The organism is Alkalibacterium sp. m-11 (genome assembly GCF_054658155.1).
The window spans coordinates 1-41,882 of record NZ_BAAGIR010000009.1 but is presented as its reverse complement, the minus strand read 5'-3'; the positions used below and the strand labels follow the sequence as shown (position 1 = coordinate 41,882).

Below are 41,882 nucleotides of genomic sequence, written 5' to 3'. Positions count from 1 at the left end.
TCGGAGGTGAGTATATGTCTGACAAAGAACGCGTAGAAATACGTATGCCAAAAGTTATTCTAGAAAAAGTAGACGCATACCAAAAAGAAAATGGACTGCCTACAAGAACGGCAGCTATCCTTGAACTGATAAGAAAAGGTCTTGAGAAATAACTTCAAGCTATCGCTTGACCGAAATTCATCTCCCACTTTCACTGGTGCTTCGTACCCATACGTTTAGAAGTGGGAGACTTCTTTCGGAATTACGTTAAAATGGTCCGGAACAACTCATCCCTGATTTTTCGTCGTTCTCTCGTTCCGACGATGTACCTTAAGCTCACTTTTACCCAGTTGTCATCAAAAGAGACAAAGACCTGTGGCTTGAGTGACGCATTCTCAATTCTATACCGGCGTTTCATTTCTGTCCATTCGCGGTCGGACTGCTCATGATACGTACCGATCACACCCTCAGCTACTTCCAGAAGCATAGCACGGGCAAAATCGATGTCACTACTGAAACGCAAGGGGACATGTATTTCATCCCATAAAAACTGGAAATCAGGTGTATAGTTATAGACGGGGGCCGTAAAAATCGAACTGTTGGCTCCCCGGACGATCCGTCCTGTGTACTGGTCGCCGTCGACCCATTCTTCCATTTCCATAAGAGTGGTCCTGAGTACACCAATATCAATGACATCCCCTTTCGTACTCCCCATCAGCACCCGGTCACCTGTATTGAAAAAGTCTCCGAACAGGATCGCGAACCAACCGGCGAAGCTGACGATGACCTCTCTTAAGGCATATGTCACCCCGGCACCGGCCAGCCCGATAGCTGTGGTAAATCCAGTCAGGTTGCTTCCAAAGATTTAGAGGAACAGAATGGCCAGCATCAGATTGTTGATCCATTTCGCTACCTTTCGCGTGACATACCAGTTGCTAGTATTCTGCAGCCGATTATACATCCGTTTTAACAGCAGACGTCTGATGACGAGCAGGACTGACGCGACCAGTATGAAGATAATGGTGTTGGCTGCCAGCGGATAAGTATCAGCGGTTGTCGTGAGCCATTCTAGCATAAAATCCCTCCCTCAATCACCTAAGGGCTAAGCTCCCTAGATGCTCTTTATACCTATTTAGTTTACCAGTAATTCATTGAAAATTTGAAATGAATGCATTTAAGTCGCTTGGCAATCAACCAAAACGTCCTAACAGGATTTACGTAGATTTTTGAAAACGCTAATAAACAGTCTTGACATCTCAGTCTCGTATGTGGTTCAATAATAACGAACGCTCAGATTGTTACTGTTAAATCAGGCTATACTGCATGCATTCAACTATGTATTAGTCGACTGATTCGTCTCGAAGGAGAGGCGCCCATTATGAAGATAAAGAAAATTATTAACAACAACATTGTTCAGTCAATGGACGAAAACGCACATGAAGTACTGGTCATGGGTAAAGGCATCGGCTTCAAAAAGTCTCCCGGTGATCAGATCAATTCTGAAGCGGTCGAGAAAGTGTATACGATTACACCCGACCTGCCGACGAACAAACTGACTCAATTGCTTTCAAAAGTAAAACTGGAACATCTGCAGGTGGCTAACGAAATTATTAGTTACGCACGCGTGTCCCTGGGAAAGAAATTAAGTGAGAACATTTACCTTACACTGACTGATCACATCGATTATGCTATCGAACGGCATCAGTCGAATCTTCCAATCAAGAATGCCCTGCTCTGGGAAATCAAGCGTTTCTACAATCATGAATATCTGATTGGGAAAGAAGCCTTGGCCATTATTGAGAAAAAACTCGGTATCCGTCTACCGGAAGATGAAGCCGGCTTTATCGCGCTTCATCTTGTAAACGCTGAACTTGATATGTCCAAAGTCAGTCAGGTCACGGAAATGACGCATATCATCCAGCGGATCATCAACATCATCAAGTACCATTACAAAATGGATCTGGATGAGTATTCTCTGAATTACGAACGCTTCATCACTCATCTGAAGTTCTTCGTTCACCGCCTCTTCAGTGGGGTCGAACTTGAAGAAGACAAGGATGCTGGCTTTCTGTTCATGCTGAAAGACCGTTACAAGGAAGAATACGAATGTGCTCTGAAAGTCAGGGAGTATATCATCAAAGAGTTCGGACGCGATCTGAAAGAGGATGAGATGATTTATCTCACGATTCACATCAGACGCATCACCAATTAAATACAAGAGGATTGTCACTATTCAATTAGGCTATACCTGAATTTATTCTTTATCCACATTGTGGAGGAGGGTTTATTTAGGTATTTTTTATTGCTCAAATTATAATTTTGGAGGAAAGCTATTATGGATTACAAGAAATTAGCCAGCACCATTCTTGGTGAAGTCGGCGGAGAAAAGAATATCAATGCGCTCGGTCACTGTGCGACCCGTCTGCGTTTCAACTTGAAAGACGACAATAAACCGAATACCGATACGCTGAAAAATACACCCGGAATTATGGGTGTCGTGTCAAAAGGTGGACAGTATCAGGTCATCATTGGAAGTGATGTCGGCAGCGTCTACCGTGAAATCACACATCAGGCTCCAGGACTGGACGATGAAGGAGAAGAAACTGGAGAAGATGACCGCTCAGCAGTCGCAAAGGTCATCGATACGATCACAGGAATCTTCACTCCTATCCTGCCAGCCATTACTGCTGCCGGTATGCTTCAAGCCGTCTTATCAGTCCTTGTCGTATTCAATTTAGTCAGCAATGAAAGTCAGACGTATCAAGTGGTTCAATTCATGGCCGATTCAGCCTTTTATTTCTTACCTATTCTACTGGCCATGTCATCTGCTCAGAAATTCAAGACTAATGCCTATCTGGCAGCTATGATCGGTGGGATTCTACTCCATCCTAACTTTATTGCCATGGTTGAAAATGCGGAAGCAACTGGTGGGATCAGTCTGTTTGGACTGCCAGTATCACCGATCACTTATTCGTCATCCGTTATCCCGATCATCCTGTCAGTCTGGTTCATGTCCTACGTTGAACCGATTGCCGACCGGGTGTCACCAAAAGCAATCAAGTTCTTCAGTAAACCATTAATTACAATTGCCGTAGTCGGTACTGTAGCTATCGTAGCGATTGGTCCATTAGGCCACTTTGTCAGTGACATTATTTCATCCGGCATTCAAGGTCTGGAAAATATTGCGCCATGGCTCGTTCCAACTATTCTGGGTGCATTCACCCCTCTGATGGTTGCAACAGGAACACACTATGGAATCGTTCCGATCGGAATCAACAACCGTATGGTCAATGGATACGACACAGTCATTTACCCAGGAATGCTTGCATCCAACGTTGGACAAGGTGCAGCAGCCCTAGCTGTTGGTTTCAAATCTAAGGATTCAACGATCAAGCAATTAGCTTCCTCAGCCGGATTAACTGGCTTGTTCGGAATTACAGAACCCGCTCTTTACGGGGTCAACTTACGCTACAAGACGCCTCTGATTGGAGCTATGATAGGCGGAGGAGTCGGCGGACTCTATACAGGTATTACGCGTGTCCGTAACTTTGCGGGTGGATCTCCAGGCTTGCTGACATTACCAGGATACATTGGTGATGACACACTTGAATTTTTCATCAACGCATCAATCGGGGCAGCAATCTCTATCGCTATTGCTTTCACTGTCTCATATATTCTATTTAAAGACCCTCAGCCTTCTGAAGACGAACTGGCTAAAAACAGTGAGGCCGTTACTGATCCGAAAGCAAGCGAACTAGGATCGGCTTCTTCAGAAAAAATAACTGAAACAATCGTTTCTCCGATGAAAGGCGAAGCCGTTGACTTGGTCGAAGTTAATGACGGCATGTTCTCCGAAGAGATCCTTGGAAAGGGACTGGCTATACGACCCGATGAAGGACTCGTCAAGGCACCGGTTGAAGGAACAGTCACAGCCGTATTCGATTCAAAACACGCCATCGGCATTACAACAGACTCCGGTATGGAACTGCTGATTCACGTGGGTATAGATACTGTTCAGTTAAACGGTGAAGGCTACGATTATGTTGTCGAAAAAGATCAGCGCGTTGCTGCTGGCGATGATTTGATCACGTTCGACTTGAATTTCATTATTGACCAGGGATTCGACACGACCACACCGATTGTCATCACTAATTCGGTTGATTATCAGGATATTTTGAACCTCACAAATCTAGATGTCGACTTTGGTGACAAGATCATTCGTGCCATGCCTTAATCAGAAATAGACATACAAAAGCGGACCGCTTCCTTGATGGGAGACGCGGTCCGCTTTTTTTAGTTATCTAAATTTGGTTGCATCGATGAGTTTAAAGGCACGCCTGACTGCTCGTTCCAGTAGCTCAGGTCCTTTGTCCATCGCTTCTTTCAAAGTCATCGGTGCGTCCACGATCGGCAGGACAGCTTGGATATGTTCTTCCGGAACATCTGCTAGACCTTCTTCGATTTTTCCGGCAAACAGAATCACTGGGACATCAGTTTCCCTGCACATGCGGCTGATCCCTACAGGAACCTTACCTTGAAGAGACTGGGTATCGAATTTTCCTTCTCCAGTAATTACCAGGTCTGCATCATTTAAAAGAGCCTTGAAGTTGCCTCTATCAGCCAATAGAGTCAGGCCGCTCTGGAAGGTGCATCCAAAAAAGGATAATGCCGCAAACCCAATTCCCCCAGCAGCTCCCGCTCCTTCTATTTCAGTCATCTTACTCTGTGTGCACTCTTCAACTAGGCGGGCATATTCAGCCATTGCCTTGTCATAGTCTGGCAGCTCATCTTTGGATAGCCCCTTCTGTTCCCCGAATACATAGACGGCTCCGTTCTGTCCCAAAAGAGGGTTGGACACATCCGAAGCCAGCTCCCATTTCACAGAAGTCACCCGTTCATCCAGTTCAGAGGCATCTATGGCTTCGACTGCTTTTAAATTAACGGGCAATACTGGAAGTGACTTTCCTTCTACATCTTTAAATATTACCCCTAGCGCCTGAAGCATGCCTATTCCTCCATCGGTTGTCGCACTGCCGCCCAGACCAAGTATAATTGTTTCAGCCCCGTAATCAAGCGCCTGTCTGATCTGTTCCCCCACACCGTAACTGGTATGATTTTCAGGATGAAAAGTTTTAGGATCTGCCTGAATGATTCCGGCCCCTTCTGCGACTTCAATGACCGCTGTCTTATTTTCTTCAATCCATCCCCATCGGCCCTGATAAGGCTGACCGTTGACGCCAGTAATGGTCCGGGTGATCACTTCTCCTTTTTCTGCTCTGACGAATGCATCTACTGTGCCTTCTCCGCCGTCAGCGATAGGAAAGCTTACGACTTCATGATGTGGCAGTGCATCGATCACCGACTGATTTGCCTCTTCGCTAGTCATTGACCCCTTGAATGAATCGATTGCTGCAATAATTTTCATCTGACCGTGCTCCTTTTAATAATTAGTAAGATGTTGACTGATCATCACTTGATCAGTCTTCCCTATTTAAGGTTATTGGTTGGAAATCTGCTTTATTTTGATGGTGCATGAATGTAGCACTCGAACTCAGTTGGGTTTTCCGTTTGAGTTACGGTGCCTAACCTTCAAACACGTGCCTATCTCTACTTACTTATATTACCAAAAAAATAGCAAGCTTTTACTTTTTCATAGAATAATAACCTTAATCACTCTACTAAGATCGTCGTTATGTAAACTCGCTCAGGCGATTTTTTCATTCTTAATCTTTCAATACAATCTGTGACAGGATACACCCCGATCTGACAAGAACATTGTTAAAACAGGATTTAAATTTGTCTTTATTTTATGTATACTATATAGGGGTTTTTGTGCCCTTTTTCTATTTTTTACCAAATACGATTTACAGGAGAGATTATTTTGCAAAGAACAGTTGGGACAGTTGTCCGCGGGCTACGTAGTCCGATCATCAATGAAGGCGACAATATGGAATCGATTGTTGTAGATACGGTACTTGACTCTGCTAAGGCAGAAGGCTATGAGATTATGGATCAGGATATCGTAACGATTACTGAATCCATCGTAGCCCGTGCTCAAGGTAACTATGCTACTTTGGATCACATCGCAACAGACGTCGGAAGAAAATTTGATGGCGAACCGGTCGGAGTTGTTTTCCCGATCCTCAGTCGTAATCGTTTCTCAAACATTTTAAGAGGTATCGCCCGAGGAACTGGCAAAGTTGTTCTTCTGCTGAGTTATCCTTCTGATGAAGTGGGTAATCACCTGGTCTCGCTGGATGAATTAGACGACCACGGCATCAATCCATGGTCAGATGTCTTGAGTGAATCGGAATTCCGTAATTACTTTGGCTACAAGGCTCATCCATTTACTGGCGTCGACTATATCGATTACTATAAATCACTGGTAGAAAATGAAGGCGCAGAATGTGAAGTTATTTTTTCTAATGATGCGAAAACTATTGTTAACTATACTAAAAATGTATTGGCCTGCGATATTCACAGCCGTTTCCGCACGAAGCGTCTGGTCAAGGCTGAAGGTGCTGAAAAAGTGTTCGGTCTGGATGATATCCTGTCTGAATCATTGGACGGCAGCGGCTATAATTCTGAATACGGTCTATTAGGTTCTAATAAGGCAACTGAGGAAACCGTCAAACTTTTCCCTAATAATGGTCAGCCTCTAGTGGAAGCGATCCAGGCACGCCTGAAAGAAGAAACCGGGAAGACAGTTGAAGTCATGATTTATGGTGACGGCGCGTTTAAAGACCCAGTCGGGCAAATTTGGGAACTGGCGGATCCTGTGGTATCTCCTGCTTATACAAGCGGTCTGGACGGTACACCTAACGAAGTGAAACTGAAATACCTTGCCGACAACAACTTTGCTCATTTAAGAGGAAACGAACTGAAAGCAGCTATCTCAGAACACATCGTAAATAAAGGGGCGGATCTAGTTGGACAGATGGAAGCTCAGGGAACGACACCTCGTCGCTTAACTGACCTGATTGGCTCACTTTCTGACCTGACGTCAGGAAGCGGAGATAAAGGGACACCAATTATCTTCATCCAAGGATATTTCGATAACTACACGCATTAATAAAGCGCTCAGTTAATTAAAGCAGCAGAACTGGTCTGAATCTTACATCCGATCAGCTCTGCTGCTTTTTGTGATAACTGGCGTTTCTATTCTTTTACAGTTAGTCTGCCATCCGTGTTCAGCCATAGGATCAGGTCCGCATCTGAGAACTGGCTCAGTACACGTTCGGCATTTACCTTATCTGTTCGCTCATAGTGACGACGTGCTTCTTCATGAGTGGCTCCTCCCCGCTGCTTCCGGTTTACAAGCCGATCTGTCAGCGTATTGATATCTGACTCGATGAAAACAGAATAGTCGCACAACTGACGAAAGTCTGCCCACCCTGGCTGATCAAGAAGCAGATAATTACCTTCGACGAGAACAATATCTGCATCAACCTTCACTGTTTCATCTGATACATCATGAAGTAGACGATCGTAAGTCGGCCACAGGACCTCCTGCTTGTTTTTCAGCTCCTGAATCGTTACGTATAAGCGAAGTCTGTCAAATGTCTCAGGAATACCTTTAAAGGTCCTCAGAGGGAATACGGCACCTTCTCTTTCGATGTCATTTGAATCAAGATAAGTATTGTAATGATGAAACCCGTCCATTGCAGCAGCCTGAAATTTAAAAGGCGTATCTATTTCTTTATATAAGTCTTCCAAAAACAGCGATAAAGTCGTTTTTCCGGCTCCCGGTGGTGCTGCGAGGTAGACAATGACTCGGTTACCTTTTTCAGTACGCATGGTCACCAGTTTCTGAAGCAATGGTAGAAAAATCTCCGTTACTTCTTCACTCGTGTAGCTGGCTTCAACTGGGAGCCCTGTCACCGTATATGTCTTCTTATGCATCTGGACGGTCCTCTCCTTCATCTGTGAATCCAGGTATGTCCTTTTCATCATAATACACACGTTCCATGCATAAACCTTCCGGTGCTAACGTTTTTCCTGCTGCCTCACGGTCTCTGGCCTGAATGATCAGCGGAATATCTGAAGCCAGTCGCTTACCAGAAGCCACTTCCACCAGAATCCCCATCAGGATCCGAATCATATTATATAAAAATCCGTTGCCTACAAAGGTGAATACCCACGTATTCGAGCTGGTGTCCCATTCGACCGAGGCTTGATAGATCGTGCGGACTTTGTCTTCCACCTCCGACTTAGTCGACGCAAAGCTGGTAAAGTCATGGGTGCCTATGAGATAAGTCATTGCTTCTTCAACCGGCTCCAACGTCATCGGGTAACGATGGTGATAAGCATAATTCCTGATGAACGGATCCCTGAACTGATTATTGTCTATTGTATACTTGTACATCTTCCCTTTAGCCTGGAAGCGTGAATGAAAGTCTACATCGGTCAATTCTACATTAGTCACGGTTATGTCTTCCGGCGTCATGCTGTTCAGACCAATATGCATCCTCTTTGGCTCGATATAGAAGGGAAAGTCATAGTGAACAACCTGTCCTCTTGCATGGACTCCTGCATCAGTCCGTCCAGCTCCGTGGACTTTGACTGTGTGACCTTTGGACATCTTCTTCAGAGTATTTTCCAGCTCACCTTGAATCGTCCGTTTGTCCGGCTGCACCTGAAACCCAGAAAATTCGGTGCCGTCGTAACTTAGAACACATTTATACCTGTACGTTGTCATTTTACTTACTTCCTTTAACTTTTCATTTTGCTTGAGAAGTCTACATCTCTGTAAATACTAGTTTATTGAAAAAATATAGCGCGGATTAAACTTCACACCACTTTTACGGTGTACCACTTCTTAGTCAATTAACTACACAGCCAAACCCTATTAATAGTTGATCAGTCAGTCGTTTCTTCAAAAATGTCATCTTCAACCTCAAGCTGATCTATCTCATTAAAGTCAGCATATTGCGTATCTACTGTAAGTATCACTGAAGCTAATTCATTTTCTGCTTCTACTAAGAGGTCCAGCTGTTCTATCAACTGGGTTTCTGCATCAACGATGACCTCAAGAATCAATTCAATATCCTCTTCCTCGAATCCGTCAATTGTGAGACTGAATGGTACCTCAAAAGCATCCCACACGTCCTGATCATAGCCAGTGTAGCTTAGAATAAGATTGTCTTCTTCCACCTCAGCTGTAATGTATTCTTCGGAGTTTATTATTGCTTCAAGGACCGTTCTATAGCTAGTTTCTTCCGTGTCGCTGGCTTCCCCGGCTACTTCCTGCCAGCCACTTCCATCATGAATATAATACGTCGATCCATCAAAGTATATCTCGTTGGATACTTCAACACCATCCTGTTCATTGGTTATAATAACGTGACCCGAATCAAAGTCACCGATGATACGTGCATCAAGTCTGGCTCTGTTTACTGTCGATTGACCCATAGCATCGGTCTCAGCCGATAAATTGATATCTGTGCTGTAACTGTCAAGATTACTTTCAGCCTCCTGCATGTAAGATACCCAATTATCATCTAAATCGTTGGGGATTCCACCTCCCATCATGCCACATCCTGTGAGTAGAGTCCCACCTAAAACTGTCCAGACAATTTTTCTTTTAATCGTCATCTTTTTCACCTCGTCAGATTAATGTATGTAACAGATACTCCTTATCCTATCGCTATCTTAACACATATGGTTAGTCATTATATCAAAAAAACAGGGATAAAGATAAGCATCTTCATCCCTGTTGATTAAGTTCTCAGTACAAATAATGCGGCCGACAGAAGGCCAAATGCCACCATTGTCATGGTATCTCTGTTGACCCATTCCAGCTGGCGGTACTTGGTACGTCCTTCTCCACCTTTGTAGCCTCGTGCTTCCATAGCCGTAGCCAGTTCTTCAGCCCGGTTGAATGAGCTGACAAACAGAGGAATCAGTAGCGGTACGATAGCTTTCATCTGCTGGTAAATATTTCCTTCACCAAAATCGATGCCTCGCGCACGCTGGGCATTCATGATCTTCTCCGTTTCATCCATTAACGTTGGAACAAAACGTAAGGCGATCGACAGCATCAAGGCAATTTCGTGAACAGGCACTTTAACTGCAGCAAGCGGTCGCAGCAGGTACTCGATGGCATCCGTCAGAGACAGCGGCATCGTCGTCAGCGTCAGGATTGTCGACATGAAAATGATCAGGACGAATCGCATGAAGATGAAAACCCCATTCAGAAGCCCTTCCTGTGAAATAACGACTGGCCCGAATCTGAACCAGATCGTCGATCCGCTCGTAAACAGAATCTGTAGAATTACTGTAAAGAGGATCAGCCAGATCAGTGGCTTCACACCATTGATAAAGAATTTAGGGTTGATTTCAGACAGCTTGACGGCCGTCAGAACAAAAATGGTCAGAAGCACATAGGTCAGCCAGTTATTAGCCAGGAAGATGATGATAATGAACCAGATGGCTCCCATCAGCTTCGCACGAGGGTCCAGACGGTGAATAAATGAGTCACCCGGGATATAACGTCCGAATATCAGTTTTTCCATCATAATCCTTCACCTGCTTTGCTCGCTAGCTTATCTTTCATCTGCTGGGCCAGCTCATCTGTTGTCAAAGGCAGCGGATCAAATGTCCACTCGAACTTTTCTTCTAGCTCATGAGCAAAACGGACGGTTGACGGCACACCCAGCTGCATGCTGGATAACCAGCCGGCTTCCTTGAACAGCTCTCTCGGGTGTCCTTCTTTCATGACTGTTCCTTTTTCAAGAACGATCATGTGATCAGCGTATGTCGCCACATCATCCATCTGGTGCGTCACCAGCACAACAGTCAGTCCCTGTTCCTTGTAGAGAGTATAGAACATATCCATAATCTCCTTGCGTCCCTGAGGATCCAGACCTGCTGTCGGCTCATCCAGAACCAGAACTTCCGGTTCGAGAGCCAGCACTCCAGCTATAGCCACGCGGCGCATCTGGCCCCCGGACAAGTCAAAAGGTGACCGTTCCATAAAGGATTCGTCCAGTCCAACGAGCGGCAGGAGTTCTCTGGCTTTCTCGAGGCCTTCTTCTTCGGACAGGCCGAAGTTCTTCGGTCCGAATGCAATATCTTTGCCAACCGTCTCTTCAAACAGCTGAGCTTCCGGAAACTGGAAAACGATCCCGACTTTTTTACGCAGAGACTTGAGTCCCTTATTCTCAGAAAAGTTTGTGATGACCCGGTCGCCGATAGTCACTTGACCACTCGTCGGCTTTTTCAGCGCATTCAGATGCTGAAGTACAGTCGACTTTCCACTTCCGGTATGTCCGACGATGGCAGTAAAGGAACTGTCTTTGATCGTCAGATTGATATCATGAAGCGCTCTACTCTGGAAGGGTGTACCCGGCTGATAGGTGTAGCCTACTTCTTCGAAACGTATGTCCATAGCCAGTCAACCATCCCTTCTTCAGTCAGATAATCCTTGGGCACATCAATGCCCTCTTTCTTAAGTGATGCCTTCAATCTTTCAGGGAAGGGCAGATCCAGTCCCATTTCGACAAGTTTTTCTCCATATGAAAAGATCGTTTCCGGAGTCCCTTCCTGGATCATCTGGCCGTCTCTCATGACCAGTACCCGGTTGGCAGCTGCCGCTTCGTCAATATCATGAGTGATGGACAGGACAGATAAGTTCTCCTGCTCCTTCACTTCCTTGACTGTACGCAGAACTTCTTCTCTTCCCTGAGGATCAAGCATACTGGTTGCTTCATCAAGGATCATGATGTCCGGTCTCAGTGCAACGATTCCTGCAATAGCTACACGCTGCTTCTGACCTCCGGATAGACGGGCTGGTTCACGTTCAGCAAACTCGAGCATGTTCACTTTTTCCAGAGCTGTTCGGACCCGTTCAAGCATCTCTTCTCTGGGAATACCCAGATTCTCGAGTCCAAAGGCTACATCATCCTGAACAGTCGATCCGACAAACTGGTTATCAGGGTTCTGAAAGACCATGCCGACCATTTCACGAATGGACCAGACATTCTTTTCATTCAGCTCAAGACCGCCGACAGCAACTTCTCCACTATCGGGTTCGATCAGTCCGTTGACCGTCTTGGCCAATGTAGACTTACCAGAGCCGTTAGGTCCGATGATCGCAACCCATTCGCCTTTATTGATTGAAAAAGAAACACCCTTCAGAGCAGGACGCTGATCTTCATCATCATATGTGTAAGTGACGTTTTTAACGTTTATAATTTCAGACATGATTTACCTCAACTTTTTGATTCAGTCTTTAAGTGCAGCGTCTTAGGTGTCAAGACAGCAACTCAACATTACAAGATTACCAAAAACAGTCTGAGATAACAATAGCTAAAGCCTCATGTATCCCTTTACATTAAAGGCTTTTAAAGTTATCTTACTGCCATTCTCGCTATGCTGGGGTACGATTCTTTATGCAGATATTCCTGCTAAAGGTATGATCCCGAAACTTGATTAAGTCATTCACTATGTAAACATATAAAAAAAACACTTTGCGATATATGGTGCTCCCCCCGAAGGAATCCTCCGGGGGAAACTGAGCTAGACACTTGGAAACTAGTCCATCATCGTAACGCTCATCATACATCCAAAAGTGATTTGGTCAAATCATTATATCGATTACTGATTACTCAGCATCTTCGTCAGCAGAAGCTGCAGGTCCCTCAACAAGCTCAAGTACAGCCATTGGTGCACCGTCACCACGACGAGGTTCTGTTTTCAGTACGCGTGTGTATCCACCGTTACGCTCAGCGAAACGAGGTGCGATATCATCAAACAGTTTTTGAAGTACAGTTTGTACTACGATTTCGTCTTCAGTTTCTGATACAGTTGCCAGTTCGTTACGAACAAATGCAGCAGCTTGACGACGAGCGTGCAAGTCTCCACGCTTACCTAATGTGATCATTTTATCGGCAAGTTTAGATACTTCTTTCGCACGAGTCACAGTAGTTACAATACGCTCATTGATGAAAAGATCTGATGTCAGATCACGAAGCATTGCTTTACGCTGTGAACTAGTACGTCCTAATTTACGATAACCCATTCGTCGAAATCCTCCCTTAACTACAAGATTACAATTCCGTCATGTCAGACATGCCGGTCAGTTTTTTATAACATACCTGTTTAGGTATATCAGTTAGTATGAGTAATTACTCTTCATCACGCAGGCCCAGATCGAGCTCGCCTAATTTAAGTTTAACTTCTTCCAGTGATTTACGTCCCAAGTTACGGACTTTCATCATTTCTGGTTCAGTTTTATTTGTCAGTTCCTGAACAGTGTTTATTCCAGCTCGCTTCAGACAGTTGTAAGAACGTACAGATAGATCAAGCTCTTCGATAGTCATCTCAAGCATTTTTTCCATTTGTGTTTCTTCTTTTTCAACCATGATTTCAGCTTCGCGGGCTTCTTCTGTCAAGTTGACGAATATATTCAGGTGTTCGGTCATGATTTTAGCTGCTAAACTTACACCGTCTTCAGGAGAGATCGAACCATCTGTCCATACATCAAGCGTCAGCTTGTCGTACTGTTCTTTTTCTCCAACACGTGTATTTTCGACATGGTAGTTCACTCGGCTGATTGGGGTATAAATCGAATCAACCGGCAATACACCAATCGGCATATCATCGTGTTTGTTGTGTTCAGCGCGTACATACCCTCTGCCTTTTTGTGCTTCCATTCGGGCGTGTAAGTGTCCACCCTCAGAGACTGTACAAATATATAGATCCGGGTTCATTATTTCAACATCACTGTCAAAAATAATATCAGCAGCTGTGACAGTTGCCGGTCCCTCGACATCTATTTCAATTGTTTTAGTTTCATCAGAATACAACTTAAGCGCGAGTTTTTTTAAGTTTAAAATGATGGCAGTAACATCTTCTACTACTCCATCGATCGCAGTGAATTCATGCAAAACGCCATCAATTTGAATATTTGTGACGGCAGCACCTGGCAAAGATGATAGTAAGATTCGACGCAGGGAGTTACCCAGAGTAGTTCCGTATCCTCGCTCAAGCGGTTCTACGACAAACTTGCCGAATTTTCCATCTTCACTGATCTCAACTGTATCTATTACCGGTTTCTCAATTTCGATCATATAGTCCGTTTACCCCTTTCAAAACGTTTAGTCCACGCTATCCTAAAACGACATCTATTATTAAACGCGACGACGTTTTGGAGGACGGCATCCGTTATGTGGTACCGGTGTTACGTCACGAATTGCAGTTACTTCCAAACCAGTTGCTTGTAGAGAACGGATTGCAGCTTCACGGCCTGACCCAGGTCCTTTAACAGTAACCTCGACAGACTTCATGCCATTTTCCATTCCGCCTTTAGCAGCAGCTTCAGCAGCCATTTGAGCAGCGAAAGGTGTTGATTTACGAGAACCTCTGAATCCTAATGATCCAGCAGATGACCATGAAATCGCGTTTCCATGTACATCAGTTATCATTACAATAGTGTTGTTGAATGTTGAACGGATATGTGCTACTCCGTGTTCAATATTCTTTTTCACTCGACGTTTACGATTACGAGCGGGTCTTTTTGCTTTAGCCATTCGTAGATTGACCTCCTAACTTAGGTGATTATTTTTTCTTGCCGGCAATAGCGATTGCTCTGCCTTTACGCGTACGCGCATTGTTTTTAGTGTTCTGACCACGTACTGGAAGACCACGACGGTGACGAATGCCACGGTATGATCCGATTTCGATTAAACGTTTGATGTTTTGGTTCACTTCACGACGAAGATCTCCTTCAACTTTCAGTTTATCGACTTCAGCACGGATTGCATCTAATTGATCGTTTGTCAGTTCACGTACACGAGTTTCCTCTGGTACGCCTGCAGCTTCAAGAATCTTCTGAGCTGTTGTCTTACCGATACCATAGATATATGTTAATGAAATTACCACATGTTTGTCACGTGGAATATCTACACCTGCTACACGAGCCATGTATGAGCACCTCCTGTTATTATATTATCCTTGACGTTGTTTGTGCTTAGGATTTTCGCAAATAACCATTACACGGCCGTTACGACGAATCACTTTACACTTGTCACACATTTTTTTGACTGATGGTCTTACTTTCATGAACTTTCCCTCCTTGAGTCTTCGGAGTCCTAAGTTTATTTAAATCGATACGTAATGCGTCCAAGAGTTAAATCATATGGAGACATTTCTACCGTTACCTTATCCCCAGGCAGAATCCGGATGTAATTCATACGAATTTTGCCAGAAACGTGTGCTAGAATTTCGTGCCCGTTCTCCAATTCAACTTTGAACATTGCATTAGGCAAAGTTTCTAGGACGGTTCCTTCAATCTCTATAACATCATCTTTTGCCACGCCTGGTTTCCTCCTTTGATATCTCACTTCTGTACACATGAAATAGTGAGAACAAAGTATTCTCACTTGATTATCTACTATAATAATGTAAAACGCCAGCTTTTTGACGCTCGTACTATTATATCATGCGCACACAATCATTGCAAGGATTCATTATAAAACATCGGACTTCTTAGTTTAACTGGTCCACAATGTCCTGAAATACTTTTTTCGGATCCTGTTCGCCGTCAATTTCACGAACCAGATCGTAGTCAGCATAATGCTTGACAAGTACTTCTGTCTGTTCTTCATTCACATCAATACGATTCTTAACTGTTTCAGGCTTATCGTCTTCACGCTGATAAAAATCGTGTGCGCCGCATTTATCACAAGTGCCCTCCACTTTAGGTGGATTCATTGTCTTGTGATACGTAGCACCACAGTTTGAACACATGAATCGGCCGGTCAGACGTTCCATTAAAATGTCTTTAGGTACCTTAATGTACAGAACATGCTGCAGTCTTCTGTTCTTCGAAGCCAAAGCTTTCTGTAAAGCCTGTGCCTGATTCAACGTGCGAGGGTAGCCATCCAGTAAAAACCCTCTTTTGGCATCGTCTTGTTCGAGACGTTCTTTGACAATTCCATTTGTTACTTCATCTGGCACGAGATTTCCCTCGTCCATGTATTTTTTTGCTTCCAAACCCAGTGGAGTCTTGTTCTTCATAGCTGCCCTGAACATATCTCCGGTAGAAATATGCGGTATATTGAATTTATCAGATATACGTGCAGCCTGAGTCCCTTTCCCTGCTCCGGGAAGACCTAACAGGATCAAATTCATCTTGCTTCCTCCTTAAGTTGGTAAGAATTTCTTCAGCATTAACGGAAAAAAGACCGATTCACCCTCTACTGGCAGGCAGTAAAGACTAAGGGGCAAATCGTCTATTTTCAATGGGCTACCATTATGAGCGCTGAATGAAACCTTGGTAACTCTTCTTGCTCAGCAATCCTTCAAGCTGACGCATGGAGTCAAGTGCCACACCGACAACGATGAGCAGGCTTGTTCCTCCTAAAGCAATCGAACTGGGTAGATTGAACAAAGCAGAAGCCACAATCGGAAGCAATGAGATCGTTCCTAGATAAATCGCTCCAACTGTGCTTAAACGAATAAGCATATAGCCAATGTATTCTTCTGTAGCTCGTCCAGGTCTGACACTAGGTATATATCCATTTTGTTTCTGCAGGTTTTCCGCGGCTTTTTCAGGGTTGACCTGAATAAAGGCGTAGAAGTACGTGAAGAGAACAATAAGGATCGTGTACAGAGCTGCTCCAAGCGGTTCCTGAAGATTGAAAATGTTATTCAGTGTCTGGAACCATGCAGCATTCTGATTACCTTGAGCAAAGTAACCTAAAATGATCTGCGGAGTCATAAGAAACGAACTGGCGAAGATAACTGGAATAACTCCAGCTGAGTTAACTTTAAGTGGCAATACAGCACTGTCCTTGGACGTGCTGGCACGTTTTGAATAACGGACAGGTATATTACGTTTTGCATTTTCCATAAACGTTACGAGAATAACGAGCAGAATGAATACGACGATGATTCCTGCAGCTAATGCCCAGGCACTGACGATTTCATCTCCTGCATTACGGATCTGCGTGTTATAGAACTGCTGTACATCTTGTGGAATACGAGCAATGATCCCTGAGAAGATGATGAATGATGTTCCGTTACCGAATCCGTGAACGGTGATCATTTCACCTAACCACATAACAAGCATCGTTCCTGCTGTAAGGATGATTGCGATGATAATATACGTCGCCGGTCCAGGATTTCTTACGAGTCCCAGTCCAGTCAGCGCATTGAATCCATAAGAGATACCAATCGCCTGGAAGAATGCCAGAACGATTGTTAAATAGCGCGTGGCCTGGTTCAGCTTTTTACGTCCCACTTCACCCTGTTCGGACCATTCCTTGAACTTTGGAAGGACGTCCATCTGCAGGAGCTGTACGACGATCGATGCCGTAATGTATGGAGATACACCTAGAGCGAAAACTGAGTAACTCCCCAGAGCTCCACCACCAAAGGTATCAAGCAAGTTGAACAAGCCGGTATCTGATAATTCTGTTAATGCCTGTGCATTTACACCTGGTACCGTAATATGCGTTCCGAGACGGAACACAATCAGGATACCTAAGGTGAATAATACACGAGTACGAACATCTTTTTCTTTGATAGCGCCCTTTATCAGTTCGATCATTAGATCACCTCTACTGATCCACCGGCAGCTTCGATCGCTTCTTTAGCAGAAGCAGAAAACTTGTGTGCTTTCACAGTTAGTTTGTGATCGACGTTTCCTTTCGCCAAAACTTTCACACCGGATTTTTCGTTTTTGATTACTCCTGTTTCTACAAGTAGTTCTGGAGTAACTTCTGTACCTTCTTCGAATCGGTTAAGTGTGTCTAAGTTAACAATAGCAAATTCTTTACGGTTGTAGTTAGTAAATCCGCGTTTTGGTAGAGTCTGGAACAATGGTGTCTGTCCACCCTCAAAACCTAAACGTGTTCCTCCGCCTGAACGAGCTTTCTGCCCTTTTTGTCCACGGCCGGATGTTTTTCCGTTACCAGAAGATGATCCGCGACCTACACGGTTACGTGTTTTACGAGATCCTTCTGCAGGTTTTAATTCATGAAGTTTCATAAATTCTGGCACCTCCTTTAGTTAGTCTCTGTACTCATTAGGCTTCTTTAACATCGACTAAATGAGTGATATGTTTGATTGCTCCTCGAACATATTCATTGTCAGGTCTTACCACTGTGTGGTTTAGCTTTTTAAGACCTAAAGTCTGAACTGCCTGGATCTGTTTCTGAGAACGACCAATCAAACTGCGTTTTAAAGTAATTTCCAAGTTTGCCATTGAGTCATCTCTCCTTATCCAAGTAATTCTTCTACGGATTTCCCGCGTAGTTTAGCTACATCTTCAGCACGTTTCAAGTTGCTGATTCCGTCGATTGTTGCACGGATCATGTTGATTGGCGAGCTGGATCCAACTGATTTAGAAGATACGTCTTGTACTCCAGCCAATTCCAGTACCGCACGTACAGGTCCACCAGCAGATACTCCAGAACCGGCAACAGCTGGTTTAAGAATAATCTTACCGCCACCATGGCGTCCGATAATCTGGTGTGGAAGAGTAGTTCCAACCATAGGTACTTCCACAAGATTGTTTTTAGCGTCATCGATCGCTTTACGGATCGCTTCAGGTACTTCCTGAGCTTTACCGGTACCAAAACCGACATGTCCGTTTCTGTCTCCAACAACCACTAAAGCAGCGAAACGCATACGACGTCCACCTTTAACAACTTTAGTAACACGGTTTATTTCTACTACGCGATCTTCAATATCTAATTTAGATGCATCAATATGAGTTGTCATGTACTGTAACTCCTCCTTTTCTTTAGAATTTAAGTCCGTTTTCACGTGCTGCGTCAGCTAGTGCTTGTACGCGTCCGTGGTATTGATATCCTCCACGATCAAAGACTACTTCAGTAATGTCTTTGTCTACTGCGCGTTTAGCAACTAGTGCGCCTACTGCAGCAGCTTCTTCAACTTTTGAATCACCTGAAACATCAGTATCCAAGGAAGATGCACTTGCGAGCGTTACACCCTCTACATCATCAATTACTTGAGCGTAGATGTTTTTATTCGAACGGAAAATGTTCAAACGTGGGCGCTCAGCAGTACCAGAAAGGTTTCTGCGAATACGTTTTTGTCTTTTCTTGCGTAATTTGTTTTTATCTGGTTTTGAAATCACAATTGTCACCTCTTTATATAGAATTCTCCTGTTACAGAGATCGTCGGGTCAACTGGCAAATAGAGAAGCAGAACACGATACGCTGATGGATCAGGTTCCACTTATACTCGTTATTTACCTGTTTTACCTTCTTTACGACGTACGTGTTCGCCTCTGTAGCGAATTCCTTTACCTTTGTATGGCTCAGGTGGACGTACAGCGCGGATGTTAGCAGCTAATGCGCCAACTTTTTCTTTGCTTGCACCTTTAACAGATATAACAGTATTAGATGGTACTTCAACTGTCAATCCTTCAACTTGTTCGAATTCAACTTGGTGAGAAAGACCTACGTTCAATACAAGTTTAGTTCCCTGCAACTGTGCACGGTAACCAACACCATTCAGTTCTAGAACTTTTTCGAATCCGACAGATACACCTTCTACCATGTTGTTCACGATAGCGCGAGTAGTTCCGTGGATCGTACGGTTAGCTTTAGAATCGTTTGGACGAGTGAACGTCATTTCATTATCTTCGATTTTAATATCAATAACAGGGCTGACTTCACGGGATAATTCTCCGTTTTTCCCTTTAACTGTTACCACGTTTCCGTCGATGTTTACATCTACACCTTCAGGAATAGTGATAGGCTTATTTCCGATACGGCTCAAAGTCCGGCACCTCCTTCATCTTTCTTAATGATTACCAAACGTATGCGAGGACTTCTCCCCCGATATTTTTAGCACGTGCTACTTTATCTGTAACGACGCCTTCTGAAGTCGATACTAGGGCGATACCCAGTCCGTTCAGTACTTTAGGCATCTCTTCTGCGTTAACATAAACGCGTAGGCCTGGTTTAGAGATACGTCTAACACCAGTGATTACACGTTCGTTGTTCTGACCATATTTTAAGAAAATGCGGACGATTCCTTGTTTGTCATCTTCCACGAATTCAACATCCTTGACGAAACCTTCTGATTTCAGGATATCGGCCATAGCTCTTTTTAAGTTAGAAGCAGGAATTTCCACTTTCGTATGACGCGCGTTGTTGGCGTTACGAATACGAGTTAAAAAGTCTGCGATTGGATCTGTCATGACCATTCGTTGTAGCCTCCTTTACGGCAAGTTTTCTAATTCAGTCCCGCTCGGTTGGCTCCATCATTTCTTATTATCATGCAGTACTGATACCGAATGATCTGTTCAAAATGTGAAGTCCATTTACCGTGCTGTCCCTTGTTGTTTACCAGCTTGCTTTTTTCAAGCCAGGAATTTGACCTTTATATGCTAGCTCACGCAAGCAGATACGGCATAATTTGAATTTTTTGTACACGGAGTGTGGGCGTCCGCAACGTTCACAGCGGGTATACTCACGAGTCGAAAACTTGGCTGGTTTTTTGTTTTTTTCGATCATTGCTTTTTTAGCCATTTCTAATATTACCCTCCTAATAGGTAGTTTAGGTTATTTCTGGAACGGCATTCCCAATTGTCCGAGTAACTCACGAGCTTCTTCGTCTGTGTCAGCTGTTGTAACAATGACGATATCCATTCCGCGAACCTTATCTACATCATCGTAGTCGATTTCAGGGAAAATTAGTTGCTCTTTGATTCCCAGCGTGTAGTTACCACGGCCGTCAAATGCATTTTTGCTCACTCCACGGAAATCACGTACACGAGGTAATGAAACAGAAACTAATTTATCCAGGAAATCATACATGCGAGCTCCACGCAGGGTAACTTTCGTACCGATCGGCATACCTTCACGTAGACGGAAACCTGCGATAGATTTTTTCGCACGAGTGACAACTGGTTTTTGTCCAGAAATTTTTGTTAATTCTTCTACTGCTTTGTCTAAGTTTTTCGTGTTTGAAACAGCGTCACCTACACCCATGTTGATAACGATCTTGTCAACTTCTGGTGCCTGCATAACAGAGCTGTATTCAAATTTTTCAACTAATGATGGACGTACATCATTGTTATATTTTTCTTTAAGGCGTGTCATTTATGAATGCCCTCCTTTCCTACTTTTTATTAAAGTGCTTCGCCAGATTTTTTAGCGTAACGAACTTTCTTGCCATCTTCGATCTTATAACCTACACGTGTAGATTCTCCTGTTTTAGGATCGATCAACTGAACATTAGATACGTGAATTGGTGCTTCTGTTTCAACAATTCCGCCTTCTTGTCCCATACCTGTAGGACGGGTATGTTTTTTCATGATGTTGATCCCTTCAACGATCACTTTGTTCTGTTTAGGCATAGCAGATAGGACTGTTCCTTCTTTACCTTTGTCCTTACCAGCTAAAACTCTAACTTTATCTCCTGATTTAACAAACATTCTCTAGCGCACCTCCTTATGACGTTTATCGGAATTATAGAACTTCCGGAGCTAACGAAACAATTCTCATAAAGTCATTCTCACGTAATTCACGAGCAACTGGTCCGAAGATACGTGTTCCACGTGGTGCTTTGTCTTCACGAATAATTACACATGCATTTTCGTCAAATTTGATATATGAACCGTCTGGGCGTCTCGCACCAGATTTTGAGCGGACGATTACTGCACGAGCAACGTCTCCCTTTTTAACAACGCCGCCTGGTGTTGCCTGTTTAACAGTTACAACTACTTCATCACCGATGTTAGCCGTTTTAGCGCCTGAGCCACCTAGAACTTTAATGACCAGCACTTCACGTGCACCAGAGTTGTCAGCGACTTTCATTCGACTTTCTGTTTGAATCACGTTAGGATCCTCCTTTCAAACTCACGATAAAGCTTTATAGCTTTTCGTTGTGTACCTACCGCCTGGCGGTATTGTGTTCTGATTAAAGAACGATAGCCTCTTCTACCACTTCTAATAGACGGAATCTTTTGTCTTTAGACAATGGACGAGTTTCCATGATTGTAACAATGTCGCCAGTTTTAGCTGTGTTGTTTTCGTCATGAGCTTTGAATTTAGTTGAGTATTTCATTTGTTTTTTGTATTTAGGGTGTGACTTGCGAGTTGCGATTTCAACTACGATGGTTTTATCCATCTTGTCAGAAACGACTCTTCCCTGATACACTTTACGGTCGTTACGTTCAGCCATTGTTTAGCCTCCTTTGATTAAGCTATTACACTCAGTATTACTTATACTGCTTCAGTCTGACGCAGAACAGTTTTTACACGAGCGATACTTTTACGGACCTCTTTAATGCGAGCGGTGTTTTCCAATTGTCCAGTAGCTAATTGAAAGCGTAAGTTGAATAGCTCTTCTTTAAATTCTGCTTCTTTTTCAATTAATTCAGTAGTGGATAAGCCTTTTAATTCATTAGCCTTCATTTGAGTCACCACTTTCTTCACGAGTTACTATCCTAGTTTTCACAGGTAGTTTGTGTGAAGCTAAACGCAATGCTTCTCGAGCGACTTCGTCAGATACGCCACCGATTTCAAACATGATTTTCCCACGTTTAACAGGTGCTACCCAGCTTTCAGGAGCTCCTTTACCAGAACCCATACGTACGCCGATTGCTTTAGCTGTCACTGGTTTGTGAGGGAAAATTTTAATCCATACTTTCCCACCACGTTTCATATAACGAGTCATCGCTATACGAGCTGATTCGATCTGTCTGCTTGTGATCCATACTGAATCAACAGCTTGCAGACCATATTGTCCATATGCTATTTCTTTACCACCTTTAGCTTCGCCTCTCATTTTCCCACGAAACTCACGACGGTGTTTCACACGTTTTGGTACTAACATTGATTATTTCCCTCCTTTCTTGTCTTCGATTTTTTCAGGAAGAACTTCTCCTTTATAGATCCATACTTTAACACCTAGTTTACCGTAAGTAGTGTCAGCTTCTTCGTTAGCATAATCGATGTCTGCACGAAGTGTATGCAAAGGAACAGTTCCTTCTGAAAAGCTTTCGCTGCGGGCAATATCTGCTCCGTTTAGTCGACCGGCTACCATTGTGCGGATACCTTTAGCTCCCATACGCATAGCACGTTGGATCGCCTGTTTCTGCGCACGACGGAATGAAATACGGTTTTCAAGCTGGTCAGCGATACTTTTAGCTACTAGTGTAGCATCAAGGTCTGCTTTTTTGATTTCCACGATGTTCACGTGTACTCTCTTGTTAGTCAAGTTGTTCAAGCCATTTCTCAATGCATCAACTTCTGATCCACCTTTACCAATGACCATTCCTGGTTTAGCAGTGTGAATCGATACATTGATTCTGTTTGCTGCACGTTCGATTTCTACGCGAGAAATGGAAGCATCGCTTAATTTCTTAGCAATGTACTCACGAACAGCAATATCTTCATGTAATTTATCTGCAAAATCTTTTTCTGCGTACCACTTAGCATCCCAATCTTTGATGACGCCAACACGCAGTCCATGAGGATTTACTTTTTGTCCCATTGATTACCCCTCCTTCTTCTCTGATACCACTACTGTAATGTGGCTTGTTCTTTTGTTGATTCTTGAAGCTGCACCTTTTGCACGAGGGCGGAACCTTTTTAGGGTTGCTCCTTCATTGACATAGGCTTCACTTACGACTAATTCTTCGATATCCATATCGTAGTTGTGTTCAGCATTTGCAATTGCTGACATCAAGACTTTTTCTACCGCTTCCGCTGCTCCTCTGTTAGTGAAGCGAAGGATAGAAATAGCTTCTGCAGCACTTTTTCCTCTAATGGTGTCAACGACCAGACGTGCTTTACGTGGTGCAATGCGTACCATGCGAGCTGTTGCTTTTGCTGCTGTTACTGTTTCTGCCATGAATGTATCCTCCCTTCGCTATTAACGTTTAGTCGTGCGGTCGTCTTTTCCGTGTCCGCGGTACGTTCTTGTTGGTGCAAATTCACCTAGTTTGTGTCCTACCATGTCTTCTTGAACATAGACGGGCACGTGTTTTCTTCCATCATATACGGCAATGGTATGACCTACAAAGTTCGGAAAGATTGTTGAGCGACGTGACCATGTTTTAATGACACGTTTGTTATCGTCATCCATTTCGCGAACTTTTTTCATCAGATGATCATCGACGAAAGGTCCCTTTTTCAAACTACGGCTCATGTATTGCCCTCCTTTTGGGGTTCTTCCCCTTATAATCGTTGCGTTTTTCAGTCAGTCCGTTATCGTTTATTTTTTAGCTTTACGACGACGAACGATAAGTTTATCTGAACGGTTCTTACCTTTACGGGTTTTCTTACCAAGAGTAGGTTTACCCCAAGGTGACATTGGACTTGGACGTCCGATTGGTGCTTTACCTTCACCACCACCGTGTGGGTGATCGTTCGGGTTCATTACAGATCCACGGACAGTTGGGCGTTTGCCTAACCAGCGGCTGCGTCCAGCTTTACCAATGTTGATCAGTTCATGCTGTTCGTTTCCTACAGTACCGATTGTTGCACGGCAGCTTTGAAGGATCAGACGGCTTTCACCAGAGCTTAAACGAACCAGTGCGTATTTACCTTCTTTACCAAGAACTTGAGCAGAAGTACCAGCTGAACGAACAAGCTGTCCGCCTTTACCAGGTTTTAACTCAACGTTGTGTACGGACGTACCAACAGGAATGTTTGCCAATGGCAGTGCATTACCTACTTGGATGTCTGCATCTACGCCAGAGTAGATGTCTGTTCCTACTTTAAGTCCTTTAGGTGCAAGAATGTATGTTTTTGTTCCATCCTCATATTGGATCAATGAGATGTTAGCAGAACGGTTTGGATCATATTCAATCGTTTTAACGATACCGCGAACGCCATCTTTCTGACGTTTGAAGTCGATCACACGGTATTTATGCTTGTGGCCTCCGCCTTGATGACGGACAGTGATTTTACCAGCGTTGTTACGTCCAGCACGTTTTGGGTTTGGTCTCAGCAAGCTTTTTTCTGGTGTGCTTGTTGTGATTTCAGCAAAATCTGACCCAGTCATGTTACGACGTCCGTTTGTGGTTGGTTTATATTTCTTAATCGCCACGTGATTCCCCTCCTTGTTAAACTAGTTTCGTGAATAGCATTTAATTTTCAATTATTATTATTCTTCGTCTCCGAACAATGCAATGTCATTCGAATCAGCAGATAAGGTAACGATCGCTTTACGACGTTTTTTAGTATATCCTTCATAACGTCCCATGCGCTTAGGTTTAGGCGCAGTGTTTACTACGTTTACTTTATCAACTTTTACGTCGAAAATTTCTTCAACAGCTTTTTTGATTGTTGGTTTTTTAGCACGAACATCAACTTCGAAGGTATACTTTTTTTCGTCCATAGCATACATAGAAGCTTCTGTGATGATCGGGCGTAAGATTACGTCACGTGCATTCATTATTGAAGAGCCTCCTCTACTTTTTCCAGAGCAGCCTTCGTCAAGATGAGTTTGTCATGCGCAACAACATCTAGCACTGATACATTGTTAGGAGCTACAATTTTAACTCCTGGAATGTTGCGTGCAGAAAGTTTTGCGAATTCATTGTCATCCTCTAAGACAACCAGAGCTTTTCTGTTGACATCAAGGTTATTGAGTACCGCTCTGAACTCTTTTGTTTTTGGTGCATCGAAGTTCAGTCCATCTACGATTACGATTTCTTCATCTATTACTTTAGTAGAAAGAACAGATTTGATCGCTAGGCGACGAACTTTCTTAGGTAGTTTGTAGCTGTATGAACGAGGTGTAGGTCCGAATACGGTACCTCCTCCACGCCATTGTGGCGAACGGATTGAGCCTTGACGAGCTCGTCCAGTTCCTTTCTGACGCCATGGTTTGCGTCCTCCACCGCGCACTGCGCTACGGTTTTTTACTGCATGTGTTCCTTGTCTTAATGACGCACGCTGCATAGTGATCGCATCAAAAACGACACTTTCGTTTGGTTCGATACCAAAGATTGCATCATTTAATGTTACATCGCCATTTTGCGTTCCGTCTTGTTTAAATAACGTTACAGTTGGCATTCTGCTAGTCCTCCCTTCCTGATATTACTTGTCTGCTTTTTCTGCAGTTCTAATTTGTACAAGTGATTTTTTAGCTCCAGGCACATTACCTTTGATCAGTAAAACGTTGCGTTCAGTATCAACACGAACGATTTCTAGATTCTGTACAGTGACACGGTCGCCACCCATACGTCCAGCTAGTTTTTTACCTTTGAATACTCTTGCAGGGTGAGTAGCCATACCCATTGATCCAGGACGACGGTGGTAACGAGAACCGTGCGTTTCAGGTCCGCGGCTTTGGCCGTGACGTTTGATAACACCCTGGAATCCTTTACCTTTAGACGTTCCTGTTACATCGACGATATCGCCTTCTGCAAATGTGTCTACTAATACTTCGTTTCCAACTTCTACGTCACCTAGCTCTACATCTCTGAATTCTCGAATGAAGCGCTTAGGAGCCGTGTTAGCTTTTTTAACATGACCTTGTGCCGGTTTATTAGATAAAACTTCACGTTTATCTTCGATTCCTAACTGAACTGAGTTATAACCGTCTGTTTCAACAGTTTTAACCTGCAGTACAACGTTAGGTTTCACTTCAACAACTGTTACAGGTACTAATTCACCTGATTCGCTGAAGATTTGAGTCATTCCGACTTTTTTTCCTAAGATTCCCTTGGTCATGAGTACACCTCCGTTATGTTAGTTTTTTATAGTTTAAGTTGTGTTGCTGATTAATTATAATTTGATTTCGATGTTTACGCCTGACGGTAAGTCAAGTTTAGTCAACGCATCAACGGTCTTTGGTGTTGGATTCAAGATATCCACAAGACGTTTGTGTGTACGCATTTCAAACTGCTCACGTGAATCTTTGTGTTTATGTGGTGAACGGATGATTGTGTACAATTTACGTTCAGTTGGCAATGGGATTGGACCAGATACGTTTGCCCCAGTTCTTTTTGCCGTTTCCACGATTTTGTCAGCTGATTGATCAAGTACTCGATGCTCGTAAGCTTTTAGACGAATACGAATTTTTTGATTTGCCATGTTTTTCCCTCCTTCGCTTATTTAAGAAATAAACCTAGCTCCACGAAAATTTTCGGCCACCCTCCATGGCAATGCATCCGGGTGTGTCGTAACCTCTCGCTTCCTAGCCGCGGTTCTATGATTGATGCCTACCAGCGATTTCTATTTATACACAGGTTCAATAGATCCCGCCGAAATAAACGTCTCTCACAGACACCTATACAAGTATACAGACAACACGGACTAGAATCAAGTGTTTTTAGGCTTTTTATTGATTAATTGCCAGTTTTTTCCTGTATGTCCTGTATTAAACAACACTTCTTGTATTATAAGGGTTCCTGCCACTCCCTGCACCCTTTTTCACTCGGCATTTCAGCCTTTTTCATCAGGTTTCACTATTCTGCCACATTTGAGCTGCATGCTGCTTCAAGCTAATGTTCTTCTTTTATTTCTTTCACTTCTTATTTAGTATAGAGTGATCTTCGGTACTTCTGGAGGGGTTAGGATTTTAGAGAGGCTTGGCACTTTTAGAAAATCTCCGCAACGTTTAACTTAGATTCCCCTCACCAGACTTGAGTCTTATATTGAAGAAACTGATTTCTAATCATTTTTTTCAGTCCCTCCGCATCTCTCTGGTATATTCTTTGTTCTGGCCAGTACTTTATTGGTGATATTCAGTTGGAAGATATCGGCTAGTCTCTTTAAAACGATAGTGAAACAAGAATGGATCACTGTGGAACGTTCCTGCTCAGGCGTTCTTAACCTGTTCCGCTTCAAATTAAAATGGGAGCTCGGGCAGACGGTCGGCCGCTACCTCAACCAGTGGACCCCGTTCATTCCTAAGAAATCTCATACCGTCGCTGACTTCACTGCACTGACTGACAGCCTCTTCTACGGCCCAGAGCGATCCGATTCTAGCTGGACTCCTGAGCAGAAAGAGACAGTTAACGGTATGATTGATTTGCTTGAAGATCTTCCGGACCTGAAGCGTCACCCAAGGGAACCACACCCTTTAAGTGGAAAACTCATTCAGTAAGCCGCTGGAATTGTAATATTCTTTTCGATGAATTAACAATTCAGAATAAAAACTGGACCGACTGTACTGACCTGAAAATGTGGTCAGTACGGTCGGTATTTTCTTTAATTTAAGAAGACTGTTTTCGCTGGGCGAAAACATCCCATATAAACATTCATGATGATAAAAGCCGATGATCTCGGCTTTTTCTTTTACATAATGCATGGTACTGCCTCGGTTCCAGCATTGTCCACCGGCTATTTCTTCCCGAGTGTCTGTCCTGGCTCGATTTCTCCTTAGCTCAGATGCTTTTCCCGTTTGAGTTCCGGTTCTATCTCATTTGCTCCGGAACTCAGATCCATTTTCCATTTGAGTTCCGGTACTATCTCATTTGCTCCGGAACTCAGATCCATTTTCCGTTTGAGTTCCGGTTCTATCTCGATTGCTCCTTAACTCAGATCCATTTTCCGTTTGAGTTCTGGTTCTATCCCAATTGCTCCGGAACTCAGGTCCATTTCCCATTTGAGTTCCGGTTCTATCTCATTTGCTCCTTAACTCAAATCCATTTTCCATTTGAGTTCCGGTTCTATCTCGATTGCTCCTTAACTCAAATCCATTTTCCATTTGAGTTCCGGTTCTATCTCGATTGCTCCTTAACTCAGATCCATTTCACATTTGAGTTCCGGTTCTAACTGAATTGCTCCGGAGCTCATCATGTTTCTCATTTCGACCACCCGAGCTTGCCTTAAAACCTGAACTTCTTTAACTATTTCCGCAATATAGTATTTAAAGGCAAAAAAAGAGAGCTTAGAAGAAAAATCTTCTAAGCTCTCTTGAACTAGCTCATTGAAAAATATTATTCAACAATTTTAGTTACTACGCCAGCTCCAACAGTACGTCCACCTTCACGGATAGTGAATTTAGTACTATCTTCAACAGCGATTGGAGCGATTAGAGAAACGCTCATGTTAGTGTTATCGCCAGGCATAACCATTTCAGTTCCTTCTGGAAGTTCAACAACACCAGTTACGTCTGTTGTACGGAAGAAGAACTGTGGGCGGTAGTTAGTGAAGAATGGAGTGTGACGTCCACCCTCTTCTTTTGAAAGAACATATACTTCTGCATCAAATTTAGTATGCGGAGTAATTGAACCAGGCTTAGCTAAAACTTGTCCACGCTCGACATCGTCACGTGACATACCACGTAGTAACGCACCGATGTTGTCTCCAGCTTCAGCGTAGTCTAGTAATTTACGGAACATTTCAACACCTGTAACAGTTGTTTTAGCAGTGTCTTTAATTCCGACAACTTCAACTTCGTCACCGACGCGAACTTCACCAGTTTCAACACGACCAGTTGCAACTGTACCACGACCAGTGATTGAGAATACGTCCTCAACTGGCATCATGAATGGTTTAGCAGAGTCACGTTCTGGAGCAGGGATGTAGTTATCTACAGCGTCCATAAGTTCAAGGATTTTTTCTTCGTATTCTGCATCGCCTTCAAGAGCTTTAAGTGCAGAACCAGCAACTACAGGAATGTCGTCGCCTGGGAAGTCGTATTCGCTTAATAGGTCACGAACTTCCATTTCAACTAATTCTAGTAATTCTTCATCGTCGACCATGTCAACTTTGTTCAGGAATACAACGATGTAAGGAACACCAACCTGACGTGAAAGCAGGATGTGCTCACGAGTTTGAGGCATTGGTCCGTCAGCAGCAGAAACTACCAAGATAGCTCCGTCCATTTGAGCAGCACCAGTGATCATGTTCTTAACGTAGTCCGCGTGTCCTGGGCAGTCAACGTGTGCATAGTGACGTGTATCAGTTTCGTACTCAACGTGTGAAGTAGAGATTGTGATTCCACGTTCTTTTTCTTCTGCAGCACCATCAATTGAATCGTATGCTTGAGCTTCTGCATAACCTTTTTTAGATAGTACTGTAGTGATTGCAGCTGTTAGAGTTGTTTTACCGTGGTCAACGTGTCCGATTGTTCCAATATTCATATGCTGCTTGGAACGGTCAAATTTTTCTTTAGCCATTTTAAACATTTCCTCCTTAGGATTATCTTCTTTTTTTTAAATAGAAAATAGTATTTTCTATTCCTATTTACTCTAGTTTATTATACCGGTAGGCCGGTATAAAATCAATCGATTTGGCAGATCAGACCTGCTGTCCAGTCAAGTTACGACTAGGCGCAGCAGCGTCTGCCTCAGAAAGAGCTGATTAAGCTTCTCCACCGTTTTTCTTGATGATTTCTTCCGCAATGCTCTTAGGCACTTGTTCGTAGTGATCGAACTGCATTGTGAATGTTCCACGTCCTTGAGTAGCAGAACGTAGCGTTGTTGCGTATCCGAACATCTCAGCTAGCGGTATCTGTCCTTTAACAACAGTTGCGTTTCCACGCTGTTCAGATCCTTCGATATTTCCGCGACGAGCAGAAATGTGACCCATTATGTCTCCCATGTATTCTTCAGGTACAGTGATTTCAACAGCCATCATTGGCTCAAGAATAACTGCGCCTGCTTTTTGAGCAGCATTTTTAAGTGCCAGTGATGCAGCAACTTTAAATGCAGTCTCGTTTGAGTCGACATCGTGGTAAGATCCATCGTAAAGTTTAGCTTTAACGTCAACTAGAGGGTATCCAGCAAGAACACCGTTTTCCAGTGACGCTTCAAGACCAGCTTTAACTGCAGGAATGTATTCACGTGGAACAACTCCACCAACGATAGCATCTTCAAATTCGAAACCTGCGCCTTCTTCGTTTGGTGTGAACTCGATCCATACGTGACCGAATTGTCCTTTACCACCAGACTGACGAACAAATTTACCTTCTGCTTGTACTTGTTTAGTGAATGTTTCACGGTAAGAAACCTGAGGTGCTCCAACGTTAGCTTCAACTTTGAATTCACGCTTCATACGGTCAACGATAACGTCCAGGTGAAGTTCACCCATACCGGAAATAATCGTTTCGCCTGTTTCGTGATCAGTTTCAGCACGGAAAGTTGGATCTTCTTCAGCTAGTTTCTGTAGTGCAAGACCCATTTTATCCTGGTCAGCTTTTGTTTTAGGTTCAATAGCAACCTGGATAACTGGTTCAGGGAATTCCATTGATTCAAGGATTACCGGATTCTCAAGGTCACACAGTGTGTCACCAGTTGTTGTATCTTTAAGACCAACAGCAGCAGCGATATCTCCAGAGAATACTTCTGAAATCTCTTCACGAGAGTTCGCGTGCATTTGAAGGATACGTCCCACACGTTCACGAGAATCTTTCGTCGCATTCAGGATATAAGATCCAGATTCAAGAGTACCTGAGTAGACACGGAAGAAAGTCAGACGACCAACATATGGGTCAGTCATAACTTTAAATGCCAATGCAGAAAACGGCTGATCATCGCCAGCTTCTACTTTGACTTCTGCAGTCTCATCTCCTTGTTTGTGACCAACAATGGCACGTACATCAAGTGGTGAAGGCAGGTAATCTACTACAGCGTCCAGAAGTAACTGAACCCCTTTGTTTTTGAAAGCAGACCCAACTAGTACTGGATAGAATTCAACGCTTAGAGTTGCTTTACGAATACCTTCTTTTAATTGCTCTTCAGAGATTTCTTCTCCTTCAAGGTAACGCATCATCATCTCTTCATCTAGATCAGCAACAGCTTCAACTAGTTTAGTACGCCATTCTTCAGCCAGTTCAACCATGTCAGCTGGAATATCTTCTTCAGTTATTTCAGTTCCAAGGTCGTTACCGTACATGAATGCTTTCATTTTAACTAGGTCGATGATACCTTTGAAGTCATCTTCAGCACCAATCGGTAGTTGGATTGGGTGAGCGTTAGCCTGTAGACGGTCATGAAGGGTTTCATTCGCGTGCAGGAAGTCAGCTCCCAGTTTGTCCATTTTGTTTACAAAAACAACACGAGGTACGCCGTAAGTAGTTGCCTGACGCCATACTGTTTCTGTTTGTGGTTCAACACCTGATTGTGCATCCAGTACAGCAACCGCTCCATCAAGTACACGTAGTGAACGTTCTACCTCAACGGTAAAGTCCACGTGTCCAGGAGTGTCGATGATGTGTACACGGTGGTTGTTCCACTGAGCAGTTGTTGCAGCGGAAGTGATTGTGATTCCACGCTCCTGCTCCTGCTCCATCCAGTCCATCTGTGAAGCACCTTCGTGCGTTTCACCAATCTTGTGGATTCGGCCAGTGTAATAAAGGATACGCTCAGTCGTGGTTGTTTTACCAGCATCGATGTGCGCCATGATTCCGATATTACGGGTTCTCTTTAGAGGAAATTCTCTTTTGGCCACTAATCATTACACCTCTCTTTAGTAAATTTGGATCATTCTGACATGATCCTCGGATAACTGTCAATGAAGATACAGAGTTTTTCCGTCGCACGAATCGACTCCATGCGATCGAAGACTGCTCTGATTATCTTACCAGCGGTAGTGAGCAAACGCTTTGTTCGCTTCTGCCATACGGTGAGTTTCTTCACGTTTACGGACAGCAGCACCAGTGTTGTTTGCTGCATCCATGATTTCTTTAGCCAGTCTGTCTTCCATGGTGTTTTCTCCACGTAGACGAGCATAGTTTACTAACCAGCGAAGTGCCAGAGTCGTACGACGATCAGGACGTACTTCTACAGGAACCTGGTAGTTAGACCCTCCTACACGACGAGCTTTAACTTCTAATACAGGCATGATATTTTTCAGTGCTTGTTCATACACTTCCATAGGATCATTTCCTGTTGTTTCTTTAATCTGATCAAATGCATCATACAAAATCGTTGATGCTTTTCCACGCTTACCGTCAACCATCAAACGGTTGATCAGACGGGAAACCAGTTTAGAGTTGTACATTGGATCTGGTAATACATCACGTTTTGCTACAGGACCTTTACGAGGCATTCAAATTCCTCCTTTCGGGAATATTAATTTCGAGTTATTTTATGAAGCTGAGCTTAACGCCTCACTCCACTTTTATTTATCCAGTTTCGTTCAGCAGCTCTCCGTGCCATTCACCTTGAAAATTCGCTGTGCAGTCTTCGACTTGCTTGACGAAGCTGTTTCGGCTTTAGCCGTTTACAGATTAGTTATGTCGATAAGCAAGGCTTATGCGACCTTCATCTATTGCTATTTTCTAGGTGGATGTCAGGCTGAGCTTAACGCCTCACTCCACTTTTACTTATCCAGTTTCGTTCAGCAGCTCCCCGTGCCATTCACCTTGAAAATTCGCTGTGCAGTCTTCGACTTGCTCGCTATAATTTTCCAGGTGGATGTCAGGCTGAACTTAACGCTTCACTCCACTTTTATTTTACTTATTTAGGACGCTTAGTTCCGTATTTAGAACGACCTTGTTTACGGTCTGTTACTCCGGCCGTATCAAGCGCTCCACGAACGATGTGATAACGTACACCCGGTAAGTCTTTTACTCGACCTCCACGGATAAGTACCACGCTGTGTTCCTGAAGGTTGTGACCTTCACCTGGGATGTATGCTGTTACTTCGATCATGTTAGATAGACGTACACGAGCATATTTACGTAAAGCTGAGTTAGGTTTTTTAGGAGTCATTGTTCCCACACGAGTACAAACACCACGTTTTTGTGGAGAGTATACTGTCGTCTGTTTGCGCTTCTGAGTGTTGTACCCTCTATTCAACGCAGGTGACTCTGATTTACTTGTTTTAGATTTACGAGGCTTACGGATCAGTTGATTCATTGTAGGCATATTGTGTTTCCTCCTTCCATTTTTACTGTGTAATACTTGCTTTTCTAGGTCCACACATCCAGGCGGTTCCTTTTTGGGCAAAAAAGAATAATCGCTTAATGCGACGGCCTTCCATTGCCAGAAACCTTCTTGATATATGGCTTGTTTTTGTCTCTTGCGTACCAGTCAGCACGACTGTTAACTCAATCAGGCCAGATCACTCCAGCACAAGAATCGGAACACAAAAGCACCTCTAGCATAGTACCACGCAGGGACGGTTATGTCAATAACCTGTTGGAAATTAATTTATTTACCCAAAAGGTATATCAGAGCAGCCCGAAGCTGCCCCGACTTCCTTCCAGTTTAATTACTCTGTTGTAGTCTGATCTGCAGGTTGAACGTCTTCATTAATGCTATAGACATTTTCGCTGACGACGCCTACTTCTTTAGGTTTCATGTCGTTGTACACCTTCATACCTGTTCCGGCTGGAATAGATTTACCAATGATGACATTTTCCTTCAGACCAATCAGTTTATCGTTCTTACCTCTTATCGCAGCATCGGTCAGGACACGAGTTGTTTCCTGGAATGATGCAGCAGATAAGAAACTGTTTGTTTCAAGTGACGCTTTGGTGATACCCAGAAGAACTGGGCGTGCTGTTGCTGGAAGTCCACCAGATAATAAGGTCGATCTGTTGGCTTCCTTGAAGTCTGCAACATCTACCAGGCTACCTGGCAGGATGCTCGTATCACCTGGATCCATCACTCTAACTTTCTGAAGCATCTGTCTGACCATTACCTCGATGTGCTTATCACCGATTTCAACCCCTTGACTGCGGTAAGCGTACTGTACTTCTTTAAGCATGTAGTTCTGAAGCTTAATGACGTTACTTACTGCAAGGAGCTGTTTAGGTTCGATTGATCCTTCACTCAATGCATCCCCACGTTCGATAAAGCTGCCGACTTTCACTCGGAGTCGGGCATTGATTGCCAGAGTGTAGCTGCGGGTATCTGTTGCACCCTTAACCGTCACTTCTTTAGTTCTTTCGCTAGGGTTTTCTTCTATAGACACGACTTCCCCAGTTACTTCAGTGATTGTTGCAAGACCTTTAGGGTTTCTTGCTTCAAAGATTTCCTGAACACGAGGGAGACCCTGAGTGATATCGTCTCCGGCAACCCCACCTGTGTGGAACGTACGCATGGTCAGCTGAGTACCCGGTTCACCGATAGATTGAGCAGCAATTGTACCAACTGCTTCTCCTACTTCGACTTCACGGCCAGTTGCCAGGTTACGTCCGTAACATTTCTTACATACCCCATGATTAGTGTTACATGTAAAGACGGAACGGATTGTTACTTTTTCAATTCCTGATTCGATGATTACTTTAGCGATATCTTCAGTGATCAGGTCATTTTCTTTAACGAGTACGGCATCTGTTTCCGGATGTCTCACTGTCTTACGTGCATAACGTCCGATGATACGTTCTTCAAGCGGCTCGATTTCTTCGTTGCCGTCTTTCAGTGTTTCAGCGTCCAATCCACGTTTCGTGCCACAGTCTTCTTCACGGATAATGACGTCTTGAGCTACATCTACCAGACGACGAGTCAGGTAACCGGAGTCAGCTGTCTTAAGCGCCGTATCGGTCATTCCTTTACGGGCACCGTGTGTAGAGATGAACATCTCGAGAACGGACAGCCCTTCACGGAAGTTTGATGTGATCGGCAGTTCCATGATACGACCACTCGGAGCCGCCATCAGTCCACGCATTCCAGCAAGCTGGGTAAAGTTGGAGATGTTACCACGGGCACCGGAATCACTCATCATGAAGATGTTATTGTGGTTATCCAATGAGCGCATCAAGTGTTCCTGGATGGTATCTTTTGTTTTCGTCCAGACATCGATGACTGCAGTATAGCGCTCTTCTTCAGTTATCAGACCACGACGGTGAGACGCGTTGATGCGGTCCACCTGTTTGTGTGCCTGATCCAGGATCTCACCTTTTTCTTCCAGGTGAGAAATGTCGGCGATTCCGACAGTGATTCCTGATTTAGTTGAGTGTTTGTAGCCAAGGTTCTTCATTTTATCCAGCATTTTTGATGTTTCAGTGACCTGGAATCGTTTGAAGACTTCAGCAATGACGTTACTTAAGTTTTTCTTCTTGAACGGTGACACGAGTTCAGCATTCTTGATGTGCTCTCTGATGTCCGTTCCATAAGGGACAAAGTATTTATCCGGAGTCTGTTTCTCCAGGTTGTCCTGAGAAGGTTCATTCAAGTACGGGAACTCTTTCGGCATGATTTCATTGAAAATCAGTTTTCCGACCGTTGTAACAAGGTACTTGTCCTTCTGCCATTCAGTAAACGGCTTTTCAGGCAGCGCGGATGCATGAACCGCTACTCTTGAGTGAAGGTGAACATAGCCGGTCTGGTATGCTTGAATTGCTTCAGACTGACTTGAGAAGATCATGCCTTCTCCAATTTTACCCGCATCTTCCATAGTCAGGTAGTAGTTACCCAGTACCATATCCTGTGAAGGTGTTACAACGGGTTTCCCATCTTTAGGGTTCAGGATGTTCTGAGCACCAAGCATCAGAATACGGGCTTCAGCCTGAGCTTCGTCACTTAATGGAACGTGAACAGCCATCTGGTCTCCATCGAAGTCGGCATTGTATGCTTCACACACTAATGGGTGAAGACGGATTGCTTTTCCTTCAACAAGTACAGGTTCGAAAGCCTGGATACCCAGACGGTGAAGCGTAGGCGCCCGGTTAAGAAGAACAGGGTGTTCTCTGATGACATCTTCAAGTACAGCCCAGACTTCTTCGTCCATGCGTTCAACTTTACGTTTCGCATTCTTGATGTTGTTTGCAATTTCTCTTGCGACCAGCTCTCTCATAACAAAAGGCTTGAACAGCTCAATTGCCATTTCTTTAGGCAGACCACACTGGTACATTTTAAGACTTGGTCCAACAACGATAACGGAACGACCAGAATAGTCGACACGTTTACCCAGCAAGTTCTGACGGAAACGTCCCTGTTTCCCTTTCAGCATATGAGAAAGAGATTTAAGTGGACGGTTACCCGGTCCAGTCACTGCACGTCCGCGACGGCCGTTGTCAACTAGTGCATCGACAGCTTCCTGAAGCATACGTTTCTCATTCTGAACGATGATATGCGGAGCATTCAGGTCCAGAAGGCGTTTCAGACGGTTGTTACGGTTGATGACACGACGGTACAAGTCGTTCAAGTCACTTGTTGCAAAACGTCCACCTTCAAGCTGAACCATCGGACGCAGTTCAGGTGGAATGACTGGTACAACGTTCATGACCATCCATGCCGGATCGTTTCCTGAATTTCTGAAAGCTTCCAGAATATCCAGACGACGGATCGCACGAGTACGTTTTTGTCCTGTAGCCGTCTGAAGCAGTTCTTTCAGCTCTTCGACTTCTTCCACAAGATTTACGTCGTTCAATAATGTCTTGATCGCTTCCGCACCGATTTCAGCCTGGAAACTGTTTCCGTACTGTGCACGGCGTTCGCGGTATTCGCGTTCAGTCATCAGCTGTTTCTTCTCAAGTGGTGTGTCACCAGCATCAGTGACAACATATGAAGCGAAATAAATGATTTCTTCAAGCGCACGTGGCGACATATCCAGTACAAGTCCCATACGACTCGGGATACCTTTAAAGTACCAGATGTGTGTTACAGGTGCTGCCAGTTCAAGGTGACCCATACGTTCACGGCGAACTTTAGATTTAGTGACTTCTACGCCACAACGGTCACAGACGATCCCTTTATAATGGACACGTTTGTATTTCCCGCATGAACATTCATAATCTTTTGACGGTCCAAATATTCTTTCACAGAACAGTCCGTCTTTTTCAGGTTTCAGTGTGCGGTAATTGATTGTTTCAGGTTTCTTAACTTCTCCGTAAGACCAGCTGCGGATCTTGTCCGGTGAAGCCAGACCTATTTGTATACTTTCAAATTTATTTACATCGATCAAAGGGGCTACCTCCCTTTAGTAGATTATAGAGCTGCCCTAGTGCTCCTCTTACATGCGAAAAGATGAAGGAGAGGAAAGAATGCTGTATAATCTTCTGTCCTCTCACTTCTATCTTTTAATGTGTTTCTGACTTACTCCTGCTCCTGCTCTTGTGACTCAGCAAGGGCTTCTTCCTGTTCTTTCAGTCTTGCTTCTTCAGCACGCTTTTCGTCCTGTTCTTTTTTCATCTTTTCAAGTGAATCGACATTTCCGAATTCATCGTCTTCATCTGAATCCTGAAGATCGATGGCTTCTTCGTTGATGTCCAGTACTTTAAGATCCAGTCCCAATGACTGAAGCTCTTTGACAAGTACTCGGAATGATTCCGGTACACCAGGTTTTGGAATGGTTTCACCTTTGACGATGGCTTCGTACGTTTTCACACGTCCGACAACATCATCTGATTTGTATGTCAGGATTTCCTGAAGGGTATAAGCCGCACCGTATGCTTCCAGTGCCCATACCTCCATCTCTCCGAAACGCTGTCCACCGAACTGGGCTTTACCACCAAGCGGCTGCTGCGTAACTAGAGAGTATGGTCCAGTTGAACGGGCGTGCAGTTTGTCGTCGACCATGTGGGCCAGTTTGACGAAGTACATGACTCCGACAGAGACCTTGTTGTCGAACGGCTCCCCTGTACGTCCATCGATCAGTACCGTTTTGGCATCGTCATCCATACCGGCTTCTTTGATCGTTTCCCAGACTTCATTTTCATTGGCTCCATCAAATACCGGCGTTGCAATGTGAATGCCCATCTTGCGTGCGGCCATTCCCATGTGCAGTTCGATGACCTGACCGATATTCATACGTGATGGTACCCCAAGCGGGTTAAGCATGATATCGACAGGTGTACCGTCCGGCATGAACGGCATGTCTTCTTCTGGAAGAATAAGGGATACAACACCCTTGTTTCCGTGACGACCGGCCATTTTATCTCCGACGTTGATTTTACGTTTCTGAACGATAAAGACACGAACAAGATAGTTGACGCCAGGAGATAGTTCGTCTCCAGCTTCACGAGTAAAGATCTTCACGTCGTGAACGATCCCTCCACCACCGTGAGGCACTCTTAGTGATGTATCTCTTACTTCACGTGCTTTTTCTCCAAAGATCGCATGTAATAGTTTTTCTTCCGCAGATAACTCAGATACCCCTTTTGGTGTGACTTTACCTACAAGGATGTCTCCATCATGGACTTCTGCACCAATTCTGATGATTCCACGATCATCAAGATTTTTCAGTGCGTCGTCGCCAACGTTAGGCAGTTCACGGGTGATTTCTTCAGGGCCTAGTTTCGTATCGCGGGCTTCAGATTCATATTCTTCAATATGGATCGATGTATAGATGTCATCTTTGACCAGGCGCTCACTCATGATGACCGCATCTTCAAAGTTATAGCCGTCGAATGTCGTGAAGGCAATAAGCGGATTGCGTCCCAGCGCCATTTCACCATTTTCCATAGAAGGTCCGTCCGCAAGAATATCTCCTTTGTCAACCTGTTCACCATGACGTACCAGTGAACGCTGGTTGTAGGATGTTCCCGCATTGGAACGTTTAAATTTAGCTACATAGTAACTATCCAGTGCACCATCTTCACGTCTGACACGAATCTGTTTCGCATCAACGTATTCAACAGTACCTGAATGTCTTGCAATGACTGCTGCTCCAGAGTCACGCGCTGCTGTGTGCTCGATTCCTGTTCCAACAAGCGGTGCTTCCGGATCGATCAGAGGCACGGCCTGACGCTGCATGTTCGCACCCATCAGGGCACGGTTGGAGTCATCGTTTTCAAGGAATGGAATACTTGCTGTCGCAACAGACACAACCTGCTTAGGTGATACGTCCATATAGTCGACAAGAGAGGCTTCCAGTTCTTCGTTGTTGTTCTTCGTACGAGCCAGAACCAGATCGTTGACGAATGATCCGTCGTCGTTAAGCGGCGCATTGGCCTGAGCAACAACATAAAGATCCTCTTCGTCTGCAGTCAAATAGTCGATTTCACCAGTTACGCGTCCAGTTTCTTTATCCACTCGACGGTAAGGTGTTTCGATAAATCCGAACTCGTTGATCTTAGCGTATGTGGACAAGCTGTTGATCAGCCCGATGTTTGGTCCCTCAGGTGTTTCGATCGGGCACATACGTCCATAGTGGGAGTAGTGAACGTCTCGGACTTCATATCCGGCACGGTCACGCGTCAGTCCACCAGGTCCTAACGCAGACAGGCGTCTTTTGTGTGTCAGCTCGCCAAGCGGGTTCGTCTGATCCATGAACTGAGACAGCTGTGAAGAACCGAAGAACTCTTTGATGGACGCAACAACTGGACGAATGTTGACCAATTGCTGTGGTGTTGTCGTAGATGTGTCCTGAATGGACATACGCTCACGAACCACACGTTCCATACGAGACAGACCGATACGGAACTGATTCTGAAGCAGTTCCCCAACTGAACGGATACGTCTGTTTCCTAAGTGGTCGATATCGTCTGTTTCGCCGATGCCTTCCTGTAAGTTGAAGAAGTAACTCATGGATGCGATCATGTCCGCCGGAAGAATGTATTTCACTTCACGGTCAGGATTCGCATTTCCGATGACATTGACAACACGGTCATTGTCATTCGGAGAGTAGACTTTAACGATCTGAAGATCGATCGGTTCAGGCACGACACCTTCATCGGATGGATAAAGCGTCACTGCGTTCAGTCCGTTATCCAGATGTGGTCCGAGCTGGTCCATGACTTCACGGTTGATCAGTGTACCTTCTTTAGCCAGCAGTTCGCCTGTTTCACTGTCAACCAGTGATTCAGCCAATGTCAGACCCATCAGGCGGATTTTAAGATCCAGTTTCTTGTTCATTTTATAGCGTCCGACACGAGCCAGGTCATAACGCTTAGGGTCGAAGAAGCGTGTAGTCAGGAGACTTCTTGAAGAGTCAGCCGTTTTAGGCTCTCCTGGACGCAGACGTTCGTAAACATCTTTCAGTGCTTCTTCCACTCGGGAATCCGAAGTGTTTTTGTGAATATCTTTTTCTAGAGTAGCTACCAGACTTTCGTTCGAGCCGAAAATATCCAGAATTTCATCATCCGATCCGAATCCCAGTGCACGAACAAGTACACTTAGAGGGATTTTACGGGTACGGTCGATACGGACATTGGACAAGCCTTTAGAATCCGTTTCATACTCCAGCCATGCGCCACGGTTAGGAATGACAGTAGATCCGAATCCTTCCATGCCGTTCTTTTCAACTTTAGGGCTGAAATAAACGCCAGGTGAACGGACTAGCTGAGAAACGATAACACGTTCCGCTCCGTTGATGATGAATGTTCCCTGTTGGGTCATCAGTGGGAAGTCTCCGAAGAATACTTCCTGCTCTTTTACTTCGCCTGTTTCTTTATTGATCAGGCGCAGTTTGACGTACAGTGGAGCTGAATAGTTAGAATCATGCTGTCTCGCTTCATCTACTGAATATTTAGGTTCCTGCAGCTGATAGTCTGTAAATTCAAGTGACAGATTACCTGAAAAGTCTTCGATAGGAGAAATGTCCTTGAACATGTCTCTCAATCCTTCTTCAAGAAACCAGTCATAAGAGTTTGTCTGAATTTCGATTAGGTTCGGTAATTCCAATACTTCTTTAATTCGTGAGTAACTTCTACGTGTACGGTGCTTGCCGTATTTCACATCTTGGCCTGCCAACCTCTTCACCCCTCATAAATAATCACTAGCCGTCATAATCAAAAGCAATTGCTGTATTTGATCATCCGCTTCTTATATTACAATTGCGTTACAATTGTTAACAAACGTTTAAAAACAAGGCGTTTACCCTGTTTTTGACCAAAAAAAATACAAAAGAGTCGTGAAAGAATCATCCTGAATCATCACACATTCTTTTGTTTTGCTCCAAAAACCGCGTCCGGACAATATTTCGTACGGGTTTTATTTTCATACTTTGTTTAGCGTCTATTAAGTTTACACAAAAAGCAAGTGGTTGTCAAGTTTGAATTTGCCCTTTTTACGTCAGGGCAGCCTCTAAATCGAGCATGTAGGAGGAAGGCAATGGAACACTGGTATGAATTTCTTTGAAACACTGTAAGAAGACACACAAATAGAACGCCCTTTTCAG

General features: G+C 44.1%; 48 protein-coding genes. 4 read left to right on the top strand and 44 right to left on the bottom strand.

Annotation, left to right across the window (positions count from 1 at the left end; all coding sequences use genetic code 11):
* Positions 1–241 precede the first annotated feature (241 nt).
* Together ACYQ2O_RS02175 and ACYQ2O_RS02170 are read right to left on the bottom strand one after the other, a co-directional pair.
* On the bottom strand, positions 242–787 hold the full coding sequence (locus ACYQ2O_RS02175) for a mechanosensitive ion channel domain-containing protein (RefSeq protein WP_459795910.1): 546 nt from the start codon (positions 785–787) through the stop codon (positions 242–244).
* A gap of 57 nt (positions 788–844) precedes the next feature.
* On the bottom strand, positions 845–1,054 hold the full coding sequence (locus ACYQ2O_RS02170) for a hypothetical protein (RefSeq protein ID WP_459795909.1): 210 nt from the start codon (positions 1,052–1,054) through the stop codon (positions 845–847).
* 303 nt (positions 1,055–1,357) lie between these two features.
* Between ACYQ2O_RS02170 and licT the strand changes: the two genes are divergently transcribed.
* On the top strand, positions 1,358–2,191 hold the full coding sequence (gene licT / locus ACYQ2O_RS02165) for a BglG family transcription antiterminator LicT (RefSeq protein ID WP_459795908.1): 834 nt from the start codon (positions 1,358–1,360) through the stop codon (positions 2,189–2,191).
* 123 nt (positions 2,192–2,314) lie between these two features.
* The gene (locus tag ACYQ2O_RS02160; RefSeq protein WP_459795907.1) at positions 2,315–4,213 is read left to right on the top strand and encodes a beta-glucoside-specific PTS transporter subunit IIABC; all 1,899 of its coding nucleotides are present in this window, start codon (positions 2,315–2,317) and stop codon (positions 4,211–4,213) included.
* Positions 4,214–4,276: 63 nt separating this feature from the next.
* Here the strand turns inward: ACYQ2O_RS02160 and ACYQ2O_RS02155 are convergent, their stop codons facing one another.
* Complete coding sequence (locus tag ACYQ2O_RS02155) at positions 4,277–5,404, bottom strand: glycerate kinase family protein (protein ID WP_459769349.1); 1,128 nt, start codon at positions 5,402–5,404, stop codon at positions 4,277–4,279.
* Positions 5,405–5,860: 456 nt separating this feature from the next.
* On the opposite strand from ACYQ2O_RS02155, the gene ACYQ2O_RS02150 reads away from it, so the two are divergent.
* Positions 5,861–7,051 carry a coenzyme F420-0:L-glutamate ligase gene (locus ACYQ2O_RS02150; RefSeq protein ID WP_459795905.1) on the top strand — a complete coding sequence of 397 codons (1,191 nt, stop codon included), beginning with the start codon at positions 5,861–5,863 and terminating at the stop codon, positions 7,049–7,051.
* Between the two features lie 86 nt (positions 7,052–7,137).
* Here the strand turns inward: ACYQ2O_RS02150 and ACYQ2O_RS02145 are convergent, their stop codons facing one another.
* The 35 genes from ACYQ2O_RS02145 to rpsJ form a co-directional block, all read right to left on the bottom strand.
* On the bottom strand, positions 7,138–7,881 hold the full coding sequence (locus ACYQ2O_RS02145) for a nucleoside/nucleotide kinase family protein (RefSeq protein WP_459769350.1): 744 nt from the start codon (positions 7,879–7,881) through the stop codon (positions 7,138–7,140).
* On the bottom strand, positions 7,874–8,677 hold the full coding sequence (gene truA / locus ACYQ2O_RS02140; RefSeq protein WP_459795903.1) for a tRNA pseudouridine(38-40) synthase TruA: 804 nt from the start codon (positions 8,675–8,677) through the stop codon (positions 7,874–7,876). The genes ACYQ2O_RS02145 and truA overlap by 8 nt, the downstream gene beginning before the upstream one ends.
* 161 nt (positions 8,678–8,838) lie before the next feature.
* Complete coding sequence (locus ACYQ2O_RS02135) at positions 8,839–9,573, bottom strand: DUF6612 family protein (protein WP_459795901.1); 735 nt, start codon at positions 9,571–9,573, stop codon at positions 8,839–8,841.
* Between the two features lie 125 nt (positions 9,574–9,698).
* Positions 9,699–10,496, bottom strand: a complete 798-nt coding sequence (locus tag ACYQ2O_RS02130) for an energy-coupling factor transporter transmembrane component T family protein (protein ID WP_459795900.1) — start codon at positions 10,494–10,496, stop codon at positions 9,699–9,701.
* Positions 10,493–11,368 (bottom strand): energy-coupling factor ABC transporter ATP-binding protein, encoded by an 876-nt coding sequence (locus tag ACYQ2O_RS02125; protein WP_459795898.1) that lies wholly within the window; start codon positions 11,366–11,368, stop codon positions 10,493–10,495. The genes ACYQ2O_RS02130 and ACYQ2O_RS02125 overlap by 4 nt, the downstream gene beginning before the upstream one ends.
* Complete coding sequence (locus ACYQ2O_RS02120; protein WP_091265244.1) at positions 11,344–12,183, bottom strand: energy-coupling factor ABC transporter ATP-binding protein; 840 nt, start codon at positions 12,181–12,183, stop codon at positions 11,344–11,346. Before ACYQ2O_RS02120 ends, ACYQ2O_RS02125 begins: the two co-directional genes overlap by 25 nt.
* Before the next feature lie 400 nt (positions 12,184–12,583).
* Complete coding sequence (rplQ, locus tag ACYQ2O_RS02115) at positions 12,584–13,000, bottom strand: 50S ribosomal protein L17 (protein ID WP_459769358.1); 417 nt, start codon at positions 12,998–13,000, stop codon at positions 12,584–12,586.
* A 106-nt stretch (positions 13,001–13,106) separates the two neighbouring features.
* Positions 13,107–14,051 (bottom strand): DNA-directed RNA polymerase subunit alpha, encoded by a 945-nt coding sequence (locus tag ACYQ2O_RS02110; protein WP_091265250.1) that lies wholly within the window; start codon positions 14,049–14,051, stop codon positions 13,107–13,109.
* 60 nt (positions 14,052–14,111) lie between these two features.
* Positions 14,112–14,510, bottom strand: coding sequence for a 30S ribosomal protein S11 (rpsK, locus tag ACYQ2O_RS02105; protein WP_091265252.1), 399 nt, complete (start codon positions 14,508–14,510; stop codon positions 14,112–14,114).
* Positions 14,511–14,538: 28 nt separating this feature from the next.
* Positions 14,539–14,904 carry a 30S ribosomal protein S13 gene (rpsM, locus tag ACYQ2O_RS02100; RefSeq protein ID WP_091265254.1) on the bottom strand — a complete coding sequence of 122 codons (366 nt, stop codon included), beginning with the start codon at positions 14,902–14,904 and terminating at the stop codon, positions 14,539–14,541.
* Positions 14,905–14,928: 24 nt separating this feature from the next.
* Complete coding sequence (gene rpmJ, locus ACYQ2O_RS02095; protein WP_034299928.1) at positions 14,929–15,042, bottom strand: 50S ribosomal protein L36; 114 nt, start codon at positions 15,040–15,042, stop codon at positions 14,929–14,931.
* Positions 15,043–15,077: 35 nt separating this feature from the next.
* Positions 15,078–15,296 (bottom strand): translation initiation factor IF-1, encoded by a 219-nt coding sequence (infA, locus tag ACYQ2O_RS02090; protein ID WP_346025025.1) that lies wholly within the window; start codon positions 15,294–15,296, stop codon positions 15,078–15,080.
* Positions 15,297–15,468: 172 nt separating this feature from the next.
* Entirely contained in the window at positions 15,469–16,113 is a 645-nt protein-coding gene (locus ACYQ2O_RS02085; RefSeq protein ID WP_346025024.1) for an adenylate kinase, read from the bottom strand.
* A 121-nt stretch (positions 16,114–16,234) separates the two neighbouring features.
* A complete protein-coding gene (gene secY / locus ACYQ2O_RS02080; protein ID WP_346025023.1) occupies positions 16,235–17,533 on the bottom strand; it encodes a preprotein translocase subunit SecY in 1,299 nt (432 codons plus the stop codon).
* Positions 17,533–17,973 carry a 50S ribosomal protein L15 gene (rplO, locus tag ACYQ2O_RS02075; protein WP_091265260.1) on the bottom strand — a complete coding sequence of 147 codons (441 nt, stop codon included), beginning with the start codon at positions 17,971–17,973 and terminating at the stop codon, positions 17,533–17,535. Before rplO ends, secY begins: the two co-directional genes overlap by 1 nt.
* Positions 17,974–18,010: 37 nt before the next feature.
* Positions 18,011–18,190 (bottom strand): 50S ribosomal protein L30, encoded by a 180-nt coding sequence (rpmD, locus tag ACYQ2O_RS02070; RefSeq protein WP_346025022.1) that lies wholly within the window; start codon positions 18,188–18,190, stop codon positions 18,011–18,013.
* A gap of 14 nt (positions 18,191–18,204) precedes the next feature.
* On the bottom strand, positions 18,205–18,708 hold the full coding sequence (gene rpsE / locus ACYQ2O_RS02065) for a 30S ribosomal protein S5 (protein WP_091265264.1): 504 nt from the start codon (positions 18,706–18,708) through the stop codon (positions 18,205–18,207).
* A 22-nt stretch (positions 18,709–18,730) separates the two neighbouring features.
* Entirely contained in the window at positions 18,731–19,096 is a 366-nt protein-coding gene (gene rplR, locus ACYQ2O_RS02060) for a 50S ribosomal protein L18 (protein ID WP_091265266.1), read from the bottom strand.
* 101 nt (positions 19,097–19,197) lie between these two features.
* Positions 19,198–19,734: a 50S ribosomal protein L6 gene (gene rplF / locus ACYQ2O_RS02055; protein ID WP_091265269.1), complete on the bottom strand. Its 537-nt coding sequence runs from the start codon at positions 19,732–19,734 to the stop codon at positions 19,198–19,200.
* A 31-nt stretch (positions 19,735–19,765) separates the two neighbouring features.
* Positions 19,766–20,164, bottom strand: coding sequence for a 30S ribosomal protein S8 (gene rpsH / locus ACYQ2O_RS02050; protein ID WP_091481952.1), 399 nt, complete (start codon positions 20,162–20,164; stop codon positions 19,766–19,768).
* Positions 20,165–20,303: 139 nt separating this feature from the next.
* The gene (locus ACYQ2O_RS02045) at positions 20,304–20,489 is read right to left on the bottom strand and encodes a type Z 30S ribosomal protein S14 (protein WP_091265274.1); all 186 of its coding nucleotides are present in this window, start codon (positions 20,487–20,489) and stop codon (positions 20,304–20,306) included.
* 33 nt (positions 20,490–20,522) lie between these two features.
* Complete coding sequence (gene rplE / locus ACYQ2O_RS02040) at positions 20,523–21,062, bottom strand: 50S ribosomal protein L5 (RefSeq protein ID WP_091265277.1); 540 nt, start codon at positions 21,060–21,062, stop codon at positions 20,523–20,525.
* 29 nt (positions 21,063–21,091) lie between these two features.
* Complete coding sequence (rplX, locus tag ACYQ2O_RS02035) at positions 21,092–21,397, bottom strand: 50S ribosomal protein L24 (RefSeq protein ID WP_091265279.1); 306 nt, start codon at positions 21,395–21,397, stop codon at positions 21,092–21,094.
* A 34-nt stretch (positions 21,398–21,431) separates the two neighbouring features.
* Positions 21,432–21,800 carry a 50S ribosomal protein L14 gene (rplN, locus tag ACYQ2O_RS02030; protein ID WP_091265283.1) on the bottom strand — a complete coding sequence of 123 codons (369 nt, stop codon included), beginning with the start codon at positions 21,798–21,800 and terminating at the stop codon, positions 21,432–21,434.
* 82 nt (positions 21,801–21,882) lie between these two features.
* Entirely contained in the window at positions 21,883–22,146 is a 264-nt protein-coding gene (gene rpsQ / locus ACYQ2O_RS02025; RefSeq protein WP_091265284.1) for a 30S ribosomal protein S17, read from the bottom strand.
* 41 nt (positions 22,147–22,187) lie between these two features.
* Positions 22,188–22,379, bottom strand: coding sequence for a 50S ribosomal protein L29 (gene rpmC / locus ACYQ2O_RS02020; protein ID WP_091481963.1), 192 nt, complete (start codon positions 22,377–22,379; stop codon positions 22,188–22,190).
* The gene (rplP, locus tag ACYQ2O_RS02015) at positions 22,369–22,800 is read right to left on the bottom strand and encodes a 50S ribosomal protein L16 (protein WP_091265288.1); all 432 of its coding nucleotides are present in this window, start codon (positions 22,798–22,800) and stop codon (positions 22,369–22,371) included. The genes rpmC and rplP overlap by 11 nt, the downstream gene beginning before the upstream one ends.
* Positions 22,801–22,803: 3 nt before the next feature.
* A complete protein-coding gene (gene rpsC, locus ACYQ2O_RS02010; protein ID WP_346025021.1) occupies positions 22,804–23,460 on the bottom strand; it encodes a 30S ribosomal protein S3 in 657 nt (218 codons plus the stop codon).
* A 3-nt stretch (positions 23,461–23,463) separates the two neighbouring features.
* On the bottom strand, positions 23,464–23,820 hold the full coding sequence (gene rplV / locus ACYQ2O_RS02005) for a 50S ribosomal protein L22 (protein WP_091265293.1): 357 nt from the start codon (positions 23,818–23,820) through the stop codon (positions 23,464–23,466).
* Positions 23,821–23,841: 21 nt separating this feature from the next.
* On the bottom strand, positions 23,842–24,117 hold the full coding sequence (gene rpsS, locus ACYQ2O_RS02000) for a 30S ribosomal protein S19 (protein WP_091265296.1): 276 nt from the start codon (positions 24,115–24,117) through the stop codon (positions 23,842–23,844).
* A 66-nt stretch (positions 24,118–24,183) separates the two neighbouring features.
* Positions 24,184–25,020: a 50S ribosomal protein L2 gene (gene rplB, locus ACYQ2O_RS01995; RefSeq protein WP_346025020.1), complete on the bottom strand. Its 837-nt coding sequence runs from the start codon at positions 25,018–25,020 to the stop codon at positions 24,184–24,186.
* A 57-nt stretch (positions 25,021–25,077) separates the two neighbouring features.
* A complete protein-coding gene (rplW, locus tag ACYQ2O_RS01990; protein WP_346025019.1) occupies positions 25,078–25,368 on the bottom strand; it encodes a 50S ribosomal protein L23 in 291 nt (96 codons plus the stop codon).
* Positions 25,368–25,991, bottom strand: a complete 624-nt coding sequence (gene rplD, locus ACYQ2O_RS01985) for a 50S ribosomal protein L4 (RefSeq protein WP_346025018.1) — start codon at positions 25,989–25,991, stop codon at positions 25,368–25,370. The genes rplW and rplD overlap by 1 nt, the downstream gene beginning before the upstream one ends.
* Before the next feature lie 24 nt (positions 25,992–26,015).
* Positions 26,016–26,651, bottom strand: coding sequence for a 50S ribosomal protein L3 (gene rplC, locus ACYQ2O_RS01980; protein WP_346025017.1), 636 nt, complete (start codon positions 26,649–26,651; stop codon positions 26,016–26,018).
* A gap of 54 nt (positions 26,652–26,705) precedes the next feature.
* Complete coding sequence (gene rpsJ / locus ACYQ2O_RS01975; RefSeq protein WP_346025016.1) at positions 26,706–27,014, bottom strand: 30S ribosomal protein S10; 309 nt, start codon at positions 27,012–27,014, stop codon at positions 26,706–26,708.
* 712 nt (positions 27,015–27,726) lie between these two features.
* On the opposite strand from rpsJ, the gene ACYQ2O_RS01970 reads away from it, so the two are divergent.
* Complete coding sequence (locus ACYQ2O_RS01970) at positions 27,727–28,029, top strand: hypothetical protein (RefSeq protein WP_459769373.1); 303 nt, start codon at positions 27,727–27,729, stop codon at positions 28,027–28,029.
* 835 nt (positions 28,030–28,864) lie between these two features.
* On the opposite strand, the gene tuf is transcribed toward ACYQ2O_RS01970, so the two are convergent.
* From tuf to rpoB, 6 genes are all read right to left on the bottom strand, one after another.
* Positions 28,865–30,049, bottom strand: a complete 1,185-nt coding sequence (tuf, locus tag ACYQ2O_RS01965) for an elongation factor Tu (RefSeq protein ID WP_346025014.1) — start codon at positions 30,047–30,049, stop codon at positions 28,865–28,867.
* A gap of 184 nt (positions 30,050–30,233) precedes the next feature.
* Entirely contained in the window at positions 30,234–32,321 is a 2,088-nt protein-coding gene (fusA, locus tag ACYQ2O_RS01960; protein WP_346025013.1) for an elongation factor G, read from the bottom strand.
* A gap of 129 nt (positions 32,322–32,450) precedes the next feature.
* On the bottom strand, positions 32,451–32,921 hold the full coding sequence (gene rpsG / locus ACYQ2O_RS01955; protein WP_091265310.1) for a 30S ribosomal protein S7: 471 nt from the start codon (positions 32,919–32,921) through the stop codon (positions 32,451–32,453).
* A gap of 410 nt (positions 32,922–33,331) precedes the next feature.
* Positions 33,332–33,742, bottom strand: a complete 411-nt coding sequence (gene rpsL / locus ACYQ2O_RS01950; RefSeq protein WP_034299852.1) for a 30S ribosomal protein S12 — start codon at positions 33,740–33,742, stop codon at positions 33,332–33,334.
* 346 nt (positions 33,743–34,088) lie between these two features.
* Complete coding sequence (gene rpoC, locus ACYQ2O_RS01945) at positions 34,089–37,727, bottom strand: DNA-directed RNA polymerase subunit beta' (RefSeq protein WP_346025011.1); 3,639 nt, start codon at positions 37,725–37,727, stop codon at positions 34,089–34,091.
* Positions 37,728–37,858: 131 nt separating this feature from the next.
* Positions 37,859–41,464, bottom strand: a complete 3,606-nt coding sequence (gene rpoB, locus ACYQ2O_RS01940; RefSeq protein WP_346025010.1) for a DNA-directed RNA polymerase subunit beta — start codon at positions 41,462–41,464, stop codon at positions 37,859–37,861.
* Between the last annotated feature and the right edge of the window lie 418 nt (positions 41,465–41,882).

Bases quoted from the DNA above. Each gene is read 5' to 3' on its own strand.
- ACYQ2O_RS02170 (WP_459795909.1), bottom strand. From the start codon at position 1,054: ATGCTAGAATGGCTCACGACAACCGCTGATACTTATCCGCTGGCAGCC.
- licT (WP_459795908.1), top strand. From the start codon at position 1,358: ATGAAGATAAAGAAAATTATTAACAACAACATTGTTCAGTCAATGGAC.
- ACYQ2O_RS02160 (WP_459795907.1), top strand. From the start codon at position 2,315: ATGGATTACAAGAAATTAGCCAGCACCATTCTTGGTGAAGTCGGCGGA.
- ACYQ2O_RS02155 (WP_459769349.1), bottom strand. From the start codon at position 5,404: ATGAAAATTATTGCAGCAATCGATTCATTCAAGGGGTCAATGACTAGC.
- ACYQ2O_RS02145 (WP_459769350.1), bottom strand. From the start codon at position 7,881: ATGCATAAGAAGACATATACGGTGACAGGGCTCCCAGTTGAAGCCAGC.
- truA (WP_459795903.1), bottom strand. From the start codon at position 8,677: ATGACAACGTACAGGTATAAATGTGTTCTAAGTTACGACGGCACCGAA.
- ACYQ2O_RS02135 (WP_459795901.1), bottom strand. From the start codon at position 9,573: ATGACGATTAAAAGAAAAATTGTCTGGACAGTTTTAGGTGGGACTCTA.
- ACYQ2O_RS02130 (WP_459795900.1), bottom strand. From the start codon at position 10,496: ATGATGGAAAAACTGATATTCGGACGTTATATCCCGGGTGACTCATTT.
- ACYQ2O_RS02125 (WP_459795898.1), bottom strand. From the start codon at position 11,368: ATGGACATACGTTTCGAAGAAGTAGGCTACACCTATCAGCCGGGTACA.
- ACYQ2O_RS02120 (WP_091265244.1), bottom strand. From the start codon at position 12,183: ATGTCTGAAATTATAAACGTTAAAAACGTCACTTACACATATGATGAT.
- rplQ (WP_459769358.1), bottom strand. From the start codon at position 13,000: ATGGGTTATCGTAAATTAGGACGTACTAGTTCACAGCGTAAAGCAATG.
- ACYQ2O_RS02110 (WP_091265250.1), bottom strand. From the start codon at position 14,051: ATGATCGAAATTGAGAAACCGGTAATAGATACAGTTGAGATCAGTGAA.
- rpsK (WP_091265252.1), bottom strand. From the start codon at position 14,510: ATGGCTAAAGCAAAAAGACCCGCTCGTAATCGTAAACGTCGAGTGAAA.
- rpsM (WP_091265254.1), bottom strand. From the start codon at position 14,904: ATGGCTCGTGTAGCAGGTGTAGATATTCCACGTGACAAACATGTGGTA.
- rpmJ (WP_034299928.1), bottom strand. From the start codon at position 15,042: ATGAAAGTAAGACCATCAGTCAAAAAAATGTGTGACAAGTGTAAAGTG.
- ACYQ2O_RS02085 (WP_346025024.1), bottom strand. From the start codon at position 16,113: ATGAATTTGATCCTGTTAGGTCTTCCCGGAGCAGGGAAAGGGACTCAG.
- secY (WP_346025023.1), bottom strand. From the start codon at position 17,533: ATGATCGAACTGATAAAGGGCGCTATCAAAGAAAAAGATGTTCGTACT.
- rplO (WP_091265260.1), bottom strand. From the start codon at position 17,973: ATGAAACTTCATGAATTAAAACCTGCAGAAGGATCTCGTAAAACACGT.
- rpmD (WP_346025022.1), bottom strand. From the start codon at position 18,190: ATGGCAAACTTGGAAATTACTTTAAAACGCAGTTTGATTGGTCGTTCT.
- rpsE (WP_091265264.1), bottom strand. From the start codon at position 18,708: ATGACAACTCATATTGATGCATCTAAATTAGATATTGAAGATCGCGTA.
- rpsH (WP_091481952.1), bottom strand. From the start codon at position 20,164: ATGGTCATGACAGATCCAATCGCAGACTTTTTAACTCGTATTCGTAAC.
- ACYQ2O_RS02045 (WP_091265274.1), bottom strand. From the start codon at position 20,489: ATGGCTAAAAAAGCAATGATCGAAAAAAACAAAAAACCAGCCAAGTTT.
- rplE (WP_091265277.1), bottom strand. From the start codon at position 21,062: ATGACACGCCTTAAAGAAAAATATAACAATGATGTACGTCCATCATTA.
- rplX (WP_091265279.1), bottom strand. From the start codon at position 21,397: ATGTTTGTTAAATCAGGAGATAAAGTTAGAGTTTTAGCTGGTAAGGAC.
- rpsQ (WP_091265284.1), bottom strand. From the start codon at position 22,146: ATGGCTGAACGTAACGACCGTAAAGTGTATCAGGGAAGAGTCGTTTCT.
- rpmC (WP_091481963.1), bottom strand. From the start codon at position 22,379: ATGAAGGCTAATGAATTAAAAGGCTTATCCACTACTGAATTAATTGAA.
- rplP (WP_091265288.1), bottom strand. From the start codon at position 22,800: ATGTTAGTACCAAAACGTGTGAAACACCGTCGTGAGTTTCGTGGGAAA.
- rpsC (WP_346025021.1), bottom strand. From the start codon at position 23,460: ATGGGACAAAAAGTAAATCCTCATGGACTGCGTGTTGGCGTCATCAAA.
- rplV (WP_091265293.1), bottom strand. From the start codon at position 23,820: ATGGCAGAAACAGTAACAGCAGCAAAAGCAACAGCTCGCATGGTACGC.
- rpsS (WP_091265296.1), bottom strand. From the start codon at position 24,117: ATGAGCCGTAGTTTGAAAAAGGGACCTTTCGTCGATGATCATCTGATG.
- rplW (WP_346025019.1), bottom strand. From the start codon at position 25,368: ATGAATGCACGTGACGTAATCTTACGCCCGATCATCACAGAAGCTTCT.
- rplD (WP_346025018.1), bottom strand. From the start codon at position 25,991: ATGCCAACTGTAACGTTATTTAAACAAGACGGAACGCAAAATGGCGAT.
- rplC (WP_346025017.1), bottom strand. From the start codon at position 26,651: ATGACCAAGGGAATCTTAGGAAAAAAAGTCGGAATGACTCAAATCTTC.
- rpsJ (WP_346025016.1), bottom strand. From the start codon at position 27,014: ATGGCAAATCAAAAAATTCGTATTCGTCTAAAAGCTTACGAGCATCGA.
- tuf (WP_346025014.1), bottom strand. From the start codon at position 30,049: ATGGCTAAAGAAAAATTTGACCGTTCCAAGCAGCATATGAATATTGGA.
- rpsG (WP_091265310.1), bottom strand. From the start codon at position 32,921: ATGCCTCGTAAAGGTCCTGTAGCAAAACGTGATGTATTACCAGATCCA.
- rpsL (WP_034299852.1), bottom strand. From the start codon at position 33,742: ATGCCTACAATGAATCAACTGATCCGTAAGCCTCGTAAATCTAAAACA.